Source organism: Leisingera daeponensis DSM 23529 (assembly GCF_000473145.1).
Classification (GTDB): Bacteria; Pseudomonadota; Alphaproteobacteria; order Rhodobacterales; family Rhodobacteraceae; genus Leisingera; species Leisingera daeponensis.
This window is the reverse complement of sequence record NZ_KI421501.1, coordinates 1-56,076: the sequence shown is the minus strand read 5'-3', so window position 1 is coordinate 56,076 and position 56,076 is coordinate 1. Positions and strand designations below refer to the sequence as shown.

The following is a 56,076-nucleotide window of genomic DNA, read 5'->3' as shown; positions in this document are numbered from 1 at the left end:
TTTGATACCGGGCTGCTGGAGGCGGCGCGGGCTGAGGGTGTCAGCGTTATCTGCGCATCGGTGTCCAGCGTGCGGCCGGAGGCCGGTGAAATCCGGCTGGCCGATGGCACATTCCTGTCCGCCCGGCTGCTGTTCGAGGCCCGCGGCCGACGGGCACCGCGCCAACCCACGGAAATACAGCGGACTGAACTGGCCGGGCCGGACACGATTTCGGTTGCCGGATTTGTGCCGCCGCAGGCGGGGGATATGACCGTGCCGCGGATCGAGGCCCGGCCCGGCGGCTGGGTCTGGTCGGTGCCGGTGGACCGGGACCGGTTGTGGCTGCAGGCGGTGGGCGCTGCGACCGCGTTGGGGCAGGCACGCGGAAAAGGCGCTGTGTCGGCGCTGTGGAAGACCGTTTTGGCAGAGACCCCGCTGCCGCGCCGCCCGGTTGTTCATGCGATTGCGCCGCGGCTGGCGGCGCCGGATCTGGATCCGCGCTGCCCGCGGCTGGGCGATGCGGCGGTGGCGCTGGACCCCTTGTCGGGGCACGGGATGTTCTGGGCCGTGTCCTCGGCGCTGATGGCGGTGCCGGTTGCGCGGGCGCTGCTGGCGGGGCAGGCGGATCTGGCCCGCGCGTTCTACCGCAACCGGGTGGCAGAGACGTTCTGGCGGCAGGCGCGGGTAGGGCGGGACTTCTACCGCGAGGCGGGGTTTCAGACACCGTTCTGGCAGCAGCGCGCGGCCTGGCCGGACGAGGCGCCGGCGCATGACACGGACATCCGCCCTCACACCGCGCTGCGGGTTGTGGTGCAGGACGGGCATCTGGTGCGGCGCGAGGTTCTGATCACCCGCGATGCCCCCGGCGGCGCAGCCTTTGCCGCCGGGCAGGAGATCGTGCCGCTGCTGCGCCGCCTGAACGGCCAGCCGCTGCCGGACGCGGACCGCTTTCACAGCGCACTTCTGCCCGAGGCCCCGCCGCAGGCGGCGCGGGCGATCCACCAATGGCTTTTGTCACAAGGCTTCACCGAGGGGGCGCAGATCCCCTGGGACACTGCAAACAGGGAGACTGAACCATGCAACTACGACCCCGCGGCCTGACGGCTGCACTTCTGATAACAGCGGCGGGCGCGGTGCCGGCGCTGGCCAGCGAGGAGCTGCTGAAGAACGCCTGCTCCACCTGCCACACGGCAGAGGAGGGCGGGCTGAGCCGGATCAGCGGCCAGCGCAAGACGCCTGAGGGCTGGATGATGACGATCGTTCGGATGCAGCAGGCGCATGGGCTGGAGATCAGCGCCGGGGACCGCCGCGCCCTCGTGCAGCATCTGGCGGACACCCAAGGGCTGGCACCGTCCGAGGCCGCGCCGTTCCGCTATGCGCTGGAGAAGGACCCGAACGCGCAGGAAAGCTTTGACGAGCCGTTCGCCTCCATGTGCGCGCGCTGCCACACCGGCGCGCGGGGGCTGCTGCAGAACCGCACGGCGGAGGAGTGGGCGCTGCACATGGATTTCCACGTCGGCCATTTCCCCACCATCGAATACCAGGCGCTTGGCCGCGACCGGGAGTGGTACAAGATCGCCAAGACAGAGATCGCCGGCTACCTCGCGGACCAGAACCCGCTGGAGACTGCGGCCTGGACGGACTGGCTGGCGGCGGAGAAGCAGCCGGTGGCAGGCGGCTGGGTTGTGATGACCGATCTGCCCGGCATCGGCGAGGCCTACGGCAAGCTGACGGTGACGGGCGATGCCTCGCCCTATCAGGTCAGCGGCGAATTCATGACGGCGGACGGCACCGCGCATCCGGTGTCGGGGCAGATGAACCTCTATACCGGGTATGAATGGCGCGCCAATCTGGACATTGGCGGCACCGCCTACCGCCAGGTGCTGGCCCTGTCGGAGGATGGCAACAGGCTGCAGGGCCGCCAGTTCGACCGCAGCAACGACGCCCTGGGCGCGCCGCTGAGCGGTGTGCGGGAGGGGGCTGGCAGCGTCATCCTCGGCACGGTTCCCTCTGCCGTTCCGGCGGGGGAGGCGCAGGTGCAGGTGGTTGGCACCGGGCTGGACGGGCTCGACAGCTCTGTTGGTGAGGCGGCGGCGAACTCCTACGGCGCGGCACTGTCGCTGGCGGCCGAGGGCAATGGTGTTGTGACCTTCAGCGCGGGCGGGGCAGAGGGGCAGATCGCCCATTACACCTCGCTCGACAGCCTGAAGGTGGAGCCGGAGTTCACCATCGCCCGCGTTGGCGGCGGCAGCGAGGAAGGCCCGGCAGCGGTGCCTGCCTATTTCAACGCGGTGGGCATGTGGAACGGCCCTGACGGCGAGGCCGGGACCGAGGACGACGTGCGCATCGGCCGGGTCGAGGCGCAATGGACCGTGGCCAACGCGCATGAGCACGCGGCCCACATGAAAGATACTGAATTTGCAGGCGAAATGCAGGCAAACGGGATCTTTGCGCCGGCGGTTGCCGGCCCCAACCCGGACCGCCCGTTTAGCGCTAACAATGCGGGCGAGCTGAAAGTGCAGGCGGAGGCGATGGGCCAGCAGGCGGAGGCGATGCTGATTGTCACCGTGCAGCGCTTCATCGACCCGCCGATCCGCTGAGACAGGGGAGAGAGACCATGAAAGACTTTCACTATCAGCCGGCCAATGCGCACCGGGTAGCGGTCGAGGGGCGCGAGGTTCTGTTCCACGTCCCGACCACCTCGATCTTCGAGATGGACGGGGTGGACCGCGATATCCTGGACTATGCGGCGCAGGCGCAAGCGTTCTCGATGGACGAGTTCGAGGCGCGGTTTGCGGCCAAGGATGCGGCGGCAAGGCTTGACGGGCTGGTGCGGCTGGATATCGTCAACGACGGCCGCCCGCTGCAGCCGGAACGGCCGCCGATCGAGATCGAGACCTTCCCGCTGACCACCATCGTTCTGAACGTCAACACCGGCTGCAACCTGGCCTGCTCCTACTGCTACAAGGAAGATCTGGCGGTGCCGTCCAAAGGCCAGAAAATGGCCTTTGACACCGCGCGGAAGTCGGCGGAGATGCTGCTGGCGGAGAACCCGGACCGGGACAGCTATAACATCGTGTTCTTCGGGGGCGAGCCGCTGTCGAACCTGCCCCTGATCCGGCAGGTGGTGGACTGGGCCGAGCCGCATTTTGCAGCGCTTGGCAAGGCGGTGAACTTCAGCCTGACGACCAATGCGACCTTGCTGACGGAACCGCTGATCGACTGGCTGGACGACCATCGCTTTGGCCTGACGGTGTCCATCGACGGGCCCAAGGCGCAGCACGATCTGAACCGCAAGACGGTGGGCGGCAAGGGCACCTATGACACGGTGGCAGCCAAGGCGCGGCTGCTTCTGTCACGCTACACATCCAAGCCGGTGGGCGCCCGTGTCACCCTGACGGCGGGGGTCACCAATATTATCGAGATCTGGGACCACCTGATCAACGATATCGGCTTTGCCGAGGTGGGGTTCTCGCCGGTCACCTCGGGGGACATGGATGCCTTCAACCTCAACGGGGCCGAGCTGCTGGAGGTGTTCGAGGGGATGAAATCCCTTGGCAGGCTCTATGTCGAGGCGGCGCTGGAGGGCCGCAACATCGGCTTTTCCAATATGCATCAGATGATGAACGATCTCTACGAGGGGCGCTCCAAGGCGCTGCCCTGCGGGGCCGGGGTGGGGATGCTGGCGGTCAATCACGACGGCGCGCTGAACCTGTGCCACCGGTTCACCGGATCGGAAATGGACCAGTTCGGCACCGTCGACGAGGGCATCAAGCGCAAGGAGCTGTCGGGGTTCATCAAGGCGCGCTCCGACCGCACCGAGAAGGGCTGCGCCACCTGCCGGATCCGCAACCTGTGCGCGGGGGGCTGCTACCACGAGAGCTATGCCCATTTCAGCGATCCGATGATGCCGACCTATCACTACTGCGACCTGATGCGCGACTGGATCGACTTTGGCGTCGCCGCCTATGCCCGGCTGATCGCCCAGGCACCGCAGTTCTTTCACCACCATGTTGCGCCGAGGAGGGCGTTTGGAAAATGAAACCGCTCAATCAGAAAGCCGAACGCGTTCAGCAGGCTGCGGCCCAGGGCCAGATGGAGGAGGTCCGCGCGATGCAGACCGTGACCGCAGGCTGTGCCACCACCTTCGATCCGGGCTGGGAGGTCGATCCCTTTGGCGGGCTGGCCGCCCTGTGCCAGCCGATGGAGGCCGACCTTTACGGCTGCTCCGACCCCTGCTGGTGGCCTGCGCAGGTGCCCGACATCATGGTCAACCACCCGAACTGGGACGAGGGCGCGCCCAATGCCGCCAAGGACTGGCGCGCGCTTGGCGCCACCTATCCCACCGACGCCGAAACCTGAGGAGACCCGCATCATGAAATCCGCGCTTTTTGCTGCTGCCGCGTTTTGCGCGTCAGCCCTGCCGCTGGCCGCTGGCGACCTCCTGGTGACGGTGGCCCGGCCCTCCAACCTCTATGTCTTTGACGCTCAGGACCGCTCGGTCAAAGCGGACTGCGATCTGGGGGCGAATGTGACGCCCGGCGTCATCGCGATGTCGCCGGACAACCGCATCGCCTATGTGCTGCTGAACCACTGGCAGGACGTTGTGGGTGTCGATATCGAAACCTGCGAGAAGGTGTTTCACGCGGCCCAGTCCGAGGGCGATGTGACCCGCCGCTCGCTGGCCTCGCTGGCGGTGTCCAAGGATGGCAGCCAGATCTACACGGTGCGCAATCCGGTGCGCAAGAAGACCGACCGCTATGAGGTGATGCAGCCGGAGTTTGCCGTCTATGACGCGGGCGCCGGGCTGGAGGCGAAGCCGTCCGCCACCTTCGAAGCGCCGCGCCGCTCCACCCTGATGGCGAGCGACCGCAACGGTCAGGTTTACGTTGCAGGGCATGACATCTACCGGGTCGACCCGTCGAACGGCGCGACCGAGGTGGCGATTGCCAATGCCAGCTGGGACCGCCCCGCCTACAGCCCGCCGGATGTGCTGGCGTTCTGGCCCACCGGCAGCCAGAACGACGAGATGCTGCTGATGTATACCGCAGCGGTGTTTACGGACGAAACCCAGCAGGAGATGGCGGATTTTGTCTGGGGGTATCAGTCGGTTGATCTGACCAGCGGGGAAACCGAGATCGCCGATTTTGCGTCCTTCGAGGTGCTGATGTTCTCGGCGGTGCGCAGTGCGGTGGATCCCAAGCACCTTTATGGCGTCTATACGCAGCTGTCCAAGCACAACCTTGAGACAAAGGAGCTGGTGAAGCGGGTGGACCTGCCGCACACCTACTACGTCATCAATGTCTCCAGCGACGGGACAGAGATCTATGTCGCGGGCACCAATGACGACATCGGCATCTATGACAGCGAGACGCTGGAGCGGGTCGGCGAGATCCGCATTCCCTCGGGCGGGGATATGTCTGTCTCCACCCTGCATGTCGTGCCGCAGGGATGAGCGGGCCTGCTGCCAAACTCTCCCCCCAGCCGGGCGGCGGTGCTGCCGCCCGGGCCTGGCCGCGCCTGCCTTCGCGGGCGGGCGCGGCGCTATTCACGCCCGCCACGGCTGCCTGGCTGCTGCCGCTGTTGCGCCCGCACCGGCGGCGGCTGGCGGTGCTGCTGCTGATCAGCTTTGCCGCCGCGGCCCTGGGCCTGCTGCCGCCCTATATCAGCAAGCTGGTGATCGACCGCGGGCTGATGGCGGGGGATGCCGCGGAGCTGGTGATCTGGTCGCTGGCGCTGTTCGGGATCGGCCTGCTGGCCGCCGGCACCGGCGCGCTGAGCAATATCCTGCACATGCGCGCCTCGGTCCGGATGCTGGCGCGGATGCGGCAGAGGCTGCTGTCGCGGCTGGCCGCCAAGCCTGCCGGCTGGTTTGCCAGCCAGCGCGCGGGCGAGCTGCTGGCGCGGATTGATGGCGACGCGGCGGAGGTGCAGAAGTTTGCGTTTAACGCGGTGCTGGGCGGCTCCTCGGCGCTGATCCGGCTGGTGGGCGGCTCGGCAATGCTGATGGTGCTGGACTGGCGGCTGGGGCTGCTGACGGCGCTGCTGGCCCCGGCGGAGCTGGCCTTTCTGATCTGGGCGCGGCCCCGGACAGAGCGCCACGCGGCAATGGTGCGCGAGAGGCAGGGGCGCTACAGCGCGGGGCTGTCGGAGACCCTGTTCGGCCTGCCTGCGCTGCAGGCGGCCCGCGGGGCGGGATGGGCACAGCGGCGCAGCCTGCGGGATCATGCCGGGCTGAGCCGGAAGCTGATTGCGCAGAACCTGTGGGGCGAGTTCACCCGTGCGGTGCCGGTGCTGCTGTCGGCGCTGACCCGCTCGGCGATTTTTCTGGCGGGCGGGCTGATGGTGATCCGGGGCGAGTGGCCGCTGGGATCGCTGATCGCCTTCATCGCCTATATGGGGTTCATGACCGGGCCGATGCAGTCGCTGCTGGGCCTGTGGCACGCGCAGGCGCGGGTCAAGGTTGCGGCGGCGCGGCTGGATGCGGTGATGCAGGCGGATGGTCCCGCCCGGGCGGCCGGGTTTGCGCCTGCCGGCTATGATCTGCGGCTGGCGGGCGTGACCGTTTCCCGCGGGGCGGCGGCGCCGGCCGGGCCGCTGACCCTGACCATTCCCGAAGGCGCCAGGGTGGCGCTGCGGGGGGCCAGCGGCGCGGGCAAGACCTCCCTGCTGGCGGTGCTGTGCGGGCGGGCGCGGCCCCTGGCCGGGCGTGTGACCCTGGGCGGTGCCGACCTGAGCCTGCTGGGCGGCGCCGGTTTGCCGGAGCGGGTCGCCTATGCCGGGCAGCGGCCCTTTACCCTGCGGGCCAGCCTGCGCGGCAATCTGTTCCAGAGCCGTGCCTTCTGGGCCAGGCCCGAGAACGAAGCGCGGGTATGGGAGATGCTGGAGCTGTTCGGCCTGGCGGAGCGGTTCCGCGGGGCAGGGGGGCTGGACACCATGCTGGGCGAAAGCGGGCTGACCCTGTCGGGCGGCGAGCGGCAGCGGCTGTGCCTGCTGCGGGCGCTGCTGCAGCCCTTTGACATCCTGATCCTGGATGAGGCGCTGTCGGAGGTGGATCCCGCCACTGCGGCCCGGATCCTGGCCCATATCGACGCGGCCTTCCCGAATACCACCCGCATCCTCACCGCGCATGGCGGCGCGGCGGCGGGCGGGGATTTCGATATGGAGATCGGCCTGCCGGAGGGGGCCGCATGACCCGCGCGCCGCTGATTGCGCTGATTGACGGGCCGCTGGCGGCGGAGACCCCCGGCCTTGCCGCCCGGATGGACTTGTGCGCGCTGCACCCGCGGGCAGCCCAAAGCCCGGCGGCGCTGCACGCCAGCCATATGGCCGCCGCCATCCGGGCCAATGCACCCGCGGCCGGTATCTTGGGGATCAGCATCTTTCCGGGGCGGCTCGCCGCCTCGGTTGCCACCGTAGCGGAGGCGCTGCGCCGGGCCGCGGAGTCGGAGGCGGCGATCGTTCACTGCTCCTTTGGTCAGGGGGCGGCCAGCCCGCTGCTGGCGCAGGCGGTGGCGGAGGTGCTGGCGGCGGGCAAGCTGCTGGTCGCCTCCGCCCCGGCGCGCGGCGCGCCGGTTTATCCGGCGGGATGCGCAGGGGTTTTCTCGGTGCAGGGCGATGCGCGCTGCACGCCCGGCCAGTGGTCGCTGCTGGATCTGCCGGGGGCGCGGTTCGGCGCCTGTCCGGGCAGTCCGGGCGCGCCGGTGCGCGGCGCCAGCCTGGCGGCGGCGCATTTCACCGGGCTGCTGGCCCGGGCCTGCGCGCAAGGCGGGATCGGGGAGATGCTGCAAACCCCGTCCTTCACGGGGCGCGAGCGCATCGGGGCAGGGGGGCCGCACGCTGCATGATCTGCTTTGACAACTGGAACAGCACCCTGCGGGCCAATTGCGGCCATTACTATGCGACGCCGGAGCGGGAGGCCGGGGTGTGGGCGGGATCGTTCGGCCTGCGGCGGCGCAGCGGTGTGGATGTGGCCGAGATCCGCTGCCCGCCGGCCCGCATCGAGCGCACCCGCAAGGGCATCCTGCGCGATGATCAGGAGCATTTCTTTCTGCTGCACCAGCTGGAGGGCGAGACCGGCATCCAGCACGCGGGCCGCGAGACGCTGCTGCAGCCGGGGGAGTTGCTGCTGCTCGATTCCACCCGCGCGGCAGAACTGCGCGTCAGCGGCCGGCCTGCGGCGTTCCGGTCGGCGCATCTGCCGCGGGCGCTGGTGCTGGAGAGGCGCCGGGAGATGCCCGCAGCGGGCTGCAAGATCGCGCCGCCGCATCCGCTGCACGCCAGCCTGTGCGGGCTGCTGGATGGCGGCGGGGAGGACAGCGCGGGCTATATCTTTGATCTGGTGCCGCTGGCCTTTGCCGCCGGCGCGCGCCCGGGTGCGGGCAGCCTTGGCAGCCGCAGGCACCGGTTCCGGCTGGTGCGCGAGACGCTGGAGCTGCTGAGCGGCGAGGCGGGACTGACGGTGGACAGGCTGGCCGCGCGCACCGGGCTGTCGCGGCGCCAGCTCCAGCGCGAGTTTCAGGAGAACGGCACCACCTTCACCGAGTGCCTGACCCGCACCCGGCTGGCCGCGGTGGCGGGCAAGCTGCGCCATGCGGCGCGGCAGGGGGCGCGGGTGCCGATTGCCCAGATCGCCTATGGCGCGGGGTTTGGCGATATCTCCCACTTCAACCGGGTCTTCCGCCAGCAATTCGGCTGCTCGCCGCGCGGGTTCCTCAGCACCTGCGCCCTGGGCGGATTTTTGGCGCAGGACGCAAACTCTTTGGCACCGGTGCCCAAGACCCTGCCGCCGGGGCGTGGTTGTCTTTTGCAATCAAACCCGGCTGACGGATAAACAGGGAGAACGGCAATGGACTATTGCATGCTGATCAACGGCGAACAGGTTTCGGCGGAGCGCATGATCGAGGTGATCAACCCGGCCACGGAGGAGGTTTTTGCCCGCGTGCCGCATGCCTCCGAGGCGCAGATGAACGAGGCGGTGGCTGCCGCAAAGGCGGCGCAGAAAGCCTGGGCGGAGACGCCGATGAGGGAACGGCGCGCCAAGGTGGAGGCGCTGGCCGCCGCCATCGGCGAGGAGGCGGATGAGCTGGCGCGGCTGATCACCATGGAACAGGGCAAGCCGCTGCCCGAGGCGCAGGGCGAGGTGGCCTGGTCGCAAGGGTATCTGGCGCATACCGCGACGCTGGAGCTGCCGGACCGGGTGATTCAGGACGACGCCGAGTTCAGGATCGAGACCCGGCATAAACCGCTGGGCGTGGTGGCGGGCATCATCGCCTGGAACTTTCCGCTGCTCCTGTGCTGCTGGAAGATCGGGCCTGCGCTGATGGCGGGCAATGCCATCGTGCTGAAGCCTGCGCCCACAACCCCGGTGGCGGCGCTGAAGCTGGGCGAAATCTGCGCCCGGATCTTCCCGGCGGGCCTTGTGAACATCATCACCGATGGCAATGACCTTGGCCCCAAGCTGACGGCGCATCCGGATGTGGCCAAGATCGGCTTTACCGGCTCCTCCGAGACCGGCAAGCGGATTATGGCGAGTGCCGCGGACACGATGAAGCGGGTGACGCTGGAAATGGGCGGCAACGACCCGGCCATCGTGCTGCCGGATGTGGATGTGAAGGCGGCGGCGGAAAAGGTCTATGGCGGCGCGTTCCTGAATGCGGGGCAGGTGTGCCTGGCGGTGAAGCGCGCCTATGTGCATAGCGACATCTACGAGGCGTTCTGCAGCGAACTGGCGGCCCTTGCCGAACAGGCGGTGGTCGATGACGGGATGAAGCAGGGGACCACCATCGGACCGATCCAGAACAAGGCGCAGTTCGACAAGATCAAGGGCTTCCTGGAGGACGCCCGCGCCTGCGGCAAGATCATTGCCGGCGGGACGCCCAAGGACGGCCCCGGCTATTTCGTGCCGCCCACCATCGTGCGCGATGTGACCGACGGCCAGAAGATCGTCGACGAGGAGCAGTTCGGCCCGGTGCTGCCGGTGATCCGCTTTGACGATATCGACGATGTGATCGCGCGGGCCAATGCCTCCGATTACGGGCTGGGCGGATCGGTGCATTCGGGCGATACTGCCAAGGCAACCGAAATCGCCGGGCGCATCGAATCCGGCACCATCTGGGTGAACCAGCAGCTGAACATCGGCCCGCATATCCCGATGGCCGGCTTCAAGGGCTCCGGCCTGGGTGTCGAGCAATCGGTCGAGGGGCTGGCGGAATACACCCAGATGCAGGTGATCAACGTCGCCCGCGGCTGATCGCGTTTGACCCTTGCCCGGGCTGCCGTCGCGGCGGCCCGGTCCGTTTATCCAGCAGAGGACGGCCATGACTGACCTGCACCCTGATCCTACCGCCCCGATTGACGGCCTGTCGCATGTGCGGGGGCCGAATGAGCCGCCGCTGCAGCATATCACCATCCCGGCGCTGCTGCGGCAGGCGGTGGAGCGGCATGGCAGCCGCGAGGCGCTGGTGTTCCCGGATGCGGGCATCCGGATGACTTATGCGGAGCTGGCGCGGCGGGCGGATGAGCTGGCGGCGGGGCTGCTGGAGCTGGGGGTCGGCAAGGGCGACCGGGTCGGCATCTGGTCGCCGAACCGCTGCGAATGGGTGCTGACCCAGTTCGCCACCGCCCGGATCGGCGCCATTCTGGTGACGATCAACCCGGCCTACCGGCTGGCGGAGCTGGAATATGCGCTGAACAAGACCGGCTGCAAGGTGCTGATCGCGGCGGAAAGCTTCAAGAGTTCCAACTACCTGGGCATGATCCGCGAACTGGCGCCGGAGCTGGCTGCCGCCGCCCCCGGAGGGCTGGCGGCCGCGCGGCTGCCTGCCTTGCGCCATGCGGTGGTGATGGCGGCGGATCCTGGTCCCGGTGTGCTCTCTTTCGACACTGTGCAGGGGATGGGCGCGGGTGCGGACGCCGCCGCGCTGGACGCGCTCAGCGCGGATCTGACGCCGGAGGAGGCGATCAACATCCAGTTCACCTCCGGCACCACCGGGCTGCCCAAGGGGGCGACGCTGACGCATTTCAACATCGTCAACAACGCCCGGTTCGTCACCAGCCGGATCAAGCTGACGGAGGCCGACCGGCTGCTGATCCCGGTGCCGCTGTACCATTGTTTCGGCATGGTGATGGGGGTGCTGGGAGCGGTGTCCAAGGGGGCTGCGATGATCTTCCCCGGCGAGGCGTTTGAGCCGGCCGCGGTGCTGGAGGCCGCCGCCGCCGAGCGGGCGACCGCGCTTTACGGTGTACCGACGATGTTTGTCGCCATGCTGCAGGAGCTGGACCAGAACCCGCGCGATGTGTCCTCCTTGCGCACCGGGATCATGGCGGGCGCGCCGTGCCCGATCGAGATCATGCGGCGGGTCAACAGGGACATGCATATGCAGGAGGTGACGATCTGCTATGGCATGACCGAAACCGCGCCGGTGTCCTTTCAGAGCTTTACCTCTGATCCGGCAGAGAAACGCTGCACCACCGTGGGCCGGGTGCATCCGCATCTGGAGGTGAAGGCGGTGGACGGCGCGGGCCGCACCGTGCCTGCGGGCGAACGCGGCGAGCTGCTGGTGCGCGGCTATTCGGTGATGCGGGGGTACTGGGACGATCCGGAGGCGACCGGCGGGGCGGTCCGGGACGGCTGGATGCGCACCGGCGATCTGGGCAGCTTTGACGATCAGGGGTTTTGCAGCATCACCGGGCGGGTGAAGGATATGATCATCCGCGGCGGCGAGAACATCTATCCGCGCGAGATCGAGGAGTTTCTGATCCGCCATCCGGATATCGCGGATGCGCAGGTGTTCGGGGTGCCGGATGAGAAATTCGGCGAGCAGGTCTGCGCCTGGGTGGTGGCGGCGGCGGGCGCCAGCCTGGACGAAGAGGCGGTGCGCAGCCATTGCCGCGGCCAGATCGCGCATTTCAAGATCCCGCAGCATGTGCGGATCGTGGCGGAGCTGCCGATGACCGTCACCGGCAAGCCGCAGAAGTTCCGGATGCGGGACGAGATGGTGCGGCAGCTGCAGGCCGGCTGAGGCGGGCTCAGGACGGCAGCGAGTCCAGCAGGGCGCGGGTTTCCGGCATCTGCTGCAGGCTGGCGGCGATGCGGGCGCGCCAGGCGGGGCCGCGCTCCATCGCGGTCTCATACGCCTCGGCCAGATCATCGGGGCGCTCGGCGTGCAGAACCTCGATCAGGAAGGCGGCCTGGGCCCGGTCCTTGCGCGATTTCAGCGCGTCGGCGCCGCCGCGTCGGCGGTCGGCGACGATCAGCTTGTGGATGGCAAATCGTTCGGGCCGGGGGATCTGGATCAGCACGCCGGACCGGTAGAGCAGGGGCGCCTGCAGCGGTTCGGCAATCAGGTAGTTGAGGAAATGCAGGCTTTGGGCGCTGACGCCGAGGGCGGGCAGGTCGCGCAGGCCCTCCTGATCGCTGAAGGAGGGGGTGAGGAATTCGACCAGGGTGCGGCGGTCTGTCTGCCGCCAGCGCCAGACCTGGCCTTTTTCGGTGGAGGGCAGGGGGTCGAACTTCAGCTCCGAGAAGACATCCGCCAGCGGGGCATCGACGCTGTCCTGCAGCACCAGGGACAGCCGCTCGAAGCTGGCGATGTCGATGTCGTCGGTCATCGCCGCCTGGTCGAAGGTGATGCGCACGCCCAGCTCGCCCTCGTAGCAGCGGAAGGCCTGGGTGCCGACCAGGGTGCCGCCGAGCCGGAACACCCCGGCGCGGGCCATGGCGGAGATCACCTGGCCGCTGCCGGCATCGGCCATCAGGTAGCCTTCGGCGCGCAGGGTGCGCATCAGGCGGGCGCGCTCGCGGCTGGCCTGTTTCTCGGCCTCGGCAATGGGTTTCTGGCGCTCCAGCCGGCTGCGCAGTTCCTCCGTGTCCTCGCCGATGTAGCGGTCCACGGTTTCGGTGCCGATCCGGTAGTGGTCGTACCAGTAGCGCTTGCGGCCGATGGTCTTGAGCTTGGGGGCGCCGCGCAGGCCGGAGACCGCGCTGTCCTTGAGCGAGCGCAGAAGATCGGTCCAGGCGGCGGTGCCGGCGGCGGAATGGTGCTGGATCACGGGGCTGCCCCACAGAAAATTATTTGTGGGGTATGTATAGCCGGTTTTGTTACCCTACAAAATATTTTTTGCGGGGTAAGGGGCGGGCAGGGACAGCCGGGGCCGGTGAGTCCGCGATCTGCGGCAATTGTCTTGGGGTTTGCGGCGCGGGGCGCTATACAATTGCACCATGACAATCTGGTATCCCGATCCCGCTTCGCTCACCACACCGCTGCACAGCAGCCTGGCCGCCGCCATCGCCAAGGCGATTTCGGACGGGCGGCTGCCCAAGGGCACGCAACTGCCGACCCACCGCAGGATGGCGGAGGAGCTGGGGCTGAGCGTGCATACCGTCAGCAAGGCCTATGAAAGCCTGCGGCGGCAGCGGCTGATTGACGGGCAGGTGGGGCGCGGCAGCTATGTGCTGGACCCGGACACGTCCAATGACCAGCCGTTCCAGCTGAGTTCGGAGAAGGGCGGCGGCTTTGATCTGTCGATCTCCAGGCCGCTGTTTTCGCAGCAGCACGCGGAGCGGTTTCAGCAGGCGCTGAAGGAGCTGCCGGAGGCGCTGGACCCGAGTTATTACCTGTCCTGCCGCCCCAATGTAGGCCATGACGCGCACCGGGCTGCCGGGGCGGAGTGGCTGAAGGTCTGCGGGCTGGAGGTGCCTGCGGAGCGGATCATCATGACCAACGGCGCCAGTCACGGAATGTCGGCGGCGCTGTCGGCGCTGACCCGGCCGGGGGATACGGTGGTGTCGGACAAGATCACCCATCACCTGCTGGTGTCGGGATGTTCCTACCTGGGGCTGAACCTGGCCGGGCTGGAGACGGACGGCGATGGCATCCTGCCGGAGGCGCTGGAGCGCTATTGCCGGGAGCAGTCGCCCAAGGTGCTGTTTTTGCTTCCCTCCCTGGCCAACTCCACCGCCGGGATGATGCCGGAAGAGCGCCGCCGGGCGCTGGTGGGGATTGCCCGGAAATATGATCTGCACATCATCGAAAACGATGCCTTCGGGCCGGTGGCGGAGGACCGCCCGGTGCCGGTCTCGGCGCTGGCGCCGGAGCGGTCGATTTACCTGACGACCTTTACCAAATGCACGGTGTCGGGGCTGCGCGCGGGCTACATGGCGGCGCCGGAGCATCTGCTGCCTGCGCTGACCGGGCGGATTGTGGTGTTCGGCTGGATGGCGACGCCGCTGATGTGCGAGCTGGCCACCCGCTGGGTGCAGGACGGCACCGCGCTGGAGCTGGCCCTGTGGCAGCGCCGGGCGCTGGCGGAGCGGTATGCCATTGCCGAAGATGTGCTGCGCGGCTGGGACTGGCAGGGCCACCCCTCGGCGCTGCACCTGTGGCTGCCGCTGACCGATGGCTGGACCACCGCCAGCTTTGTCTCCTACGCGCAGGAGCTGAAGGTGGCGGTCGCCCCGGATGCGCCGTTCCTGACCCCCAAGACCCCGCCGCAGAACGCGGTGCGGGTGTCGCTGGGCAGTGTGCAGGACCAGGACCGGTTCCGGCAGGCGCTGGAGCTGATCGGCGGGATGCTGGGGCGTCCGCCGGAGGGGGTCGCGCCCTTCACATACTGATTGTCCTGCAACAATAAAAAAATTGACATGCAGTACAATTCCTCTCAAGTCTGGCGCAGCGGTGCGCAGGCACCGGTGAGACCTGGGAGGAAATCATGGCTCAGACAGTCACATTCAGCTTCGCTGCCCTTGCGGCGGCCGGGATTGCCCTGGCGGGCGGCGCGGCGCAGGCGGACACCTGGCGGTATGCCTTTGAGGAGGCGATGACCGATGTGCAGGGCGTCTATGCGCAGAAGTTCAAGGAAGAGATCGAGGCGAATTCGGATCACGAGATCCAGCTGTTCCCCTATGGCACGCTGGGCGAATCCGCCGACATCATGGAACAGACCCAGGACGGCATCCTGCAGTTCGTCGACCAGTCGCCGGGCTTCACCGGCTCCTTGATTCCCGAGGCGCAGGTGTTCTTTGTGCCCTATCTGCTGCCGACCGATCAGGATCACCTGGCGCGCTTCTACAAGGAGAGCAAGGCGATCAACGATATGTTCAAGCCGCTTTATGCCGATCAGGGGCTGGAGCTTTTGAACATGTTCCCCGAGGGCGAAGTGGCGATGACCACCAAGACGCCGGTGACCACCTGCGCCGATCTGGACGAGGTGAAGTTCCGGGTGATGACCAACCCGCTGCTGGTCGAAAGCTACAAGGCCTTTGGCGCCACCCCGACGCCGCTGCCGTGGGGCGAGGTGTACGGGGGGCTGCAGACCAATGTGATCCAGGGGCAGGAGAACCCGACGTTCTTCCTGTACTCGACCAAGATCTATGAGGTCACCGATTACATCACCTATGCGGGCCACAACAATTTCACCACCGCGGTGATGGCCAACAAGGATTTCTATGACGGCCTGAGCCCGGAGGATCAGGAGCTGGTGCAGACCGCGGCGCAGGCGGCCTATGACCACACGGTGGTCTATCAGCAGGAGGCGGCAGAGACCGAGCTGGCCAAGATCATGGAGGCCAAGCCGGAGATGCAGGTGACGGTGCTGACCGACGAGCAGCGCAGCTGCTTCAAGGAGGCGGCGGCAGAGGTTGAGGCCAAGTTCATCGAGATGACCGGCGACAGCGGCGCCGCGATCCTGGAGCAGATGAAGGCGGACCTGGCGGCCACCGCCAACTGACGCCTGCATGGCACGTGCTGCTGAGCGGGGGCCGCCCGCTCAGCCCGGCGCAGTCCTTGGGAGGACGGAATGCACCAGACACATGACTCCGCGCTGCCCGGTTTCCTGGGTGTGATCGACAGCGCCATCAGCCGCACCGAGTCGTTCCTGCTGGCCGCCGGCGTGCTGCTGATGGCCGCCAATACCGTGGCCAATGTGGTGGGGCGGTTCGTGCTGGGCAATTCCATCTTCTTCTCCGAGGAGCTGAACCGGATCCTGATCATCCTGATCACCTTTGCCGGCATCAGCTATGCGGCGCGCAATGCCCGCCACATCCGGATGTCGGCGGTCTATGACCTGCTGCCGCCGCATCTGCGCAAGGTGATGGTGGTGGTGATTTCGGTGATCACCGCGGGCTTCATGTTCCTGCTGTGCTTTTACGCGGTGAAATACATCGGCTCGCAGGCGTCGCGGGGGCGGGTGCTGCCCGCCTTGCAGATCCCGGTCTGGGTGATCCTGGTCTGGGTGCCTGCGGGGTTCTTCATGACCGGTGCCCAGTACCTGCTGACCGCGGTGCGCAATCTGACATCCCCCGGCATCTACCTCTCGACCCATGTGCAGGAGGGGTACGAGGACGCGGAAGAAATCGAGATCTGAGGACGGACCCATGGCTGCAACCATCTTCCTGACCATGATTGTCCTGCTCTTGCTGGGCTTTCCGATGATGATCCCGCTGATTGCCGGCGCGTTCATCGGCTTTCTGATGCTGTTCGGCGATCTGGCCCGGACCGAGACCATGGTGCAGCAGATGCTGGCGGGAATCCGGCCCGCGTCGCTGATTGCGGTGCCGATGTTCATCTTTGCCGCCGACATCATGACCCGCGGCCAGTCAGCCGGCCGGCTGATCAATGTGGTGATGGCCTATGTCGGCCATATCCGCGGCGGGCTGGCGATTTCGACCGCGGCGGCCTGCACCATGTTCGGCGCGGTCTCCGGCTCGACCCAGGCGACGGTGGTGGCGATCGGTTCGCCGCTGCGCCCGCGGATGCTGCAGGCGGGGTACAAGGACAGCTTTGTGCTGGCGCTGATCGTCAATGCCAGCGACATCGCCTTTCTGATCCCGCCCTCCATCGGGATGATCATTTACGGCGTGGTTTCCAGCACCTCGATTGCCGAGCTGTTCATTGCGGGGATCGGGCCGGGGCTGCTGATCCTGCTGCTGTTTTCCGCCTACTCCTATATCTATGCGGTGCGCAACAACGTGCCGGCAGAGCCCAGGGCCACCTGGGCCGAGCGCCTGAGGACCATGCGGCAGGCGCTGTGGCCGATGGGGTTCCCGGTGATCATCATCGGGGGCATCTACGGCGGCGTGTTCAGCCCGACCGAGGCGGCGGCGGCCTGTGTGCTGTATGCGCTGATCCTGGAGGTGCTGGTGTTCCGCTCCATGGCGCTGGCGGATGTCTATGAGACCGCCAAGTCGACCGGCCTGGTCACCGCCATCGTGTTCATCCTGGTGGGGGCAGGGGCGGCGTTTTCCTGGGTGATCTCATTCGCGCAGGTGCCGCAGCAGATCCTGGGCGCCATCGGCATTGCCGAGATGGGCGCCATCGGGGTGCTGTTCGTGATCTCCATCGCGTTTTTCATCGGCTGCATGTTCGTCGATCCCATCGTGGTGATCCTGGTGCTGGTGCCGGTGTTTGCGCCGGTGGTGAAATCGGTGGGGCTGGACCCGGTGCTGGTCGGCACCATCATCACCCTGCAGGTTGCCATCGGGTCGGCCACGCCGCCGTTCGGCTGCGATATCTTCACCGCGATTGCCGTGTTCAAGCGCCCCTATGCCGAGGTGGTGCGCGGCACGCCGCCGTTCATCCTGATGCTGCTGGGGGTGTCGGTGGCGCTGATCTTCTTCCCGCAGATTGCGCTGTTCCTGCGCGATCTGGCCTTTGCCAAGTAGGGAGGCGCGGCGATGTTCACATCCATTCTGGTGCCCTTTGACGGCTCGCAAGGCGCTGAGGCGGCGCTGGCCAAGGCGGCGGAGCTGGCGCAGCTGTGCGGCGCCGCGCTGACGCTGCTGACGGTCTACCGCCACCACTCGCTGCTGGAGGCCTCGATGCATATGGTGCGCCCGGATCAGCCGGAGGATCTGGACGAACTCATGCGCAGCCACGCCCGGGAGGTGGCCGAGCGCGGCAAGGCGCTGGCCCGGGCGGTCGGTATCGAAGCCCCGCGCGCCTTTGTCAAAGCCGGGCCGGTGGCGCGCACCGTCACCAGCTTTGCCAGGGAGCACGGGCAGGACCTGATCGTGATCGGCAGCCGCGGTCTTGGCTCCTTGGAAGGCGTCCTGCTGGGCAGTGTCTCCCACAAGGTGACGAGCCTGGCGGAAACCCCGGTTCTTGTTGTTTAGGAAAGCGAAAATGGCTCTTGATATCCATGCCACGCCCTCGCGCGTTGCGGCCAGGCTGGACGACCGCCCCGTGAAGAAACGGATCGCGCTGGTGGCGCTGGCGACCGACCACACGTCGGAGCGCGACTTTGCCCGGATCTGCGACCCGGACCGGGTCGGCGTCTATGTGAACCGGATCGAATTCGAGAATCCGACCACCCGGGAAACGCTGCTGCAGACCGGCCCGCGGCTGAGCGCGGCGGCGGCGCAGATCCTGCCGGGGGAAGCGGTGGATGTGGTGGCCTATGGCTGCACCGCGGCCTCGATCGTTCTGGGCAACGAGGCGGTCGCCGGGTATCTGAACGCGGCCAAGCCGGGCGCGCCCTGCGTCACCCCCAGCTCTGCCGCGTTTGATGCGTTTGCCGCGCTGGGGGCCGGGCGGGTGTCGCTGCTGACCCCCTACAGCCCCGAAGTCACCGATGAGATGGCGCAGTATTTCGCCGCACACGGGCCGGAGGTGGTCAGTGCCGCCTGTTTCGGGCTGACCGACGACCGCCGGATGGCGCGGATTTCCGAGGACAGCATCATCGAGGCCGGGATTGCCGCCTGCGATGCGGGCGCGGATGCGCTGTTTCTCTCCTGCACCGCGCTGCGGGCCGCTGCTTGCGTGCAGCGGATCGAGGACCGGCTGGGCAAGCCGGTTGTCAGCTCGAACCAGGCGATGGTCTGGCGCTGCCTGCGGCTGGCGGGGATCACGGATGCGGTGCCGGGCTATGGCCGGCTGTTCGAACTCTAATCAGGCAAGACAGGTCCAATGACTGAGAAAATCGCCCTTCAGGACAGCTATCAGGCCAAGGCGCGGATCGCCGGGCGGGTCCGGCAGACCGCCCTTGTGGAGTCTCCCGCGCTGAGCACGCTTTGCGGCGGTGCGGTTTCGCTGAAGCTGGAAAGCACCCAGATCACCGGCAGTTTCAAGCTGCGCGGCGCCACCAATGCGGTGCTGTCGCTGAGCGAGGCGCAGCGCGCGGCGGGGGTGGTTGGCGTCTCCACCGGCAACCACGGGCGCGGGCTGGCCTATGCGGCGGCGCAGGCCGGGGTGCGCTGCATCATCTGCATGTCGGAGCTGGTGCCGCAGAACAAGGTCGAGGGCATCAGGTCCCACGGCGCCGAGGTGCGGATCACGGGCCGCTCGCAGGATGATGCGCAGGTGGAGGTCGACCGGCTGGTGGCGGAGGGCATGACCATGCTGCCGCCCTTTGACCACCGCGATATCATAGCGGGCCAAAGCACCGTGGCGCTGGAAATGCTGGAGCAGGCGCCGGATCTGGAGACCGTGCTGGTGCCGCTGTCGGGCGGCGGGCTGATCTCCGGCGTGGCGATGGTGATGAAGGCGGTGAACCCGGCGATCCGGGTGATCGGCGTCAGCATGGCGCGCGGCGCGGCGATGCACGCCAGCCTGCAGGCGGGCAAGCCGGTGCAGGTCGAGGAGCTGCCGACGCTGGCGGATTCCCTTGGCGGCGGCATCGGGCTGGACAATGCCTATACCTTTGAAATGACCAAGGCGCTCGTCGATGATGTGGTGCTGGTCTCCGAGGCGGAAATTGCGGCCGCCATCCGGCACGCCTATTTCGAGGAGCGGCTGGTGATCGAGGGTTCCGGCAGTGTCGGCATTGCGGCGCTGCTGGCGGGCAGGGTTGAGCATCCGGGGCGCTGCGCGGTGCTGGTGAGCGGCCAGAACATCGGAATGGACCTGCACAAACGCATCATTGATGGTGAAGATGCGGACGTGGCGGCAGAGACCGGGGGAGGTGCGGATGCCTGACATCAGGATCCTGACGGAGGCGGAGCTGCGCGGCCTGGTGCCGCTGGACGGCGATGCGGTGGACTGTGTGGAGCAAGGCTTTACCACGCTGGCGGGCGGCGGGGTGAAGATGCCGCCGATCATGACGCTGCTGGTTCCGGACCATAACGGCGAGGTCTGCGTGAAGACCGCCTATGTGCCGGGGATCGGCAGCTTTGCGATGAAGATGAGCCCGGGGTTTTTCGACAACCCCAAGATCGGGCTGCCCAGCACCACGGGGCTGATGGTGGTGTTTTCCAGCAAGACCGGCCTTTTGGAGGCGCTGCTGCTGGACAATGGATACCTCACCGACGTGCGCACCGCCGCCGCCGGCGCAGTCGCGGCGCGCCATTTGGCGCGGGCGGATGCGGAGCGCGTCTGCATCATTGGCGCGGGCGTGCAGGCGCGGATGCAGCTGAAGGCGATGACATTGGTGCGCGGTATTAAAAGCGCGGTGATCTGGGCACGGGACAGCGCCAAGGCAGAGGCCGCAGCAGCCAGCCTGCGCGAAGAGCTGGGGATTGATGTCCAGGCAGCGACCGACGCCGCGGCGGCAGTAGCCTCGGCGGATATTGCCGTCACCACAACGCCCGCAGCCGGCCCTGTGATCCATGCGGAATGGCTGCAGCCCGGCCAGCTGGTGATCGCCATGGGATCGGATCAGGAGCACAAATGCGAGCTGGAGCCCGCCTGTCTGGCCCGCGCGGACCTGTATGTGCCCGACAGCCAGGCGCAATGCGCCGTCAAGGGCGAGCTGCGCAGCGCCATCGCCGCCGGGCTGATCCCCGAAGACCGGTGCTTTGCCGAACTGGGTGAGATCACCGCGGGCAAGGCCGCAGGCCGCCGGTCCCCCGGTGATCTGATCATTGCCGATCTGACCGGCACCGGTGTGCAGGACACCGCCATCGCAACCCTTGCAGGCTCCCGCGCTGATGCGGCGGGGGCAGGCGCCACATTCACCAGCTGATCAACCAGGAACCACGCATATGGCAGACCCCAAGCTGTATTTCTCCCGCGCTGAATATCAGGCGCGTCTGGACAAGACCCGGGCCGAAATGTCCCGCCGCGGGCTTGATCTTCTGATCGTCACCGATCCGTCGAACATGAACTGGCTGACCGGCTATGACGGCTGGTCCTTCTACGTGCATCAATGCGTTGTTGTCGGGATGGACGGCGAGCCGGTCTGGTACGGGCGCGGCCAGGACGCCAACGGCGCCTTGCGCACCTGCTGGATGGAGCCGGCAAACATCATCGGCTACCCGGATCATTACGTGCAATCGACCGAGCGCCATCCGATGGATTACCTGTCGGCGCAGCTCAAGGACCGCGGGCTGGACGGCGGCGTGACCGGCGTGGAGATGGACAATTACTACTTCACCGCCGCGGCCTATGCTTCGCTGCAAAAGCACCTGCCGAATGCGCGCTTTGCCGATGCCAACGCGCTGGTCAACTGGCAGCGGGCGGTGAAGTCCGAGGCAGAGCTGGCCTATATGCGGCAGGCCGGGCAGATCGTCGGGCGGATGCACCAGCGGATTTTCGAGCGCGTTGAGCCGGGGATGCGCAAGTGCGATCTGGTGGCGGAGATCTATGACGCGGGCCTGCGCTATGATGCGGAGCTTGGCTTTGGCGGCGATTACCCGGCGATAGTGCCGCTGCTGCCGTCCGGCTCCGACGCCGCCGCGCCGCATCTGACCTGGGACGACCTGCCGATGAAATCCGGCGAGGGCACGTTTTTCGAGATCGCGGGCGTTGTCCACCGCTACCACTGCCCGCTGTCGCGCACCGTGTTCCTGGGCAAGCCGACGCAGACCTTCCTGGATGCGGAGAAGGCGGTGCTGGAGGGCATGGAGGCCGGGCTGGAGGTCGCAAAGGCCGGCAACACCTGCGAGGGCATCGCCAAGGCGTTTTTCAAGGTGCTGAAGAAATACGGCATCGAGAAGGACAACCGCACCGGCTATCCCATCGGGGTCAGCTATCCGCCGGACTGGGGCGAGCGCACCATGTCGCTGCGGGCGGGCGACACCACGGTGCTGCAGGAAAACATGACCTTCCACTTCATGACCGGCCTGTGGATGGAGGACTGGGGCTTTGAGATCACCGAAAGCATCCGCATCGGGGCGAACGGGCCGGAGTGCCTGTCCGATGTGCCGCGCAAGATGTTCGTGAAGGACTGATCCATGAAGCCAAATCCGATTTCCCCCACCATCCCGCTGGACCGGGACGGGGTGCATCACGGCTATCTGAAGCTGCCCTACAGCCGCGATGACTCGGCCTGGGGTTCGGTGATGATCCCGCTGACGGTGATTAAGAACGGCGCGGGGCCGACCGCGCTGCTGACTGGGGCCAACCACGGCGATGAATACGAAGGCCCGATTGCGCTGCATGAGCTGGCGGCGAACACCCGCGCCGAGGAGGTGACCGGCCGGCTGATTATCGTGCCGGCCTTCAACTATCCGGCGTTCCGCGCGGGCACCCGCACCTCGCCCATCGACAGGGGCAACCTGAACCGCTCGTTTCCCGGCCGCCCGGACGGCACCGTGACCGAGAAGATCGCCGACTACTTCCAGCGCACGCTGCTGCCGATGGCGGATCTGGCGGTGGATTTCCACTCCGGCGGCAAGACGCTGGATTTCGTGCCCTTTGCCGCCGCGCATATCCTGGAGGACAAGGCCACGCAGGAGGCGTGCTTTGCCGCGATGAAGGCGTTCAACGCGCCCTATTCGGTGGAGCTTTTGGAGATCGACAGCGCGGGCATGTACGACACCGCGGTGGAGCAGATGGGCAAGGTGCTGGTCACCACGGAACTGGGCGGCGGCGGATCGTCCACCGCGCGCGGCAATGCGATTGCCAAGAAGGGGCTGCGCAATGTGCTGATTCATGCGGGCATCCTGCGCGGGGAGATGCAGGTGGACGACACCATCCGCCTCTCGATGCCGGATGATGACTGTTTCCTGTTCAGCGAAAGCGACGGGCTGTTTGAGATCATGACCGATCTGGGCGCGCCGGTGGCGCAGGGCGATCTGATCGCCCGGGTCTGGCCGATGGACCGCACCGGGCAGGCGCCGGTGGAATACCGCGCCCGGCGCGCGGGGCTGGTGATCAGCCGCCACTTCCCCGGTCTCATCAAATCCGGCGACTGCGTTGCGGTTGTCGGCGTCTGCGGCGGCTGATAGGGCGGAAGACATGCAACTGGATCAGCGCGACCTCGACATTCTGCGCGTTCTCTCCACCGAGGGGCGCATCACCAAGGCCGCGCTGGCCGACCGGATCGGCCTGTCGCCGACCCCCTGCTGGGACCGGCTGAAGAAGCTGGAGCAGGCGGGGCTGATCGAGGGTTATGGCGCCCGCATCAACCTGCGGAAGCTGGCGCCGCATGTGACGGTGTTTGTCGCGGCGGAAATCGCCGACCACACCGCCGCCAGCTTCCGCGCGTTTGAGGCGGCGATGCAGCGCTATGACGAGGTCACCGCCTGCTGGGCGCTGGGGGGCGGGTTTGACTACCTGTTGCAGATCGTCACCCGCGACATCGACGCCTATCAGCGGCTGATCGACGAGATGCTGGACGCCCGCATCGGCCTGTCGCGCTATTTCACCTATGTGGTGACGAAGCCGGTGAAGGGCGCGGTCGCGCCGCCGCTGGATATTTTATTGGGTTAGTAATCAGAACTATAGTGTATTGAAAAGTCGCCACAAATCGTTCCGGTTTGTACTGCGAGGTCATCAATTACTTCGATAGAGAGTGATAGCAACTTCTTAGTCCTCTTAGGATTATCCCAACCGCTATTCTCATGCTTGCCTCCGTGAAAAAGATTGTTTCGAACTGTTTTCAGATCAAAGATGGTTTTGAGCAGGGCGTGTTGTTCGTTGTTACAAGACACCCATTCAAAACCATCAGCTCTTCTTCTGAACCTCTTGGGGTCTTCGGCTCGTAAGGATCTAGCGGTCTCTGGAGCTACGTAGTTAGTTTTCAGAGAGTTGAAAAACATTCCCTCCCAGTCAGGTGCAATATCGGAGTGTCTGCCGATTTCTTTGCACCACTCAACTTGCTTCATGGAGTACTCAAACCGTGAAAACTTATAAAAGAACCTGACTGCGAGTTGTGAAATCTGATTATCAATCCAATCGAGTTTCATGTTTGCTCCTATTCAGACTATCAAGACGAAGAACTTAGTCGTGGATTTGTTGAATTAACCAGCTGATTCTTCTGCGCCGCTCCTGAACTTCAGTCACATCCTCTGTTTCAGTCCGGCACATTCCTCTGCAAGACGTGAGGAGGACAATCATGACAGAGACCGCTCTCTCTGCCCGTGCGGACATTGCCGACAAGGCGCTGGTTCGCTCTTTTTCCTACATAGGCGGCAAGTGGTGCGCCGCGGCCAATGGCGAGACCTTCCCGGTGAGCGATCCGGCAGACGGCGCCGAACTGGGCCATGTGGCGAGCCTGTCGGCAGAGGAATCCTCTGCCGCGGTCGATGCGGCGCAGGCGGCGTTTGCGGGTTGGGCCGGGCTGCTGCCGCAACAGCGCGCGGCCATCCTGCGGCGCTGGTACGATCTGCAGCTGCAGCACAAGGAAGACCTCGCCCGCATCATGGTGCTGGAACAGGGCAAGCCGCTGTCGGAGGCGCGCGGCGAGATTGATTATGGCGCGGCCTTTGTGGAGTTCTATGCCGAGGAGGCCAAGCGCCCCAATATCGAGGGCGTGACCAGCCACCTGCCGGACGCCGAGGTGGAGCTGTGGCGCGAGCCGGTGGGGGTGGCGGCGCTGATCACGCCGTGGAACTTCCCCTCCGCCATGCTGACCCGCAAGGCGGCCGCAGCGCTGGCGGCGGGCTGCACCGTGGTAGCGCACCCGTCGGGCGAGACGCCGTTCAGCGCGCTGGCGCTGGCGGAGCTGGCGGAGCGCGCAGGCTTTCCGCCGGGGGTATTCAACGTGGTGACCGGCAAGGCTTCCACTGTGGTGGAGCCCTGGACCGCCGACCCGCGGGTGCGGGCGCTGTCGTTCACCGGCTCCACCGAAGTGGGCAGGCTTTTGTACCGCCAGTCCGCCGGCACCGTGAAGCGGCTGGTGATGGAGCTGGGCGGTCATGCGCCGGTGCTTGTCTTCAAGGGCTGCGATCTGGACAAGGCCGTCGGCGAAACCATCAAGGCGAAATTCGCCACCTCCGGCCAGGATTGCCTGGGCGCCAACCGGATCCTGGTGGAGCGGGCGGTGTATGCCGAGTTCTGCGCCAGGTTCACCAAGGCCGCGCAGGCGCTGACCCTCGGGCGGGGGATGGAGGATTGCGACCTCGGCCCGCTGATGAATGAAAAGGCGGTGCAAAAGCAGGAGGCGCATGTCGCCGATGCGCTGGCCAAGGGCGCAACGCTGGCTTGCGGCGGCAGGCGGCATCCGCTGGGGCCGCTGTTCTATGAGCCGACCGTGCTGACCGATGTGCCGGCGGAGGCGCTGATCATGACGGAGGAGACCTTCGGCCCCGTCGCCGCCATCGCGCCGTTTGACAGCGAGGAGGAGGCCGTGGCGCGCGCCAATGACAGCGAATACGGGCTGGTGGCCTATGTCCACAGCCACGACCCGCGGCGCATCTACCGCCTCAGCCGGGCGCTGCAATACGGTATGGTGGCGGTGAACCGCACCAAGGTGACCGGCGCGCCGATCCCGTTTGGCGGCACCAAACAGTCCGGTCTTGGCCGCGAAGGCGCGCGGCTGGGCATGGAGGAATTCACCGAGGTCAAATACGTCTGCCGCGACTGGGCGTGACGGACCAAAATCTTCGAAGATTTTTGCCAGGAGTTTTTGAAAATTCCCGGCCGCAGAACGCAAATGGAAGGAAAATCCGATGCTGAAGAACGACCAGCTTGACCAGTGGGACCGTGAGAACTTCTTTCATCCCTCCACCCATCTGGCGCAGCACGCCCGCGGCGAAAGCCCGAACCGGGTCATCAAGACCGCCTCCGGCGTGTTCATCGAGGACCGCGACGGCAACAGGCTGCTGGACGCCTTTGCCGGGCTTTACTGCGTGAACGTAGGCTATGGCCGCCAGGAGATTGCCGAGGCCATCGCAGATCAGGCACGGGAACTGGCCTATTACCATTCCTATGTCGGGCATGGCACCGAGGCCTCGATCACGCTGGCCAAGATGATCCTGGACCGGGCACCTGCGAATATGTCCAAGGTCTATTTCGGCCTTGGCGGCTCGGACGCGAATGAGACCAACGTCAAGCTGATCTGGTATTACAACAACATCCTGGGCCGGCCGGAGAAGAAGAAGATCATCTCGCGCTGGCGCGGCTATCACGGGTCGGGGCTGGTCACCGGCTCGCTGACCGGGCTGGAGCTGTTTCACAAGAAGTTCGACCTGCCGGTGGAACAGGTCATTCACACCGAGGCGCCTTACTATTTCCGCCGCGCGGATCTGGACCAAAGCGAGGAACAGTTCGTGGCCCATTGCGCGTCGGAGCTGGAGGCGCTGATCGAACGCGAGGGCGCGGATACCATCGCGGCCTTCATCGGCGAGCCGGTGCTGGGCACCGGCGGCATCGTGCCGCCGCCCGCGGGGTACTGGGAGGCCATTCAGGCCGTGCTGAGGAAGCATGACATTCTGCTGGTGGCCGATGAGGTTGTGACCGGCTTCGGGCGTCTCGGCTCGATGTTCGGCTCGGATCATTACGGGATCGAGGCGGATATCATCACCATAGCCAAGGGCCTCACCTCGGCCTATGCGCCGCTGAGTGGCTCCATCGTCTCGGACAAGGTGTGGAAGGTGCTGGAGCAGGGGACCGACGAGAACGGCCCGATCGGCCATGGCTGGACCTATTCGGCGCACCCGATCGGGGCGGCGGCGGGGGTTGCGAACCTCAAGCTGATTGATGAGCTGAACCTTGTCAGCAATGCGGGCGAAGTGGGGGCCTATCTGAATGCCACCATGGCGGAAGCGCTGGCGGGCCATGCCCATGTGGGCGATGTGCGCGGCGAGGGGATGCTGTGCGCGGTGGAGTTCGTGAAGGACAAGGACAGCCGCACGTTCTTTGATGCCGCGGACAAGATCGGGCCGCAGATCTCGGCCAAGCTCTTGGAGCAGGACAAGGTCATCGCGCGAGCCATGCCGCAGGGCGATATCCTGGGCTTTGCGCCGCCGTTCTGCCTGACGCGGGCAGAGGCCGATCAGGTGGTTGCGGCCACTGTGCGGGCGGTTCAGGCCGTGCTGGGCTGACCCTGCCGCAACAGTGCTGCGTCCCGGCCTGCGCCGGGGCGCAGATCAGTTGCCGAGCAGCCGGGCGCTGGTGTCCTCTGCCGTGTCGCCCTCTGCCATGCGGGCAAAGGCCTGGCGCCAGCCCTCCGCCAGTTCGGGCAATTGCGCCAGCGCCGCGGCCTCCGGCGCGGTGGCCTTGCGGCTGAGGCGGAGGCGGGTGACGCGTTCGACGCTCCAGTCCGGGTGCAGGCGGCCGATCAGGGTGATGGCGCTGCCGGTCTCCGCCTGGCCCGGCTCCAGCACCCGGTAGTACCAGCCGGTGCGGCCGGTCTTCTGAAACAGATAGGCCATCCTGGGGTTACCGGTGTGCTGGCTGACCTTCCAGCAGGGCTGGCGGCCCTGGCTGATCTGCACCACCGCCGTGCCCAGCCGCAGGATGTCGCCAATGCAGAGATTGGTTTCTGTCATTCCCAGCGCCGCGATGTTTTCGCCAAAGGCGGCGGGGACGGTGTCCTCCGGCATCTGGCCCTCGGCCATCCACTGCGGATAGTGGTCCGAGGGGTACTGGTGGATCGCCTTGTCGGGGCCGCCGTGATTTTGCGGGTCGGCCTGGGCGTCGCCGGTAAAGCCCAGTTCGGTGATCTGCTGCGGGCCGTCCGTGCGGGTCTTGGCGATGGCAGAGGGCGGGCGGCCGGGCCAGCGCGCGGCGACCGAGCCGAGGAACAGCCCGGCGATGCGGGACGCGGGGGGCGTTGGGGTCATGCGGGCACCTGTTCGTGGCAGATCTTGCGGGTGTCTTCGGGCGACAGCGGCTCCGCCAGCAGGCGGCAGAAGCCGCCCGGACCGTCCGGCGCGAAATGCCTGCAGGCGCGGCAAAGGCCGAAGGGCTGGCCGCCGTTCTGCGCGATCATGCGGCCCAGGATCTGTTCCAGCGCCGCCTGCAGCGCGGTCCGGTCCGCCGGGGGCAGGGCCGCTGCGGCGTCTGCCAGCGCGCGGGGCAGGGCGGTCGCCTCTGCGCCCCTGGCGGTCAGGGCAAAGCGGATCACCCGCTTGTCGGTGTCGCAGCGCTCCTCCTCAACATAGCCCTTCTGCGCCAGTGCCTTGAGCGTTTGCGAGATGGTGCCGCGGGTGCTGCCAAGATAGGCGGCCACGTGCGAGGGGCTGCGGGAAAACCGGTTGGCGCGGGAGAGATAGTCCAGCGCGGCCCGCTGCGCCGGGTTCAGCTCTGCCGCCCAGCTTTCGCCGGCGTCGAGGCGGGCGAGGCGGCTGATCAGCTCGGGGATGCGGGCGGTCTGGTCCATCCGCAATAGATAGCGAGTCGAAATGAATTGCGCAAGCCAGCCGCCGCAAGCGCGGCCCGGCGGCGCCTGCCGGACAGGTTGAGGCAGATCATTTCCGCGCCGCAGCCGCCTGTGGCAGTATCGCCGCGAAAGGAGGGCGGCTGTGGCGGATCCCGTCTTTACCATGAAGGGTGTGACCAAGGTCTATGACACCGGCGGCGCCAAGGTGCATGCGCTGGCGGGTGTCGATCTGGAGCTGCCCGGCGGCGAGCTGGCGGTGCTGCTTGGCCCCTCCGGCAGCGGCAAGTCTACGCTGCTGAACATCCTGGGCGGGCTGGATCATGTGACGGACGGGCGGGTCTGGTTCCGCGATCTGGAGCTGACCGCGATGCGGGACCGGGAGCTGACCCGCTACCGGCGCGACCATGTCGGCTTTATCTTCCAGTTCTACAATCTGGTGCCCAGCCTGACGGCGCGCGAGAACGTGCAGCTGGTGACCGATGTGGCGCGCGACCCGATGCCCGCCGCCGAGGCGCTGGAGCTGGTGGGGCTGGGGCACCGGATGGACCACTTCCCGGCGGAGATGTCGGGCGGCGAGCAGCAGCGGGTGGCGATTGCCCGCGCCATTGCCAAGCGCCCCGGGGTGCTGCTGTGCGACGAGCCGACCGGCGCGCTGGACAGCAAGACCGGCATTCAGGTGCTGGAGGCGCTGCACCAGATCAACCGCGACTTCGGCACCGCGACGGTGGTGATCACCCATAACGCCGACATTCAGAAGATCGCCCACCGGGTGATCTACTTTCAGGACGGGCGGATCAGCCGCATCCAGGAAAACACCACGCGGCTGGCGCCCGCGGACATCAGCTGGTGAGCCATGCAGGCACTGGACCGGAAGCTGCTGCGGGATTTCAAACGGCTCTGGGTGCAGGCGCTGGCGATTGCCATGGTGCTGGCCTGCGGGGTGGCCATTTTGCTGACGGCGGTGGGCATGTACCAGGCGCTGCAGGGCACGCAGGAGGCCTATTACGGGCGCAACCGCTTTGCCGATGTCTTTGCCACGGCGCGCCGCGCGCCGGTCAGCCTGCTGCCGGAGATTGCCGCGGTGGAGGGGGTTCTGGCGCTGGAGGCGCGGGTCAGCGGCTATGCCAACCTCGACATGCCGGGGCGGGCCAAGGGCGCGGTGGGGCGCATCCTGTCGCTGCCCGAAAGCGGCCCGCCGCAGCTGAACCTGCCGGTGCTGCGCAGCGGCCACTGGCCGCAGCTGCCGGGGGAGGTTGCGGTGAACGCGCCCTTTGCGCTGGCCAACGGGCTGGGGCCGGGGGATCACTTTCTGGCCAACCTGAACGGCCAGCAGCGGCGGCTGACGGTGACCGGCACCGCGCTGTCACCGGAGTTCATCTATACGCTGGGCCCCGGCGCGCTGATGCCCGACAACCTGTCCTTTGGCATCATCTGGATGCGGCGGGAGGAGGCGGAGGCCGCCTATGACATGGCGGGCGCCTTCAATGACCTGACGCTGAAGACCGCCCGCGGGGTGCAGGAGGAGGAGGTGATCGCGCGGCTGGATCAGCTTCTGGAACCCTATGGCGGGCAGGGCGCGGTGGGGCGGGCGCAGCACGGCTCGCACGCGATTGTCGATGCGGAGATCAGCCAGATGAAGGGCACCGCGATGGTGCTGCCGCCGATCTTCTTCGGCATCTCGGCGTTTCTGGTCAGCATGGTGATGAGCCGGATCGTGGCGCTGGAGCGCAGCGAGATCGGCCTGCTGAAGGCGGTGGGCTATTCCGATGCGGAGGTCTGCCTGCATTACCTGATGCTGGCGGCGCTGGTGGCGCTGGCGGGAATTGCGATCGGCTGGGCTGCGGGCACCTGGCTGGCGCAGCTTATGGCGCACCAGTATGCGCGGTTCTTCGACTTTCCCTTCCTGATCTACCGGGTGTCGGCCTGGGCCTATGCGCTGTCGGCGCTGGCGGCGCTGCTGACCACCACCGCAGGCGCGGCGCGCGCTGCGCTGCGGGCGGCGCGGCTGGCGCCGGCGGTGGCGATGCAGCCGCCCGCGCCGCCGCGGTTCAAGCATTCGGTGGCGGACCGGGTGATGCGGGAGCTGCGGCTGTCGCAGCCTGCCATCATGATCCTGCGCAGCCTGCTGCGCTGGCCCTTGCGCAGCGCGATGACGGGGCTGGGGCTGGCGCTGGCGGTGGCCTCGGTGGTGGCGTCGTCCTTCTTTGCGGATGCGCTGGACGAGATCATCGACACCGCGTTTTACCAGAGCAACCGGCAGGATGCGGTGGTGATGTTCACCGAGGATCAGCCGGAAAGCGTGCTGGAGGAGATCCGCGCCCTGCCCGGTGTCCTGCAGGCGGAGGGGCAGCAGTACGCGGCGGCCATCCTGCGGCACGGGGCGCGGATGAAGCGGGTGACGATCGAGGCGCGGGTGCCGGACCCGGATCTGAGCCGGGTGGTGGCCAGCGACGGCAGCGTCGCCAATGCGGGCCCCGGCGGCATCCTGCTGAGCGAGCGGCTGGCGGCGCAGCTGGGCGCGGTGCCTGGAACGCTGGTGGAGGTGCAGTTCACCAGCGGCCGGCGCGAAACCCGGCAGCTGCCGGTCACCGGCACGGTCAAGCAGTATTTCGGTCTGGGCGCCTATATGGATCACGCCAGCCTGAACGCGCTGTTCCGGCAGGCGCCGCAGTATTCCGCCGCCAGCATTGCCATCGACCCCAACCGCCAGGACGCGCTGTTCACCCGGCTGAAGGCGCTGCCGGCGGTGGCCGGGGTGCCGGTGATGACGGACATGCGCCGGTCGTTCCGGGAGGTCATCGCGCAGCAGGTGACCGTGATGAACACGCTTTACATCACCATTGCGGTGCTGATCACCATCGGCGTCGCCTACAACGGCGCCCGCATCCAGCTGTCGGAGCGCGCCCGCGAGCTGGCCAGCCTGCGCATCCTGGGATTTTCGCGGCGCGAGGTTTCCTTCATCCTGGCGGGGGAGATGATGCTGCTGGCGCTGTTGGCGCAGCCGCCGGGCTTGCTGATCGGTGCGGCGATCGCGCGGCTGGCGGTGGAGAACTTTTCCAGCGACGTTTACACCATCCCGCTGGTGCTGGAGCCTGCGGCCTTTGCCAGTGCCAGCCTGATCGTGCTGGCGGCGGCGCTGTGCTCGGTGCTGATCGTGCGGCGGCGGCTGGACCGGATGGACCTTGTGGCAGTGATGAAAACCAGGGAGTAAGAGATGTTTGCGAACCTTCGCAGCCTGCTATTGTACGTGACCGGCGGCGGTGTGCTGGCGGCGCTGCTCTATGTGGCGCTGCGGGAGGAGCCGGCTGCGGTGGACCTGCATGAGGTGACGCGCGGCCGGATGGAGATCACCATTGACGCCGACGGCGAAACCCGGGTCCGCGACCTGTTCGAGGTGGCGGCGCCGATTGCGGGCACCGCGCGGCGGTCGCCGGTGCGGGCGGGGGACCGGGTGACGGCGGGCGAAACCCTGGTCGCCATTGTCGAGCCTGCCCGGCCACATCTGCTGGATGCGCGCACCCGGGCGCAGGCGCAGGCAACGCTGCAGGAGGCGCAGGCGGCGCTGCATGTGGCGCGCGCCGATCTGCAGAAGGCCATCGAGGACCGCATCCTGGCGCAAAGCCAGTTTGACCGGGTGAAGGCGCTGGCGGAGCGCAATGTCGCCTCGCTGACGCGGCTGGAGGACGCCACCCAGCGGCTGGCGGTGGCCGCCGCCGGGGAGGAGGCGGCCAGCGCCCGGGTGGACATGTCGCAAAGCACCCTGGCGCGGGCGCAGGCGGCGCTGATCCTGCCGGAAGCGGGGGCGGAGGTGCCGGACAGCTGCTGCATCCGCATCACCGCGCCGGCGGACGGCGTGGTGCTGTCGGTGGTCACCATCAGCGAACGCCCGGTGCTGCCGGGGGATCTTCTGGTCACCATCGGCGATCCGCAGGATCTGGAGCTGGTGGCCGATCTCTTGTCCTCGGACGCGGTGCGGCTGGCGCCGGGCGCCCGCGCCAGCATCGAGCGCTGGGGCGGCGCAACGCCGCTGGAGGCGGTGCTGAACCGGATCGAGCCGGTGGCGCGCACCAAGGTCTCGGCCCTGGGGATCGAGGAGCAGCGGGTGGATGTGTTCTTTGACCTGGTGACGCCAAAGGAGCAGCGCACCAGCCTGGGCGAGGGGTTTTCGGTCTTTGCCCGCATCATCGAGTGGGAGGCGGAGGACGTGCTGCGGATCCCTGTCAGCGCGCTGTTCCGGGACGGCGGCGGCTGGGCGGCCTTTGTGGCGGCGGACGGGCGCGCCGCGGTGCGCCCGCTGACGCTGGGGCGGCGCAACGGCCAGATGGCGCAAGTGCTGGAGGGGCTGGAGCCGGGCGAGCGGGTGGTCCTGCACCCCGGCGAGGCGGTCGCGGACGGGGTTCTGATCACCGAGCGCTGAGGGCGGCAACGGCTTGACCTCGCTCAAGGCGGCGGGGGGCCGCTTGGCGGATCATGGGGCATGAAAGCGGAACACGGGCACAGCAGGGAAGAGATCGCACGCCGCCTGCAAGGCAGCAGGAAGGAGGGGCGGCTGCGCGATGCGGTTTATGGCGGCATCGACGGCGCGGTGACGACCTTTGCCATTGCGGCGGGGGTCGAGGGGGCGGGGTTTTCCTCCTCCGTGATCATCGCGCTGGGGATTGCCAATGTGCTGGCGGACGGCTTTTCGATGGCTGCCGCCAATTACCTGGGAACCAAGGCGGATCTGGATGACCGGCGGCGGCTCTACCGGGTGGAGCAGAGCCATATCCGCGACTATCCCGACGGCGAGCGCGAGGAGCTGCGCCAGATCCTGCAGGAGCTGGGCCTGAGCGGCGGGGTGCTGGAGGGCGCGGTGAACGCGGTGGCGGCCAGGCCCGAGAAGTGGATTTCGCTGATGCTGGCCAGCGAATACGGGCTGGGGCCTGCGGAACCGAACCCGGTGGCGGCGGCGCTGACCACGTTTCTGGCCTTCATGCTGGCCGGGATCGTGCCGCTGCTGCCGTTCATTCTGGGGCTGCCGGACCCGTTCCTGCTGGCCTCGGCGGCGACCGGGCTGGTGTTCTTTGCCATCGGCGCCAGCAAAAGCATCTGGTCGCTGTCGCCGTGGTGGATTTCGGGGCTGGAAACGCTGCTGATCGGCTCCTGCGCGGCGGCGCTGGCCTATGGGGCGGGCAGCCTGTTCCGGGGTTGAGCCGGATCAAAGGGGGATCGGCGCGGCAGCGCTATAAAGTGCGGCAGGAGGGGGGAGTTTCATGTTCTCAAACGCAGTCAGGATCGCGCGTTTGCAGGGGTTCGACATCAAGGTCGACCCAAGCTGGCTGCTGATCGCGGCGCTGATCACCTGGAGCCTGGCCACCCAGTTCTTTCCGATGTCCTATCCCGGGGCGGGGCAGGCGGTTTACCTGATGCTGGCGGTTCTGGCGATGCTGGGGTTCTTTGCCTCGCTGATCCTGCACGAGATGTCGCATTCGGTGGTGGCGCGGCGGTTCGGGGTGGAGATCAAGGGGATCACCCTGTTCATCTTCGGCGGCGTGGCAGAGCTGGGCTCGGAACCCAAGACCGCCGTCAGCGAATTCTGGATTGCCATCGCCGGGCCGCTGATGAGCTTTGCGCTGGCCTTCGGCTTCTGGCTGCTGGCGCAGATCGGCTGGGCACTGGCGCCGGGCGGGGCGCTGAATCCGGTGCTGGGCTATCTGGCGCTGATCAATCTGGTGCTGGCGGTGTTCAACCTGGTGCCGGCCTTTCCGCTGGACGGCGGCCGCATCCTGCGGGCCTGGCTGTGGAGCCGCAGCCGCGACTTGCTGGCGGCGACCCGGACCGCCACCCGGATCAGCAGCTATTTTGCCTATGCGCTCATTCTCTACGGGCTGCTGGGGCTGTTCTCCGGCAATCCGGTGGCGGCGCTGTGGCAGGTGCTGATCGGGCTTTTTGTGCTGTCGGCGGCCAAGGGCACCTATGCCCATCAGCTTCAAACCGCCGCCTTCAAGGGCAAGACGGTGGCCGATCTGATGACCCGCGATCCGGTGACCGTGGGTCCGGACATCAGCCTGCAGGCGCTGGCGCATCAGGTGCTGCTGCCCGAGCGCAAAAGCTTTGTGCCGGTGGTGCAGCAGGGGGTGCTGCTGGGCTGCACCGACACCCAGGACCTGGCGCGTGTGCCGCAGGAGCGGTGGGCGCAGACCCCGGTGGAGGAAGTCTATCAGCCGCCCGACGGCAGCAACTCGGTCGCGCCTCAGATGCAGGCCGATGCGCTGATGCGGAAAATTGCGGAGACCGGGCGGCGCAAGTTTCTGGTCACGGACAAGGGCCGCCTGCTGGGGGTGATCACCCTGACGGATCTGACCGGATATATAGCCCTGCTGCAGGAGGTGCGGCGGATGGGCGGCAAGGGGGAGAGCATATGACGCGGATACTGATCATTCAGGGCCACCCGGACAACAGCCAGGCGCATTTCTGCCACGCGCTGGCGCAGAGCTATGCCAAGGGCGCCAGGGACGCGGGACATGAGGTGGAGGTCATCGAGGTGGCCGCCAGCGGCGTCACCTGCCTGCGCAGCCGCGCCGAATGGCAAGAGGAAGTGCTGCCGGACTATGTTGCCCGCGGCCAGCAGGCGGTCACGGCAGCGGATCATCTGGTGTTTGTCTACCCGCTGTGGCTGGGCACCATGCCCGCGCTGCTGAAGGCCTGGCTGGAACAGGTGTTCCGCGAGCAGTTCGCCTTTACCGTCGGCGCTAAGGGCTGGCACCCCAAGCTGAAGGGGAAGAGCGCGCGGATCATCGTCACCATGGGGATGCCGTCCGCCTTCTACCGCTGGTTCTACTTTGCCCATTCGCTGCGCAGTTTCGAACGCAACATCCTGAAGTTCTGCGGCATCAGGCCGGTCCGCTGGACGGTTTGCGGCCTGGTCGACGACAAGCGGGCGGAACGGCGGGTGGCCTATCTGGCGGAGGCCGCAAGCGACGGGGCCGCGGCCCGCTGAGCGGGCCTCACCGCTTGCGCTGCGCCTGGCCGGCCGCCGGGGCGGTGCGGCCCAGGTAGGCGAACCAATAGGCGAAGGCGACCCCGCCGGCGCCGCCCGCGATATTGCCCAGCGTGACCCAGAACAGATTGGCCGCAGCGGCGTGCAGGGAAACACCGGCGCCAGCGGCCCAGCCCTGCGGGAAGAAGAACATGTTGGCCACCGAATGCTCCAGCCCCAGGAGCACAAAGGCGGTGATCGGCCAGAGCACCGCCAGGATCTTGCCCGCCGCCGTGCGGGCGGCGAAGGAAAGCCAGACCGCCAGACACACCAGCCCGTTGCACAGGGCGCCGCGCATGAAGGCCTCCGCCGGGGAGAGGGCGGATTTCGCCTCGGCGATGCGGGCGGCGGTGGCGCCTGCCGGGCCGTCCAGCAGGCCGGTGAAGGCAAAGGCGGCGGCGAGGCCTGCGGCACCTGCAAGGTTGCCGGCATAGACGATGGCCCAGCTGCGCCACAGCCGCCTGAGCCGGATCTTGCGGTCCACCGCGGCGATCACCATCAGCACGTTGCCGGTGAACAGCTCGGCGCCGCCCACCACCACCAGAATGAGGCCCAGCGAGAACACCGCCCCGCCCAGCACCCGCACCGGTCCTGACGAGGCGTCCGCGCCGGTCATCGCGGTGGTATAGGCGGCGGCGCCGAAGCCGATGAAGGCGCCCGCCAGCATCGCCAGCACAAACATCTGCGGCAGCGGCAACCGCGCCTTGGCGACGCCTGCGGTTTCCACCAGCGCGGCGATTTCAGCGGGTTTATAGGCATTGAACGCGGCGGGTTCCGTCATCGGCTGCTCCCTTGCGGCTGGGCGGCGGCTGCGGGTCAGTGGGCAAACAGGACCGGCAGGGCGGTCTGCTCCAGCAGGCTGCGGGTGGTGCCGCCAAACACCGCCTGGCGCAGGCGGGAATGGCCATAGGCGCCCATCACCACCAGCTCCGCGCCGGTCTCGCGGGCGCGGTCCTGAATCGCAGAGCCGGTATCGCGGCCGCCGCTGGGAAACTGCGACAGGGTGACGGTGCAGCCGTGGCGGCTGAGCCAGGCGGCGATGTCCGCGCCGGGATCCTCGCCGTCGCGCGTGTCGCTCATGTCCGGATCGAAGCATCCGATCACCACTTCTTCCGCGGCCTTGAAACAGGGCAGGGCGGCGTGGGCCGCGCGGGCGGCGGACAGGCTGCTGTTCCAGGCCAGGAAGATGCGCTTGCGCGGGACCAGCGGGCTGCCGTTCACCATCAGCGGCACCGGCGCGCCGAACAGGATGCCGTGCACCGCATCGCGGAACACCTCCGGATCCTCGCGCAGGCCGTCCGCGGCCTCGGCAATGTCGCAGGAGAGCGCCCGGCGGGCGGCCAGAAGCCGGATGTCCGCGTCGCTGGCGGTGGCATACTGCACGTCGCCTGAGGTATTGCTGCGGGACAGCAGCGCCTGCACCTCTGCTGCGCGGGCGGCCTGGGCAGTCCGGCAGCTTTGCAGGGTTTCCAGCCATTCATCCGGCACCGCCATCACGCCGTAGGCAGAGGCGCCATAGGCGAAATGGGGCAGGCCGGGCAGCGTCCTGAGCAGCAGGCAGGCCAGATGCGCCTGCTGTTCGCGGGCGGCCTCGGCGGCGGCGGTGATGGCGGTGTCGCTGGTGCTGCTGCTGATTGCATAGAGCAACGTTCTGCGGTGCATGGCGGGCCTCCTCCCCGGTCAGCGCGGCAGACGCCGGATGTGCCGCTTCAGCCATTAAACCAGTCCCTGCGGCGGATGCCATGATCCTGATCAATGCGTCCGGGCGCGGTCAGTTGCGGCAGATTTCAAGGCAGGCGCGCAGGCCGCGGCGGCCGTCCTCGAAATACAGCCGCCCGCCGTGCTGTTCGGCGACGGTGGCCACAATCGTCAGCCCCAGCCCGAAACCATCAATGGCCCTTGTGTTATCGCCGCGGCGGAACGGGGCGATCACTTCGGTGATCTCCGCCGCGGTCATGCCGGAGCCTTCGTCCTCCACCGTGATGACGGCGTGGTCGGCGGTGGCGCTGAGGCCGATGGCGGCGCGGCGGCCGTATTTCAGCGCATTGTCGATCAAGTTCGTGACCGCCCGCTGCAAGGACACCGGGCGCGCCACCACCAGCATCGGCTGGTCCGGCGGCATCGCGCTGCGGCCGGGGGCCGAGGTAAAGACCGAGCGGCCGCCTGCCGCCACCTGCGGCGCGGGGCGCAGCAGTTCGACCGGTTTGCCGAAGTCCTGGTAATCGGCCGCAACCGCCTCCACCAGCGAGGTGAGGGAGAGGCGGCGCGGGGTTTCGGCGCTCATTTCGGCGCGGGTATAGGTCAGCACGCTTTCGATCATGCCGGTCATGGCGTCCAGATCGGTCTCGAACTTCTGCCTCAGGTCCGCATCCTGGATCAGCGCCGCGCGCAGCCGCAGGCGGGTGGCGGGGGTGCCAAGGTCGTGGCTGACGCCGGACAGCACCGCGGCGCGGCTGGCAAGCTGTTCGCGCTCGGTCTCCAGATAGCTGTTCACCGCCGTGACGATCTCCTGCAGCTCTCCCGGGCCTTGCAGCGCATAAGCGTCCGGCCCGCCGAGGCGGCGGCGGTCGCGCAGGGCGCGGGCGAAGCGGTCGAAATGGGCCGAAGCGTCCATGACGAGGGTCGCCAGCACCGCCAGGGCCAGCAGCGACAGCAGCACCGCGGGCAGGCGCAGGTCGCGGGGCGCGGCGGAGCAGCCCCAGACCGCGGTGCCATCCACCCGCTGCCAGGGGCCATAGCCTGCGCGGGCAAAGATCACCGGCTCGCTGCAATAGGCCGCCAGCAGCCGGGTGACGGCGCCCAGTTTCTCTGCCGCGGACTGGCCGCCTGCCGGCGGCAGTTCCGCCACCGGATAGCGCAGGTCCGGAGAGGCGATGACCAGCGCCAGCACTTCGCCTGACAAGGGATCGGGGCCGCTGTCGAGGATCGACACATTGGTGAAGAAGGCCGGTTTCGGGATGCCCTCCAGCCGCAGGTAATCGCCGCTGGTCAGAAACGCCGCCTGGGCCGGGCCCGCCGGGGTGACCGCCACGCCCTCAGGCGGTGCAGCGCCGCGGCGCAGGGCGCTGTCCAGGGTGATGCCTGCAATAGTGCTGCGGGTAAGATGCGCCTGCCAGTTGGCGCCGGACTGGAACCACAGCCACGCCGCTGCCAGCCCTGCGGCAAAGGCGAGCGGCAGCAGGATCAGGCCCAGGGTTCTGAGGCGCAGCGCCACGGCTGTCAGTCCGCGCCGGTTTCGACATCCACCGCAAGCACATAGCCGGTGCCGCGCTCTGTGCGCAGCAGCTTCGGCTCCTTGGGGGTCTGTTCGATCTTGGAGCGCAGCCGGCCCACCAGCACGTCGATGGCGCGGCCGGAGCCTTCTTCGCTGCCGCCCTCGCCGGTCACGTCCAGCGCGGCGGCGATCTCCTCGCGCGTGAGCGGGATGTGCGGGTTGGCCAGAAACACCTTGAGCAAGCCGGTCTCGCGCCGCGAGAGCGCCACCTGCACACCCGCGGGGGAGATCACCTCGTCCCGCTTGGCGTCATAGGTCCAGCCGGCAAAGCGGAAGGTCGCCACGCTGCGCCGGTAGATCAGCGAGGAGGAGCGGCGCGCCCGTTGCAGCACCGCGCGGACACGGGCCAGCAAGAGGTCGGGATTGAACGGTTTGGCGATGTAATCGTCGGCGCCGGATTCATATCCCGCCATCCGCTGGTGGTCGGCGGACAGGGCAGAGACCAGAATGATCGGCACGTCCTGCTCGGCGCGCAGGCGGGTGCAGATCTCCACCCCGTTTTCATCGCCCAGCATCACATCGAGCAGGATCAGGTCGATCCGCCCCGCGCCGATCTGCGCGCGGATCTCCGCCTCGCTGCCGCAGGGCAGGGCGATAAAGCCGTTCTGGCGCAGGTACTGGGTCAGCATCATGCGCGTCTCGGCGTCGTCATCCACCACCAGAAGCCGCGGAATCGCCATCTGTCCGTATCCTCCCCGAAGACCGCCGGTTGTGGCTGTCCCGCCTGTTTGTCTGTAACATCATGCAACAAAATCAATTGCTGCGTAACAACAGGTAACAGGCTGGCGGAAAAACTGCTGCGGCATCCGCGCCGGGCTGTGCTGCGTCATTGATAAGCGGCCCCGAGGTTTTGCAAGCTGATGGGGAAGGCTGCGGGGAGCGGCCGTCATATAAGGGAGGAATAAGCGATGAAATTCACCGCTTTTGCGGCCGCATCGGCCGTGGCGATGGCCTGTGCGGCCCCGGCCTTGGCCGGGCCTGAGGCCGAAGTTCTGCACTGGTGGACATCCGGCGGCGAGGCCAAATCGGCTGCTGTGCTGCAACAGGAATTTGCCGACAACGGCGGCACCTGGACCGACATGCCGGTGGCGGGCGGCGGCGGCGATGCGGCGATGACCGCGCTGCGCGCCCGTGTCCTGTCCGGCAACGCGCCGACTGCGGTGCAGCTCAAGGGCCCTGCGATCCAGGAATGGTACGAGGAAGGCGTGCTGGCCGATATCTCCGCCGTTGCGGAGGCCGAGGGCTGGGCGGATGTGCTGCCCGGCTCCATCGCCGAGCATATGAAATGCGAGGGCAAATGGTGCGCCGCGCCGGTGAACGTGCACCGGGTCGACTGGATCTGGGCCAATGCGGCGGTTCTGGAGGCCAGCGGTATCGAGATGCCAGCGACCTGGGAGGAGTTCAACGCCGCCGCGGACAAGCTGCTGGCGGCGGGCGTCACCCCGCTGGCGCATGGCGGCCAGGCCTGGCAGGACGCCACCGTGTTCGAGGCTGTCGCCTTGGGCATTCTGGGGCCGGAGGATTTCCGCAAGGCCTTTGTCGACTTGGACATGGAGACGCTGAAGTCCGGCAAGATGACCGCGGTCTTTGACCAGATGCGCAAGATGCGGGGCTATGTGGATGCGAACTTCCCGGGCCGCGACTGGAACCTGGCCACCGCCATGGTGATGAACGGCGAGGCCGCGTTCCAGATCATGGGCGACTGGGCCAAGGGCGAATTCCTGGCCGCGGGCAAGGAGCCGGGCAAGGATTTCCTCTGCGCTTCGGTGCCGGGCGACGGGTTCCTTTATAACGTCGACAGCTTCGCCATGTTCGAGGTCGACGGCGAGGACAAGCAGGCCGGGCAGGACCTGCTGGCCAAGCTGATCGTCGGGCCGAAGTTCCAGGAGGTGTTCAACCTCAACAAGGGTTCGATCCCGGCGCGGGTCGATGTGAAACTGGACGCCTTTGACTCCTGTGCGCATCTGTCGGCCAAGGATATGGGCGAAAGCGCCGAAGGCGGCTCGCTGCTGCCGAGCTATGCCCACGGCATGGCGCTGCGCGGCGCGCAAGCCGGCGCCATCACCGACGTGGTGACGGCGCATTTCAACTCGGACATGTCCTCGGATGAGGCCGTGCAGATGCTGGCCGACGCCGTCGCCAACTCCATGTGAACCTCCCCCGGGCCTCGCGTCCTTCGGGATGCGGGGCCGTTTATGCAAGGGCCGTTACAATGTCCCAATGGCTTGAACGTCATATACCGAAGATGGTGCTGGCACCGTCCTTCGCCGCGGTGCTGGTGTTTGTCTACGGCTTCATCATCTGGACCGCCTGGGTGTCGCTGACCCGCTCCCGACTGCTGCCGAAATACGAAATCGAAGGCTTCATCCAGTATGAGCGCCTGTTCGCCGCGCCGCGCTGGGATACCGCGATGTCGAACCTGTTCGTGTTCGGCACCCTGTTCATCGTGATTTCCATGGTGCTGGGGCTGATGCTGGCGATCCTGCTGGACCAGAAGATCCGCACCGAGGGCGTGCTGCGCACCATCTACCTCTACCCGATGGCGCTGTCGCTGATTGTGACCGGCACCGCCTGGAAGTGGATCATGAACCCCGGCCTGGGCCTGGAGGCGATGGTGCGCGGCTGGGGGTTCGAAAACTTCACCTTCGACTGGGTGATCAACCCGGACAAGGCGATCTATGCAGTGGTTATCGCAGGTGTCTGGCAGGCGTCGGGTTTCGTTATGGCGCTGTTCCTTGCGGGCCTGCGCGGTGTCGATGGGGAGATCATCAAGGCCGCGCAGGTCGATGGCATCCCCGCCTGGCGGATCTATACCGCGATCATCATCCCCTCGATGGCGCCGATCTTCCTGTCCGCTTTCATCGTGCTGGCGCATCTGGCGATCAAGAGCTTCGACCTGGTGATCGCCCTCACCGGCGGCGGCCCCGGCTATGCCACCGACCTGCCCGCCACCTACATGTACACGATGGCCTTTTCCCGCGGCGACATCGGCCAGGCGGCAAGCTCCGCCATGGTGATGATGGCTGTGGTTTTCGCGATCATCGTTCCCTACCTCTACTCCGAGCTGAGGGCCAAACATGACTGATGCGACGCTTGCCCCCGCCCGCGCGCCTGCGCAGAATTGGAGCCGCATCGCCCTGCGCTGGCTGCTGTTCACGCTCCTGGGCCTGTTTGCCCTGTTCTACCTGATGCCGCTCTTCGTGATGATCACCACCTCGCTCAAAAGCCTGGAGGAAATCCGCACCGGCAGCCTGATCGCCTTCCCGCGCGAGGTGACGTTCGACGCCTGGCGCACCGCCTGGTCGGAGGCCTGTACCGGCATCCAGTGCGAGGGCCTGCGCCCGTTCTTCTGGAACTCCGTGGTGATCGCGGTGCCTGCGGTGGCGATTTCCACCATGCTGGGGGCCGCCAACGGCTATGTCATCGCGCAATGGCGGTTCCGCGGCGCCAACCTGATCTTCTCGCTGATGCTGTTCGGCTGCTTCATCCCGTTCCAGGTGGTGCTGCTGCCGATGGCCCGGATGCTGGGGCTGATGGGGCTGGCGGGCAGCATTCCGGGGCTGATCTTTGTCCATGTGATCTATGGCATCGGCTTCACCACGCTGTTCTTCCGCAACTTCTATGTCACCATTCCGCAGGATCTGGTGAAGGCGGCCAAGGTGGACGGCGCGGGGTTCTTCCGGATCTTCTGGTCGATCTTCCTGCCGCTGTCGCTTCCGATCATCGTCGTGACCGTGATCTGGCAGTTCACCCAGATCTGGAACGACTTCCTGTTCGGTGTCTCCTTCAGCCAGGCGGGCACCCAGCCGGTGACCGTGGCGCTCAACAACATCGTCAACTCGACCACCGGCGTGAAGGAATACAACGTCGACATGGCCGCAGCGATCATCGCCGCGCTGCCGACGCTGCTGGTCTATGCCGTTGCCGGCAAATACTTCATCCGCGGCCTGACCGCCGGATCTGTGAAAGGGTAATCTCATGGCTCCTATCCTGGACATCACCAACCTGCGCAAGAACTACGGCGCGACCGAGATCCTCAAGGACATCAACGTCAGCATCGAGCCGGGCGACTTCCTGGTGCTGGTCGGCCCCTCCGGCTGCGGCAAGTCCACGCTTCTGAACTGCATCGCCGGGCTGGAGCCGATCTCCGGCGGGCGGATCGAAATCGGCGGGCGCGACATGACCCATGTCAGCCCCAAGGACCGCGACATCGCGATGGTGTTCCAGTCCTATGCGCTCTACCCGACGATGACGGTGGCCAAGAACATCACCTTCGGCATGAAGGTGCGCGGCGCCGATGCGGCAACGCAGGCGCGCAAGCTGAAGGAGGTCGCGGCGCAGCTGCAGATCGAGGCGCTCTTGGACCGCCGCCCCGGCCAGCTTTCGGGCGGCCAGCGGCAGCGGGTGGCGATGGGCCGGGCGCTGGTGCGCGACCCCAAGCTGTTCCTGTTCGATGAGCCGCTGTCGAACCTCGACGCCAAGCTGCGGGTCGAGATGCGGACCGAGATCAAGAAGCTGCACCACAATCTCGGCGCCACCATGGTCTATGTCACCCATGACCAGATTGAGGCGATGACGCTGGCGACCAAGATCGTGGTGATGAAGGGCGGCGTGGTGCAGCAGATCGGCACGCCGGCCGAGATCTACAACAAGCCCGCAAATCTGTTTGTGGCCGATTTCATGGGCAGCCCGGCGATGAACCTGATCCCGGCGCGGGCGCAGCCGAACGGGCAGGGGACACGGATCGAGATGGACTGCGGCGGCAGCGCGCCGATCGTGCTGAAGGACAGCCGCGCCACCGGCCTGCCGCAGGACGTGATCCTGGGCGTGCGTCCCGAAGACATTGCCGAGGCGGGTTTTCGCGCCGGTGAAGGCGTGCAGGAGGCGGCCTGCCTCATCGACATGGTGGAACCCGCGGGCGCAGATACCTATGTCGTCTCGCAGCTGGGCGGCAAGCAGGTGACAGCGCGGCTGCACGCGGAAACCCGGGCGCAGCCGGGGCAGATGCTGGATCTGGCCTTTGATCTCTCCAAGGTCTCCTATTTCTCGCCGGCAACCGGCGAGCGGCTGAATTGACCCGGCTGCGGCTGGCCGCGGATGCCGGCGGCACCAATACGCGGCTGGGGCTGGCGCGGGATGGCGTCTTGCTGGCAGACACGGTGCAGAGCTTCCGCAACGAGGCGTATGCCGGCTTTGCGGACGTGATGGATCTTTACCTGCAAGAGGCCGCGCCCGGCGGCGTGGCGGAGGTGGCGATTGCGATCGCCGGACCGGTCACCGGAACTGCCGCGCGGCTCACCAACCGGGACTGGCATTTCGACGCCGCGGCGCTGTCGCGCCATCTCCATGGTGCGCGCGTGAATCTGCTGAATGACTTGGCGGCGCTGGGGCAGGCCTGTCCGCATCTGGGAGCGGAATGCCTGGATACGGTGATTGCCCCGGCAGGCGATGCGGGCGGCGGCGGCCAGCGGCTGGTCGCGGGCATCGGCACCGGCTTCAACCTGTCGCCGGTGCTGCACGCGGGCGGGCAAGTGCAATGCCTGAACGTGGAATACGGCCATGTCAGCCTGCCGCTGGACGTGGCGGAGCATCTGCGCAGCCGTGTGCCGGAGGCGGAGGCTTTCCGCACGGTAGAGCATCTGTTCTCCGGCCGCGGGTATGCAGCCGTGCGCGCGCAGTTTGCGGACGATGACGCCGGCACAGAGGCGTTTCAGACGTTTTATGCAGAGCTGCTGGCGCTGCTCGCGCGTAACTTGATGCTGGCGTTTCTGCCCGCGCAGGGGATCTATTTCGCCGGTGCGGTCGCGCGCAGCCTGCTGGCCTCCCCGGCGCGGCAGGTCTTTGCGGAGGCCTTTCGCCAGCCCTTCGCGCTGGATACCGGGATAGGGGCGCCGGTGTTTGTCATCCTCGACGACGCCGCGGCGCTGAAGGGCTGCGCCGCCGTCACCATCAGCAGCTGATCCGCGAGGCCCGCGCGGGCCGCCTCTGCGGATGATAATCCGCGTTATGGTAAATACGCGGCCCGCAGGGCGGGACGGCTGACGCATTCACGTGTTTTTCCGGGTGCCGGGAACGCCGCGCCCGGTTGCGGCGTTGGGTCTGCAACACCCATCCGCAGCGGGAGGTACATGCATGGCGCGGTCTGATCTGACCGAAGGGCCGGTCTGGCGCGCGCTGGCGCGGGTTTCGGCACCGATGTCGCTGGGCATTCTGGCGGTTCTGTCGATCGGATTGGCCGATGCGTATTTGCTGGGCCAGCTGGGCGGTGCGCCGCTGGCGGCGGTGGGGTTCATCTATCCGGTCACAACGGCGCTGGCCTCGCTGGCGATCGGGCTGTCGGCAGGCGCAAACGCGGCCGTGTCGCAGGCCCTGGGCCGCGAGGATGAGGACAGCGCGGTGGCGCGGATGTCGCTGCATGCCGCCGGGCTGGGCCTGCTGTTGTCGGTGCTGGTGGCGCTGGCCTTTTACGCCCTGCACGGGCAGATTTTTTCCCTGATGGGCGCGCGCGGCAAGGTGATGGAGGAGATTTCCGCCTATGTCCCGCTTTGGGCGCTGTCGTTCCCGTTTCTGGTTCTGATGATGCTGGTCAACGCGCTGTTCCGCGCGCATGGCAATGCGGTTCATGCCTCGCTGTTCATGATCCTGGCGGCGGCAGTGAACATCGCGCTCAATCCGCTATTCATCTTCGGCTGGGGTCCGGTGCCGGCGATGGAGACCGGCGGCGCGGCGCTGGCGACGCTGGCCGGGCGGGTGGCGGCGGCGGCCGGCGCCATCGCCTTTGCCGTTCATGCGGGCTATCTGCGGCTGTGCGGCCGGATCGGGCAGGACCTGTGGCGCAGCCTGCGGGACATCACCCAGGTCGGCGCGCCGGCCGCCTTTTCCAATGCGATCAACCCGGCGGGCATGGCGCTGGTCACTGCTGCGGTGGCTACACTCGGCGATGCCGCGGTCGCCGGGTTCGGCGCTGCAACGCGGGTGCAGTCGCTGGCGATTGTGGTGCTGCTGGCGCTGTCTGCCGGGATCGGCCCGGTGGTCGGCCAGAACTGGGGCGCAGGCAAGGAAACCCGGGCGCAATCCGCGGTGGTGCAGGCCTGGGCGTTCTGCCTGGTGTACGGCCTGGCCCTGGGCGCAGTGCTGAGCCTGGGCGGCGGCTGGATCGCCTCTGCCATTGCCGAGGACGCGGAGGCGGCGGACTACACGCGCCGCTATTTGCAGGTCGTCGGCTGGAGCCTGTTCGGCTATGGAATCCTGGTGACCGCAAACGCGGCGATGAACGCCCGCTCCAAGGCGCTGCATTCGATGGGGCTGAGCCTGGGGCGGATCACGCTGATCTATGTGCCGCTGGCCTGGCTTGGGGTCTGGACCTTCGGCTATGGCGGCATCCTAGCGGCGGCGGTTGCGGCCAACCTCGGCGCTGTCGCCGGGGCGGTCTGGGCCGCCCGGCGCACCGGGCTCTGGCCGCAAGACACCCGCATCGCCCGGCACATCGCAGCGTGAAGCCTGCCGGAACGATGTGTGCGATCCGGCAAACTATCCGGAAAACCGGATTTGTCTGGGAACGTTTTGCTGTTTCGGGCGTTCAATCTGAGACAAGGTGCGCGCCCCGGCGGGCCAATTACGGCCCGCGCGGCAATACAGGGCCCCTCCCCGGCCCACCGTGCGGGCTTTCCCAACAGGCAGGAGACCGATGATGACCCCCACTGACCAGCACCTTCTTGCAGAAGAGCAAAGGGAACGCGAGGCAGTGGAGGAGGCCACCGGCCTGTCCGCCAAGCTGATTTTCGAAACCATCAGGGTCGAAGGCGAAGAGGAGCTGCGGCGCCCGCTGCGGGCGTTGTGGTGGTCCGGCCTGGCGGCCGGCCTGCTGATTTCCTTCTCGGTCTGGGGGGAGGCGATCCTGCGCTCCAGCCTGCCGGACGGGGACTGGCGGTTCATCGTCGAGAACCTGGGCTACAGCCTTGGGTTTGTGCTGGTCATTCTGGGCCGGATGCAGCTGTTCACGGAAAACACCATCACCACCGTGGTGCCGGTGACGCTGTCGCCGACGTGGAAATCCCTCGGGCGCACCGGGCGGCTGTGGGCGGTGGTGCTGGCAGCAAACGTCACCGGCGCTTTCATCGCTGCCGCCTTCCTGGCGTTCACGCCGGTCATGTCCGCCCCGATGGCAGACGCGATGCTGGAGCTGAGCCACCACGCGACCGGAATGCCGTGGGCCGAGGGTCTGGTGCGGGGCATCCCTGCGGGCGTGCTGATTGCCGCGCTGGTGTGGATGCTGCCTCAGGCCAACGGCTCGGCGCTGCCGCTGATCATCCTCATCACCTGGCTGATCGCCCTTGGGGATTTCACCCATATCATCGCAGGCTCTGTCGAAATGGCCTTTCTGATGGTGCAGGGCGAGCTGTCCGCGGGGCCTGCCGTGTTCCGCTTCTTCCTGCCGGTGCTGGCGGGCAATGTGATCGGCGGCACCGCGGTGTTTACCCTGCTGACCTGGGCACAGATCCGGCCTGAAGTTGAAGAGGCAAGAGAAAAGAAAGATCGCAGGCTGAAGACTTGACCGCCTGAAACCCGCGCGGCCCGCCTCCGGGCCGCCGTCACACGGGGGCGGTTATCCTCTTCAGCTGCTGCGCTGCGCCGTCGAAACTGGGGGCGGCAAACACGGTGATACCGGTTTCCCTCAGCTCTGCCAGGTCGCGCTCATCCTCCGCGCTCAGCCCGTCTGCGGGCACCCGCAGCAGCACCGCGGCGATGCGGCCCGGATGGCGGCGCACCGCTGCCCCGTAGATGGAGGCGTCCCTCTGCCCGGTGTCGCCGATCAGGATTGCAGGCAGCTCCGGGTGCGCATTCAGCAGCAGGTCGATGCTTTGCCCCTTGTGGCTGCCGTGTCCCGCGGAGATGAACTGGGTCTCGCTCAATCCCAGGTCGCGCAGGAACATCGGGCCGCGGACCAGATCCGCCTGGCGGAACACCTGGTCCAGAAACGCGTGCATGTTCCAGGGCGAGGAACTGACATAGAACACCGGATTGCGGCCCTGCTGCGACAGCTTGCCCAGCAGCTCTGCCGAGTCCGGGAACACATGCCGCGTCAGCGCATTGCCGCTGAAGGTGGTCCAAAGGTTGCGCACCAGCGAATAGGCGGAGGTCTGCATCACCGTGTCATCAATGTCGGAGATCACCAGAAACCGGGCATCCGGCCGCGGGATCAGCACCGGGCAGACGGTCCGCGCGCCGCTGTCCGCGACAGCAACCGGGATTTCGTGCCAGCCCGGCGCCCGGCCCGGCGGCAGCGGCAGCTGGAAATAGCCTTCTTCGTCGCTCACTGCGGTGGCGTCACCGTGGCAGACCGTGATCCCTTCCGCCTCGTCCGTCAGGAACAGCGAAACCATCTGCCGCATATTGCGCAAAACGCCCTGCCCTGCGCGGGGGGGGCTGTGGCGCAGGTGCGACAGCACCCGGCCGCGCACGATCAGGGCCTCCGGCGTGGCGTAGCCGATGTAAGCGTCGATCACCAGATCCGCGCCGCTGCGCGCCTTGCGGGGCAGCAGCCTGTCCAGCAGATTTTCGGCATGAAGGGCGGCGCGGTGCAGGGTTTGCTTGAGCATATCGGACCTCGTTGCTGCTTCAGGTATACAACGCACGAGGTGCCGGTAAAGTGCCCGGCCCCTGTCAGACGCAAGGGCCGGGTTCAGTGTCAGTGCTGAAATGCCGCTCAGCAGGCGGCGGTGACGATGATTTCCACCTTCAGATCCGGCCGCGCAAGCCTGGCTTCGCCGCAGGCCCGCGCCGGGGCGTGGCCTTGCGGCACCCAGGCGTCCCAGACCGCGTTCATTTCGGCAAAATCCTTCATGTCGGCCAGCCAGACAATCGCCTGCAGGATCTGCTGCGGCGAGGAGCCGGCCTTCTCCAGCAGCGCCTCGACGCGGGACAGGCAGTCGCGGGTCTGTTCGGCCACATCGGCGCCGTCCCCGACCTGGCCGCACAGATAGGCCACGCCGTTATGCTTCACGATCTTGCTCATGCGGGGGCCGGTTTCGATCCGTTCGATCATCTTAATCTCCTATTCAGCGGCAGTGGCGGAGGGATCCTCCATCGCTGCCAGTTCGCCCAGTGTCACGGGTTTTATCGGCGGCCGGATGCGGTAGTAGCCCGTCTCATCCGGGGTCTGCCCGTTGGCCTCGGCCAGCAGCGCCGTCACGGTCAGCCCGCAATAGCGGCCCTGGCACGGCCCCATCCCTGCGCGCCCGAAGGCCTTGGCCTGGTTCGGTCCGAGACAGCCGAGCTTGGCATAGCTGCGGATGTCGCCCGCGGTGACCTCCTCGCAGCGGCAGACGATGGTGCTGTCGGCGGGCCGCACTGCGCCCGCATAGGGCGGATAGGCCGCATCCAGGAAAGGGCGCACCGCGGTTTCCCGGCTGCGGCGGCTGAACAGCGGCGCGGCCAGGCGGTCGCGCTCCGCCGCGGTGATCCGGCCCAGCTCCTCCGCCGCCTTCAGTGCCGCAATCCGGCCTGCATATTCTGCCGCCATGGCGCCGCCGATGCCTGCACCGTCCCCGGCGATCAGAACACCCTCCTTGGCGGTTTCGCCCCAGGGGCCGGTTTCGGGCACAAAGCACTGCTGCGCTTCGGACCAGACATGCGGCACATTGATCGAACGCGCGGCCTGGGTGTTCGGCACCACCCCGTGATGCAGCAGGACGGTCTCGCAGGCGATGCGGTGCGCCTGCCCCTTGCTGCGGAAGGTCACGGCCTCGGCGCCGGTGCTGCCCGCCACCGCGATCTCCGTTGCGCCGGTGTAGCGCGGCACGCCGGCGCGCTTGATCTCCGCCAGCATCTTCAGGCCCTTGGCCAGATAACGCCAGCCGCGCAGCGCGCCGGGCAGATGGCGGCTGGCAGCCAGCGGGCTGGCCGCGGTCTGGGTCTCGACCAGCGCCAGCGGCGGTGTTCCGGCCCGCACCATCTGCGCCGCGATCAGATAGAGCAGCGGCCCGCTTCCGGCGAGCACCGCGCGGCGCGGCAGCACGCCGGATTGCTTCAGCAGGATCTGCGCCGCGCCCGCGGTCATCACGCCGGGCAGGGTCCAGCCGGGGAGCGGCATCGGACGCTCCAGCGCGCCGGTGGCCAGGATCACCCGCGCGGCCTCCAGCTGCTCGCCGCGGCCATCGCGGATGAAGGAGATGCGGAAGCCGTCCTCGATGGCCCAGACAACGGCACCTGTCAGGCGCGTGATCCCGGCCCCGCCAAGGCCCGCCGTCAGGGTTGCCCCGTGCAGATACTCCTGCCCCAGAATGGCGCCGCGCGGTCCGCTCGCGCGGTCCACATCGCGGTAGATCTGCCCGCCGGGGCGGTTCTGCTCGTCCAGCAGGGTGACGCTCAGGCCGTGCCGCGCGGCCTCGGCAGCGGCGGCCATGCCCGCCGGGCCCGCGCCGATGATGGCCAGATCACAGCGTTTCATCGCCAGCCTCCGCTTCATACGGGCGGGCAATCTTCAGGCCCTCTTCCACTTCCAGCATACAGGCCTGCTGCACGCGGCCCCCAATCTCCACCAGGCATTCGAAACAGGCGCCCATCATGCAGTACGGCGCCCGCGGCGCGCCCGAGACTGGCGTGTGGCGGAACACCTGCACGCCGGCGGCCAGCAGCGCGGCGGCCAGGTTGGCGCCTGCGGGCAGGTCAAGCGGCTGGCCGTCGAACCAGACCCGCACACGGGGGGCATCGTCTGCCAGCTCAAGAAACGGGGAATCGGTCTTCACTGAACACCTCCAGATCAGGGGCGGCTGCGGTGCCTTCCAGCCAGTCCGGCAGGAACAGCGCATGGGCCGCGGCCAGGGTGATGCCGCTGTGGCAGGTGACGAGATAGGCGCCCGGCAGATCCGGGCTTTCCTGGTAGATCGGCAGCCCGTCGGGCGACAGGATGCGCAGCGCGCCCCAGCTGCGCACCAGCTGCGCGCGGGCCAGCGCCGGGTAGGCGGCGATGGCCTCGGCTGCCAAACCCGACAGGCCCGGCTGCGTCACGCTGTCGTCCAGCCCGACCTCTTCGTTGGTGGCGCCGATCTGAATGCCGCCCTCATCCACCTGGCGGGCAATCAGCGAGGGGCGGTTGATCAGTTTCGGCAGCTTTTCGGTGATCAGCACCTGGCCGCGCTGCGGGCGCACCGGCGCCTTGAAGCCCAGCTTGGGGCCCAGCTCCATCGCGCCGAGACCGGCGGAGAGCACAACCTTGGCCGCCGTGACCGTGGTGCCGTCGCTGCACTGGACCTTGAACGCATCCGGTTTGGACACCGCGGTGACGGTCTTGCCGTTCAGGACCGTGCCGCCCAGCCGGCGCACGTCCTCGGCCAGCGAGACCAGCAGGCGCAGCGGGTTTGCGTGGCCGTCCTGGTGATGCAGGATCGCGCCTGCCACCTTGGGGCCGATATGCGGCTCCTCGCGGCTGAGCGCGTTGCGGCCCAGCACCTCGTAAGGGTAGTTGCCGCCCAGCTTGTCCTTCAGCGCATCATATTGCGCAACGGTGGCATAAAGCGTTTCTTCGGAGAAGTGCAGGTCATAGCCGCCGTTCTGCTGCAGCCCGACGGAGCGTCCGGTGCCGTCCTCCAGCTCGGCGGCAAATCCGGCCCAGGCCGCGGCGGACTGCTGGCTCCAGCTGGCATAACGCGGCTGTTTCATGCCCTTGGACTGGACCCAGACCAGGCCGAAATTGCCGCGGCTGGCGCGGAACGATCCGTCATCGCCGTCCAGCACCGTGACGCGCTTGCCGCGCCTGAGCAGCCCCCAGGCCACGGACAGGCCGACAACGCCGCCGCCGATCACTGCATAATCTGCTTCCATCCTGCCGTATCTCCGGGGTTGGCTGCGGTTGCGGGGCGGCGCGCGGCCGCCCCCGTCTGTCATGCGGGTTTACTTGCCGATCTGGTCAAGAATGCCCTGGCCCCATTCGGCGCCGACGTCTTCCAGCACCACCGGCCAGACGTCGTTGCGCACCTTGGCAGCCATCGCCGCCAGTTCGTCGTCGCTCAGCTCGACAACCTTGGCACCCAGCTCATCGGCCAGACGCTGCTCCCATTTGCCCTGATCCTCTTCAGCGACGGTCCAGCGCTGCGCTTCGAAGTCTGCCGCAGCGGCCTTCAGCGCTTCCTGATCTTCCGCGTCCAGCTCGGCCAGCGAGCCGTTGGAGATGATCATGTACCAGACCTCGAAATGGGTGTTGGCGGGCACATAAGCCTTGGTCACATCGCGGAAGGACGCGTAATACCCTTCGGCGCCGGAGCCGATGACGCCGTCAACCACGCCGGTCTGGATCGCGGTGAACGCCTCGGAGAACGGGATCGGCGACGGGATGTAGCCAAGCGCCTCGCCGGTCAGCTGGAAGCTCTTGATGCCGGGCACCCGCACCTTGATGCCGTTGGACTGCGACGGGTCGCCCGGGCTGACCGGATCGGTGTTCAGCGCGATGCCGCCGAAATAGACCGGGTAGGCCGCCAGCATGGTGATGTCCTGCTTGGCATAAAGCTCTGCCATCACATTGCGCACCGCGCCCTCGGGGCCGTAGATCTTGCGCGCCTCATCCCAGTTGTTCGCCAGGTAGGGGAACGAGCTGATCTGCATCCGGCGGTCCGCCGCGGCCGCTGCAGGCTGGGTCGCCATGTCGATGGCGCCAACGCTGACGCGTTCCTGCACGGTGGTGTAATCGCCGAGCGCCGAGGCCGCGAAGATGTTGATCGAGACATCGCCGCCGGTGGCCTCATCCACCTGGGCTGCAAAGGCGCGCAGCTCCTTGTCGATGGTGGTGTCCTGCGGGCGCACGTGGCTCATCTTGAGGTCGGCGGCCGAGGCGAGGCCTGCCAGCGACATCAGGGCAGCAGCAGCGGTGCCGGTCAGAAAGTGTTTCATGGGTAGTCTCCTCCTTAAGGTGTCAGGTGTGGTCAGTAGCCGAAGAAACGCGGCAGAAAGAGCGACAGGTCGGGCCACAGCGAGGTCAGGAAGACCACCGGCACATAGCCTGTCAGGATCAGGATCATCGCGGGCGGGATCACCTTGGTGACCTTCACGTTGCCGATCCGCGCACCGAGGTAGAGGATCGAGGCGTATGGCGGGGTGACGCCGCCCATCGCGGTGTTGACGCCCATGATCGCGGCGAACTGCACCGGGGTGACTCCGATCGCCTGCATCAGCGGCAGCAACAGCGGCGCGATCAGGATGATGGCGGTGACGTCATTGACGACCATGCCGACCATGAACAGCAGGATGTTGATGAAGATCAGCAGCAGCACCTTGTTTTCGGTGATCTCGAAGATCGCGCTGACCATCTTCTGCGGGATCGCTTCATAGACGAACATCTGGCTCAGGATCATCGAGAACAGGATCATCACCATGATCGCGCCCACCGCGGTTGCGGCTTCCCTGCCGGCCTCCAGGAAGCTGTTCCACTTTAGCCCCTTGTAGATGAAGAAGCCGACCGGCAGCGCGTAGATCACCGACAGCGCGGCGGCTTCGGTCGGGGTCATGATGCCGCCGTAGATGCCGCCCAGGATAATCACCGGCATCAGGAGCGCCGGAGTGGCGTTGAAGCCCTTCTTCGCCACATCGCCTGCCAGCTGCGAGAAGCTGGGCGTGTCATCCAGCACCAGGTCGAACTTGCGGCTCATCCACAGGTTCATGGCCGAGAAGTTGAACATGATCAGCAGGCCCGGCCCCAGGGTCGCCAGGAAGCAGGCGAGGATCGAGGTGTCGGTTACCCAGCCATAGACGATCATGGTGACCGACGGCGGGATCAGCAGGCCCAGGATCGAGGAGTTGGCAATCAGCGCAGTGGCGTATTCCCGCGGGTAGCCGCGCTTTTCCATCTCGGGGATCAGCAGCGGGCCAATGGCGGCGATGCCGGTCAGGCCGGAGCCGGAGATCGCGCCGATGATGGCGCAGCTGACCGCCGCCACAACGCCCAGACCGCCGCGGATATGGCCGATGAAGGCGTTGACGAAGTTCAGAAGCGAGGCGGCGATGCCGCTGGCTGACATGATGGTGCCTGCCAGCACGAACAGCGGAATGGCCAGCAGCACCGGGTTGCCCAGCTGCTGGGAACCCCACAGCATCATGCCCTTCATGGTCACATCGCCCAGGAAATACATGATCATCAGGGCCGCGCCAAAGCAGTAGGGCAGCGGCACGCCCAGGGTCAGCGTCAGCACCAGGACGGCAATGGCAAGGAGTGCGATTTCAATCATTTTGCGGCTCCCGCGCGCAGGGCGTTGATATGGCGGAGCAGATGCATGGCGGTGTAGAGCATCATCAGCCCCAGCCCGGCCACGAGCGCCACTTCGGAATAGAATGTCGGCAGGTAGAGCGTCGGGCTCTCCTTCCAGACCCGCCAGGCGTACTGGGTGTATTCCCAGGCCCAGCTCAGCAGCCACAGGCCAACGGTCAGGCTGATGATTTCACCCACGATCGCCAGCACGGTGTGGCCGCGCTCTGTCTTGATGGCGATCTCCAGCACGTTGGCGCGGATGTGGGTATCCTCGCGCGAGGCGTTCACGGCGCCCAGGATATACAGCCATATGGTCGGGTAGAGCATGGTCTCCTCCAGCCCCATCACCGGGATCTGCAGCAGATAACGGGTGACCACCTGAACGAACTGGCCCAGGGCCACCAGGCAGATCAGCCCCGTCAGCAAGTATTTTGTGAATGTGTCCATCGGTCCTCCTTCCGGTGTCCCCTCACCGGGTTTGGCGGATTTGGCTGGACAAAGGGCATAAGATCAATTTGAAAATATCTCTGACTCCATCAATTTCCTTGATACCCAGGCCATGAACTTCTCGATCCGCCAGATCTTCACCTTCCGCGAGGTCATGCGCAGCGGCTCCATTTCCCAGGCCGCGCGCACTGTCGGGCGCACCCAGCCCGCTGTCAGCACCATGATTTCCACGCTGGAGGCGGAACTGGGCTTCAGCCTGTTCGTGCGCGAGCAGGGCAAGCTGATCCCGACGCCGGAGGCCCGGTTCTTTCTGGAGGAATGCGAGGCGGTGCTGGAACGGATCGAGCGGATCGAGCGCACGGTAAGCAAGATCCGCAGCCACGAGGCGGGCAAGCTGCGGGTCGCCTGCCACCCGGCGGCGGCGGGGCTGTTCATGCCGAGGATTTTAACGGATTTTCTGCAAGGCAAGGATGAGCTGGAGGTCTCGCTGATCATGCGGTCGTCGGATGTGATCGAGGATTTGATCGCTTCGCAGCAGTTCGACATCGGCTTTGCCGAAACCCCGGCGCCGCGACCGTCCATCAAGCAGAAGGACTTCGACCTGGAAAGCGTCTGCATCGTCCCGGAAAGCGACCCGCTGGCGGCGGCCGAACAGATTACACCGCTGGATCTGGACGGGGCGCCGATGGCGGTGCTGTTTGAAAAGCACCCCATGACGGTCCGGACAGAGGCCGCGTTCCAGCGCAGCGGCTGCCGGTTCCGCAAGCGGCTGGAGCTGCGCACCTGGGCCCCCGGCCTGCAGTTTGTGGCGGCGGGCATGTGCTACATGATTTGCGACATGATCACCGCCTATGGCTGTTTGCAGCAGCGCCAGACAACCGCAGGGCTGGCGATTCGCCGGTTCACGCCGCGAATCAGTTCCAGCGTCTCGATTCTCACCCCCGGATACGCCACACCGTCGCTGACATCCGAGGCTTTCACGTCGCGGCTGAGCACCGCAATCGGGCAAATGCAGTCCGAAATCGAAGCCTGTCTTCGCATTTAAGCGCGGCCCCGGCCCGGAAAACGCAAGGAAATGCTGCGGCACGGCATAATTTTGTTTCTCTTGAATCCAAGGCCTTAACCAGAATTTACCCAGCGGAAACCCGCAAATGCGTCACTTGGCGCGGGAACCTTTGCGGACACCGGCGCGTTGACCGGCTGACGCAACCCAAAAGGACAGTACGATGAAACCTTCCTATATTTTCGCCGCCATCGCCGGCATCCTTGTGCTGGTTTTCGCTGTTTACATGATCGACATTGATCAGACCCAGGAAACCCGCCTGCCTGACGTTGATGTAAACGTCGAAGGCGGCCAGCTGCCCGAGTTCGAAGCCGAAGTCGGCGACATCGAAACCGGGACCAAAGATGTGACCGTCACCGTTCCGACCGTCGACATTCAGAGCCCGGAAGAAGACGCCAAGGAAGGCGGCTAACCCCGGTCTCCTTGACAGAAAAAAAGCGCAGCGCACACCGCTGCGCTTTTTTTTTGCGCCGGCGCCGCCCGCAAGGCGCTGAACAGCCGCGGGGCACTGCGGCCCCGACCGTCACGCTGAGGCGCGAAAGAACAGAAAAATCAGCCGCTTGGAATAAGTTTGGAACAATCCCCGGCGGCACGCGTTAACCCACCAGATCATCATTAGGGGAAACATCATGGAATAT

The 56,076-nt window shown here is 66.9% G+C and carries 54 protein-coding genes (1 of these 54 only partly in view); 38 read left to right on the top strand and 16 right to left on the bottom strand.

The annotated features are described in order from the left end of the window. The 10 genes from qhpG to DAEP_RS0119960 all read left to right on the top strand — a co-directional run. Window positions 1–1,080: the 3' portion of a flavin-dependent monooxygenase QhpG gene (qhpG, locus tag DAEP_RS0120005; RefSeq protein WP_027245937.1), read on the top strand. 279 nt of this gene lie to the left of the window's left edge; only the last 1,080 of its 1,359 coding nucleotides appear in the window; its start codon lies off the left edge, out of view; the stop codon is at window positions 1,078–1,080. Further along, entirely contained in the window at window positions 1,056–2,579 is a 1,524-nt protein-coding gene (gene peaA / locus DAEP_RS0120000; protein WP_027245936.1) for a quinohemoprotein amine dehydrogenase subunit alpha, read from the top strand. Before qhpG ends, peaA begins: the two co-directional genes overlap by 25 nt. A 17-nt stretch (window positions 2,580–2,596) precedes the next feature. Then, window positions 2,597–4,021, top strand: coding sequence for a quinohemoprotein amine dehydrogenase maturation protein (gene peaB, locus DAEP_RS0119995; protein WP_027245935.1), 1,425 nt, complete (start codon window positions 2,597–2,599; stop codon window positions 4,019–4,021). Beyond that, window positions 4,018–4,341: a quinohemoprotein amine dehydrogenase subunit gamma gene (qhpC, locus tag DAEP_RS0119990; protein ID WP_008558561.1), complete on the top strand. Its 324-nt coding sequence runs from the start codon at window positions 4,018–4,020 to the stop codon at window positions 4,339–4,341. Before peaB ends, qhpC begins: the two co-directional genes overlap by 4 nt. A gap of 13 nt (window positions 4,342–4,354) precedes the next feature. Further along, window positions 4,355–5,434: a quinohemoprotein amine dehydrogenase subunit beta gene (peaD, locus tag DAEP_RS0119985; RefSeq protein WP_027245934.1), complete on the top strand. Its 1,080-nt coding sequence runs from the start codon at window positions 4,355–4,357 to the stop codon at window positions 5,432–5,434. Continuing rightward, window positions 5,431–7,173, top strand: a complete 1,743-nt coding sequence (locus DAEP_RS0119980) for an ABC transporter ATP-binding protein (protein ID WP_027245933.1) — start codon at window positions 5,431–5,433, stop codon at window positions 7,171–7,173. Before peaD ends, DAEP_RS0119980 begins: the two co-directional genes overlap by 4 nt. Further along, window positions 7,170–7,826, top strand: coding sequence for a S8/S53 family peptidase (locus DAEP_RS0119975; protein ID WP_027245932.1), 657 nt, complete (start codon window positions 7,170–7,172; stop codon window positions 7,824–7,826). Before DAEP_RS0119980 ends, DAEP_RS0119975 begins: the two co-directional genes overlap by 4 nt. Further along, the gene (locus tag DAEP_RS0119970; RefSeq protein WP_084204497.1) at window positions 7,823–8,812 is read left to right on the top strand and encodes a helix-turn-helix domain-containing protein; all 990 of its coding nucleotides are present in this window, start codon (window positions 7,823–7,825) and stop codon (window positions 8,810–8,812) included. Before DAEP_RS0119975 ends, DAEP_RS0119970 begins: the two co-directional genes overlap by 4 nt. 15 nt (window positions 8,813–8,827) lie before the next feature. After that, the gene (locus DAEP_RS0119965; protein ID WP_027245930.1) at window positions 8,828–10,231 is read left to right on the top strand and encodes an aldehyde dehydrogenase family protein; all 1,404 of its coding nucleotides are present in this window, start codon (window positions 8,828–8,830) and stop codon (window positions 10,229–10,231) included. A 67-nt stretch (window positions 10,232–10,298) separates the two neighbouring features. Next, the gene (locus DAEP_RS0119960; RefSeq protein WP_027245929.1) at window positions 10,299–12,002 is read left to right on the top strand and encodes an AMP-binding protein; all 1,704 of its coding nucleotides are present in this window, start codon (window positions 10,299–10,301) and stop codon (window positions 12,000–12,002) included. 7 nt (window positions 12,003–12,009) lie between these two features. Here the strand turns inward: DAEP_RS0119960 and DAEP_RS0119955 are convergent, their stop codons facing one another. Next, window positions 12,010–13,032 carry a nucleotidyltransferase family protein gene (locus DAEP_RS0119955; RefSeq protein WP_008558555.1) on the bottom strand — a complete coding sequence of 341 codons (1,023 nt, stop codon included), beginning with the start codon at window positions 13,030–13,032 and terminating at the stop codon, window positions 12,010–12,012. 169 nt (window positions 13,033–13,201) lie between these two features. On the opposite strand from DAEP_RS0119955, the gene ehuR reads away from it, so the two are divergent. From ehuR to DAEP_RS0119900, 11 genes are all read left to right on the top strand, one after another. Continuing rightward, window positions 13,202–14,596 (top strand): MocR-like ectoine utilization transcription factor EhuR, encoded by a 1,395-nt coding sequence (ehuR, locus tag DAEP_RS0119950; protein WP_027245928.1) that lies wholly within the window; start codon window positions 13,202–13,204, stop codon window positions 14,594–14,596. A 95-nt stretch (window positions 14,597–14,691) separates the two neighbouring features. Then, window positions 14,692–15,708, top strand: a complete 1,017-nt coding sequence (locus DAEP_RS0119945) for a TRAP transporter substrate-binding protein (RefSeq protein WP_027245927.1) — start codon at window positions 14,692–14,694, stop codon at window positions 15,706–15,708. Between the two features lie 69 nt (window positions 15,709–15,777). Beyond that, a complete protein-coding gene (locus tag DAEP_RS0119940) occupies window positions 15,778–16,344 on the top strand; it encodes a TRAP transporter small permease (protein ID WP_008558544.1) in 567 nt (188 codons plus the stop codon). Window positions 16,345–16,354: 10 nt separating this feature from the next. Then, a complete protein-coding gene (locus DAEP_RS0119935; protein WP_027245926.1) occupies window positions 16,355–17,641 on the top strand; it encodes a TRAP transporter large permease in 1,287 nt (428 codons plus the stop codon). A gap of 12 nt (window positions 17,642–17,653) precedes the next feature. Continuing rightward, window positions 17,654–18,091, top strand: coding sequence for a universal stress protein (locus DAEP_RS0119930; RefSeq protein ID WP_027245925.1), 438 nt, complete (start codon window positions 17,654–17,656; stop codon window positions 18,089–18,091). A gap of 10 nt (window positions 18,092–18,101) precedes the next feature. Continuing rightward, on the top strand, window positions 18,102–18,866 hold the full coding sequence (gene eutA, locus DAEP_RS0119925; RefSeq protein ID WP_036761488.1) for an ectoine utilization protein EutA: 765 nt from the start codon (window positions 18,102–18,104) through the stop codon (window positions 18,864–18,866). An 18-nt stretch (window positions 18,867–18,884) separates the two neighbouring features. After that, window positions 18,885–19,892, top strand: coding sequence for a hydroxyectoine utilization dehydratase EutB (gene eutB, locus DAEP_RS0119920; RefSeq protein ID WP_027245923.1), 1,008 nt, complete (start codon window positions 18,885–18,887; stop codon window positions 19,890–19,892). Continuing rightward, window positions 19,885–20,877: an ectoine utilization protein EutC gene (eutC, locus tag DAEP_RS0119915; RefSeq protein ID WP_027245922.1), complete on the top strand. Its 993-nt coding sequence runs from the start codon at window positions 19,885–19,887 to the stop codon at window positions 20,875–20,877. Before eutB ends, eutC begins: the two co-directional genes overlap by 8 nt. Before the next feature lie 19 nt (window positions 20,878–20,896). Next, a complete protein-coding gene (gene doeA, locus DAEP_RS0119910) occupies window positions 20,897–22,084 on the top strand; it encodes an ectoine hydrolase DoeA (RefSeq protein ID WP_027245921.1) in 1,188 nt (395 codons plus the stop codon). A 3-nt stretch (window positions 22,085–22,087) separates the two neighbouring features. Continuing rightward, entirely contained in the window at window positions 22,088–23,080 is a 993-nt protein-coding gene (gene doeB, locus DAEP_RS0119905; protein WP_027245920.1) for a N(2)-acetyl-L-2,4-diaminobutanoate deacetylase DoeB, read from the top strand. Between the two features lie 13 nt (window positions 23,081–23,093). Continuing rightward, a complete protein-coding gene (locus DAEP_RS0119900) occupies window positions 23,094–23,567 on the top strand; it encodes an Lrp/AsnC family transcriptional regulator (RefSeq protein WP_027245919.1) in 474 nt (157 codons plus the stop codon). Here the strand turns inward: DAEP_RS0119900 and DAEP_RS24095 are convergent. Continuing rightward, complete coding sequence (locus tag DAEP_RS24095) at window positions 23,564–24,043, bottom strand: hypothetical protein (RefSeq protein ID WP_154665119.1); 480 nt, start codon at window positions 24,041–24,043, stop codon at window positions 23,564–23,566. The genes DAEP_RS0119900 and DAEP_RS24095 overlap by 4 nt on opposite strands. A 149-nt stretch (window positions 24,044–24,192) precedes the next feature. Here DAEP_RS24095 and DAEP_RS0119895 point away from each other — a divergent pair, with 149 nt between their 5' ends. Together DAEP_RS0119895 and DAEP_RS0119890 are read left to right on the top strand one after the other, a co-directional pair. Then, window positions 24,193–25,668 carry an NAD-dependent succinate-semialdehyde dehydrogenase gene (locus DAEP_RS0119895; protein ID WP_027245918.1) on the top strand — a complete coding sequence of 492 codons (1,476 nt, stop codon included), beginning with the start codon at window positions 24,193–24,195 and terminating at the stop codon, window positions 25,666–25,668. A gap of 79 nt (window positions 25,669–25,747) precedes the next feature. Continuing rightward, window positions 25,748–27,121: an aspartate aminotransferase family protein gene (locus DAEP_RS0119890; protein ID WP_027245917.1), complete on the top strand. Its 1,374-nt coding sequence runs from the start codon at window positions 25,748–25,750 to the stop codon at window positions 27,119–27,121. Window positions 27,122–27,166: 45 nt separating this feature from the next. Here DAEP_RS0119890 and DAEP_RS0119885 read toward each other — a convergent pair whose 3' ends face one another. Continuing rightward, window positions 27,167–27,862, bottom strand: coding sequence for an MOSC domain-containing protein (locus tag DAEP_RS0119885; RefSeq protein ID WP_027245916.1), 696 nt, complete (start codon window positions 27,860–27,862; stop codon window positions 27,167–27,169). Then, on the bottom strand, window positions 27,859–28,401 hold the full coding sequence (locus DAEP_RS0119880; RefSeq protein ID WP_027245915.1) for a MarR family winged helix-turn-helix transcriptional regulator: 543 nt from the start codon (window positions 28,399–28,401) through the stop codon (window positions 27,859–27,861). Before DAEP_RS0119880 ends, DAEP_RS0119885 begins: the two co-directional genes overlap by 4 nt. Window positions 28,402–28,543: 142 nt before the next feature. Between DAEP_RS0119880 and DAEP_RS0119875 the strand changes: the two genes are divergently transcribed. From DAEP_RS0119875 to DAEP_RS0119850, 6 genes are all read left to right on the top strand, one after another. After that, window positions 28,544–29,251, top strand: coding sequence for an ABC transporter ATP-binding protein (locus tag DAEP_RS0119875; RefSeq protein WP_008558589.1), 708 nt, complete (start codon window positions 28,544–28,546; stop codon window positions 29,249–29,251). Between the two features lie 3 nt (window positions 29,252–29,254). Beyond that, window positions 29,255–31,612: an ABC transporter permease gene (locus DAEP_RS0119870; RefSeq protein ID WP_027245914.1), complete on the top strand. Its 2,358-nt coding sequence runs from the start codon at window positions 29,255–29,257 to the stop codon at window positions 31,610–31,612. A 3-nt stretch (window positions 31,613–31,615) separates the two neighbouring features. Continuing rightward, complete coding sequence (locus tag DAEP_RS0119865; RefSeq protein ID WP_027245913.1) at window positions 31,616–32,818, top strand: efflux RND transporter periplasmic adaptor subunit; 1,203 nt, start codon at window positions 31,616–31,618, stop codon at window positions 32,816–32,818. 60 nt (window positions 32,819–32,878) lie between these two features. Continuing rightward, on the top strand, window positions 32,879–33,592 hold the full coding sequence (locus DAEP_RS0119860) for a VIT1/CCC1 transporter family protein (RefSeq protein WP_008558535.1): 714 nt from the start codon (window positions 32,879–32,881) through the stop codon (window positions 33,590–33,592). A 61-nt stretch (window positions 33,593–33,653) separates the two neighbouring features. Next, entirely contained in the window at window positions 33,654–34,805 is a 1,152-nt protein-coding gene (locus DAEP_RS0119855) for a site-2 protease family protein (RefSeq protein WP_027245912.1), read from the top strand. Then, window positions 34,802–35,380 (top strand): NAD(P)H-dependent oxidoreductase, encoded by a 579-nt coding sequence (locus tag DAEP_RS0119850; RefSeq protein WP_027245911.1) that lies wholly within the window; start codon window positions 34,802–34,804, stop codon window positions 35,378–35,380. The genes DAEP_RS0119855 and DAEP_RS0119850 overlap by 4 nt, the downstream gene beginning before the upstream one ends. 7 nt (window positions 35,381–35,387) lie before the next feature. Here DAEP_RS0119850 and DAEP_RS0119845 read toward each other — a convergent pair whose 3' ends face one another. From DAEP_RS0119845 to DAEP_RS0119830, 4 genes are all read right to left on the bottom strand, one after another. After that, the gene (locus DAEP_RS0119845; protein ID WP_027245910.1) at window positions 35,388–36,200 is read right to left on the bottom strand and encodes a formate/nitrite transporter family protein; all 813 of its coding nucleotides are present in this window, start codon (window positions 36,198–36,200) and stop codon (window positions 35,388–35,390) included. 35 nt (window positions 36,201–36,235) lie between these two features. Then, the gene (locus DAEP_RS0119840; RefSeq protein ID WP_008558598.1) at window positions 36,236–37,081 is read right to left on the bottom strand and encodes a universal stress protein; all 846 of its coding nucleotides are present in this window, start codon (window positions 37,079–37,081) and stop codon (window positions 36,236–36,238) included. 109 nt (window positions 37,082–37,190) lie between these two features. After that, the gene (locus DAEP_RS0119835) at window positions 37,191–38,633 is read right to left on the bottom strand and encodes a sensor histidine kinase (RefSeq protein WP_008558576.1); all 1,443 of its coding nucleotides are present in this window, start codon (window positions 38,631–38,633) and stop codon (window positions 37,191–37,193) included. A 5-nt stretch (window positions 38,634–38,638) separates the two neighbouring features. Next, a complete protein-coding gene (locus DAEP_RS0119830) occupies window positions 38,639–39,373 on the bottom strand; it encodes a response regulator transcription factor (protein WP_027245909.1) in 735 nt (244 codons plus the stop codon). Between the two features lie 228 nt (window positions 39,374–39,601). On the opposite strand from DAEP_RS0119830, the gene DAEP_RS0119825 reads away from it, so the two are divergent. The 7 genes from DAEP_RS0119825 (at window position 39,602) to DAEP_RS0119795 (ending at window position 47,247) form a co-directional block, all read left to right on the top strand. Then, complete coding sequence (locus DAEP_RS0119825) at window positions 39,602–40,846, top strand: ABC transporter substrate-binding protein (RefSeq protein WP_027245908.1); 1,245 nt, start codon at window positions 39,602–39,604, stop codon at window positions 40,844–40,846. A gap of 59 nt (window positions 40,847–40,905) precedes the next feature. Further along, on the top strand, window positions 40,906–41,778 hold the full coding sequence (locus DAEP_RS0119820) for a carbohydrate ABC transporter permease (protein ID WP_027245907.1): 873 nt from the start codon (window positions 40,906–40,908) through the stop codon (window positions 41,776–41,778). After that, a complete protein-coding gene (locus tag DAEP_RS0119815; RefSeq protein ID WP_027245906.1) occupies window positions 41,771–42,667 on the top strand; it encodes a carbohydrate ABC transporter permease in 897 nt (298 codons plus the stop codon). Before DAEP_RS0119820 ends, DAEP_RS0119815 begins: the two co-directional genes overlap by 8 nt. Window positions 42,668–42,671: 4 nt before the next feature. Further along, a complete protein-coding gene (locus DAEP_RS0119810) occupies window positions 42,672–43,769 on the top strand; it encodes an ABC transporter ATP-binding protein (RefSeq protein WP_008558586.1) in 1,098 nt (365 codons plus the stop codon). Then, the gene (locus DAEP_RS0119805; RefSeq protein ID WP_027245905.1) at window positions 43,766–44,653 is read left to right on the top strand and encodes a glucokinase; all 888 of its coding nucleotides are present in this window, start codon (window positions 43,766–43,768) and stop codon (window positions 44,651–44,653) included. The genes DAEP_RS0119810 and DAEP_RS0119805 overlap by 4 nt, the downstream gene beginning before the upstream one ends. 172 nt (window positions 44,654–44,825) lie before the next feature. Further along, complete coding sequence (locus DAEP_RS0119800; RefSeq protein WP_027245904.1) at window positions 44,826–46,190, top strand: MATE family efflux transporter; 1,365 nt, start codon at window positions 44,826–44,828, stop codon at window positions 46,188–46,190. Between the two features lie 190 nt (window positions 46,191–46,380). Beyond that, a complete protein-coding gene (locus DAEP_RS0119795) occupies window positions 46,381–47,247 on the top strand; it encodes a formate/nitrite transporter family protein (protein ID WP_425411784.1) in 867 nt (288 codons plus the stop codon). Window positions 47,248–47,284: 37 nt separating this feature from the next. On the opposite strand, the gene DAEP_RS0119790 is transcribed toward DAEP_RS0119795, so the two are convergent. The 8 genes from DAEP_RS0119790 to DAEP_RS0119755 form a co-directional block, all read right to left on the bottom strand. Further along, on the bottom strand, window positions 47,285–48,292 hold the full coding sequence (locus DAEP_RS0119790) for an App1 family protein phosphatidate phosphatase (protein ID WP_027245902.1): 1,008 nt from the start codon (window positions 48,290–48,292) through the stop codon (window positions 47,285–47,287). Between the two features lie 107 nt (window positions 48,293–48,399). Next, complete coding sequence (locus tag DAEP_RS0119785) at window positions 48,400–48,738, bottom strand: RidA family protein (RefSeq protein WP_008558530.1); 339 nt, start codon at window positions 48,736–48,738, stop codon at window positions 48,400–48,402. 9 nt (window positions 48,739–48,747) lie between these two features. After that, window positions 48,748–50,142, bottom strand: a complete 1,395-nt coding sequence (locus tag DAEP_RS0119780) for an FAD/NAD(P)-dependent oxidoreductase (protein WP_027245900.1) — start codon at window positions 50,140–50,142, stop codon at window positions 48,748–48,750. Then, the gene (locus DAEP_RS0119775) at window positions 50,129–50,440 is read right to left on the bottom strand and encodes a (2Fe-2S)-binding protein (RefSeq protein WP_027245899.1); all 312 of its coding nucleotides are present in this window, start codon (window positions 50,438–50,440) and stop codon (window positions 50,129–50,131) included. The genes DAEP_RS0119780 and DAEP_RS0119775 overlap by 14 nt, the downstream gene beginning before the upstream one ends. Next, entirely contained in the window at window positions 50,415–51,515 is a 1,101-nt protein-coding gene (locus DAEP_RS0119770; protein ID WP_008558559.1) for an NAD(P)/FAD-dependent oxidoreductase, read from the bottom strand. The genes DAEP_RS0119775 and DAEP_RS0119770 overlap by 26 nt, the downstream gene beginning before the upstream one ends. Before the next feature lie 69 nt (window positions 51,516–51,584). Next, window positions 51,585–52,577 (bottom strand): TRAP transporter substrate-binding protein DctP, encoded by a 993-nt coding sequence (gene dctP, locus DAEP_RS0119765; RefSeq protein WP_027245898.1) that lies wholly within the window; start codon window positions 52,575–52,577, stop codon window positions 51,585–51,587. A gap of 32 nt (window positions 52,578–52,609) precedes the next feature. Next, a complete protein-coding gene (locus tag DAEP_RS0119760) occupies window positions 52,610–53,908 on the bottom strand; it encodes a TRAP transporter large permease (protein WP_027245897.1) in 1,299 nt (432 codons plus the stop codon). Beyond that, window positions 53,905–54,375 (bottom strand): TRAP transporter small permease, encoded by a 471-nt coding sequence (locus DAEP_RS0119755; RefSeq protein ID WP_027245896.1) that lies wholly within the window; start codon window positions 54,373–54,375, stop codon window positions 53,905–53,907. Before DAEP_RS0119755 ends, DAEP_RS0119760 begins: the two co-directional genes overlap by 4 nt. A gap of 112 nt (window positions 54,376–54,487) precedes the next feature. Between DAEP_RS0119755 and DAEP_RS0119750 the strand changes: the two genes are divergently transcribed. Together DAEP_RS0119750 and DAEP_RS0119745 are read left to right on the top strand one after the other, a co-directional pair. Continuing rightward, on the top strand, window positions 54,488–55,420 hold the full coding sequence (locus DAEP_RS0119750; protein ID WP_027245895.1) for a LysR family transcriptional regulator: 933 nt from the start codon (window positions 54,488–54,490) through the stop codon (window positions 55,418–55,420). Window positions 55,421–55,601: 181 nt separating this feature from the next. After that, window positions 55,602–55,850: a hypothetical protein gene (locus DAEP_RS0119745; protein WP_008558554.1), complete on the top strand. Its 249-nt coding sequence runs from the start codon at window positions 55,602–55,604 to the stop codon at window positions 55,848–55,850. The last annotated feature ends 226 nt before the right edge of the window (window positions 55,851–56,076 follow it).

Bases quoted from the DNA above. Each gene is read 5' to 3' on its own strand.
- peaA (WP_027245936.1), top strand. From the start codon at position 1,056: ATGCAACTACGACCCCGCGGCCTGACGGCTGCACTTCTGATAACAGCG.
- DAEP_RS0119935 (WP_027245926.1), top strand. From the start codon at position 16,355: ATGGCTGCAACCATCTTCCTGACCATGATTGTCCTGCTCTTGCTGGGC.
- DAEP_RS0119745 (WP_008558554.1), top strand. From the start codon at position 55,602: ATGAAACCTTCCTATATTTTCGCCGCCATCGCCGGCATCCTTGTGCTG.
- DAEP_RS0119975 (WP_027245932.1), top strand. From the start codon at position 7,170: ATGACCCGCGCGCCGCTGATTGCGCTGATTGACGGGCCGCTGGCGGCG.
- DAEP_RS0119790 (WP_027245902.1), bottom strand. From the start codon at position 48,292: ATGCTCAAGCAAACCCTGCACCGCGCCGCCCTTCATGCCGAAAATCTG.
- DAEP_RS0119900 (WP_027245919.1), top strand. From the start codon at position 23,094: ATGCAACTGGATCAGCGCGACCTCGACATTCTGCGCGTTCTCTCCACC.
- eutA (WP_036761488.1), top strand. From the start codon at position 18,102: ATGGCTCTTGATATCCATGCCACGCCCTCGCGCGTTGCGGCCAGGCTG.
- DAEP_RS0119970 (WP_084204497.1), top strand. From the start codon at position 7,823: ATGATCTGCTTTGACAACTGGAACAGCACCCTGCGGGCCAATTGCGGC.
- DAEP_RS0119880 (WP_027245915.1), bottom strand. From the start codon at position 28,401: ATGGACCAGACCGCCCGCATCCCCGAGCTGATCAGCCGCCTCGCCCGC.
- DAEP_RS0119850 (WP_027245911.1), top strand. From the start codon at position 34,802: ATGACGCGGATACTGATCATTCAGGGCCACCCGGACAACAGCCAGGCG.
- DAEP_RS0119960 (WP_027245929.1), top strand. From the start codon at position 10,299: ATGACTGACCTGCACCCTGATCCTACCGCCCCGATTGACGGCCTGTCG.
- dctP (WP_027245898.1), bottom strand. From the start codon at position 52,577: ATGAAACACTTTCTGACCGGCACCGCTGCTGCTGCCCTGATGTCGCTG.
- DAEP_RS0119855 (WP_027245912.1), top strand. From the start codon at position 33,654: ATGTTCTCAAACGCAGTCAGGATCGCGCGTTTGCAGGGGTTCGACATC.
- doeB (WP_027245920.1), top strand. From the start codon at position 22,088: ATGAAGCCAAATCCGATTTCCCCCACCATCCCGCTGGACCGGGACGGG.
- DAEP_RS0119830 (WP_027245909.1), bottom strand. From the start codon at position 39,373: ATGGCGATTCCGCGGCTTCTGGTGGTGGATGACGACGCCGAGACGCGC.
- doeA (WP_027245921.1), top strand. From the start codon at position 20,897: ATGGCAGACCCCAAGCTGTATTTCTCCCGCGCTGAATATCAGGCGCGT.
- ehuR (WP_027245928.1), top strand. From the start codon at position 13,202: ATGACAATCTGGTATCCCGATCCCGCTTCGCTCACCACACCGCTGCAC.
- DAEP_RS0119860 (WP_008558535.1), top strand. From the start codon at position 32,879: ATGAAAGCGGAACACGGGCACAGCAGGGAAGAGATCGCACGCCGCCTG.
- DAEP_RS0119820 (WP_027245907.1), top strand. From the start codon at position 40,906: ATGTCCCAATGGCTTGAACGTCATATACCGAAGATGGTGCTGGCACCG.
- DAEP_RS0119825 (WP_027245908.1), top strand. From the start codon at position 39,602: ATGAAATTCACCGCTTTTGCGGCCGCATCGGCCGTGGCGATGGCCTGT.
- DAEP_RS0119760 (WP_027245897.1), bottom strand. From the start codon at position 53,908: ATGATTGAAATCGCACTCCTTGCCATTGCCGTCCTGGTGCTGACGCTG.
- DAEP_RS0119885 (WP_027245916.1), bottom strand. From the start codon at position 27,862: ATGACCCCAACGCCCCCCGCGTCCCGCATCGCCGGGCTGTTCCTCGGC.
- DAEP_RS0119810 (WP_008558586.1), top strand. From the start codon at position 42,672: ATGGCTCCTATCCTGGACATCACCAACCTGCGCAAGAACTACGGCGCG.
- DAEP_RS0119890 (WP_027245917.1), top strand. From the start codon at position 25,748: ATGCTGAAGAACGACCAGCTTGACCAGTGGGACCGTGAGAACTTCTTT.
- DAEP_RS0119845 (WP_027245910.1), bottom strand. From the start codon at position 36,200: ATGACGGAACCCGCCGCGTTCAATGCCTATAAACCCGCTGAAATCGCC.
- DAEP_RS0119945 (WP_027245927.1), top strand. From the start codon at position 14,692: ATGGCTCAGACAGTCACATTCAGCTTCGCTGCCCTTGCGGCGGCCGGG.
- eutB (WP_027245923.1), top strand. From the start codon at position 18,885: ATGACTGAGAAAATCGCCCTTCAGGACAGCTATCAGGCCAAGGCGCGG.
- DAEP_RS0119795 (WP_425411784.1), top strand. From the start codon at position 46,381: ATGATGACCCCCACTGACCAGCACCTTCTTGCAGAAGAGCAAAGGGAA.
- DAEP_RS0119770 (WP_008558559.1), bottom strand. From the start codon at position 51,515: ATGGAAGCAGATTATGCAGTGATCGGCGGCGGCGTTGTCGGCCTGTCC.
- eutC (WP_027245922.1), top strand. From the start codon at position 19,885: ATGCCTGACATCAGGATCCTGACGGAGGCGGAGCTGCGCGGCCTGGTG.
- DAEP_RS0119930 (WP_027245925.1), top strand. From the start codon at position 17,654: ATGTTCACATCCATTCTGGTGCCCTTTGACGGCTCGCAAGGCGCTGAG.
- peaD (WP_027245934.1), top strand. From the start codon at position 4,355: ATGAAATCCGCGCTTTTTGCTGCTGCCGCGTTTTGCGCGTCAGCCCTG.
- DAEP_RS0119965 (WP_027245930.1), top strand. From the start codon at position 8,828: ATGGACTATTGCATGCTGATCAACGGCGAACAGGTTTCGGCGGAGCGC.
- DAEP_RS0119940 (WP_008558544.1), top strand. From the start codon at position 15,778: ATGCACCAGACACATGACTCCGCGCTGCCCGGTTTCCTGGGTGTGATC.
- DAEP_RS0119800 (WP_027245904.1), top strand. From the start codon at position 44,826: ATGGCGCGGTCTGATCTGACCGAAGGGCCGGTCTGGCGCGCGCTGGCG.
- DAEP_RS0119980 (WP_027245933.1), top strand. From the start codon at position 5,431: ATGAGCGGGCCTGCTGCCAAACTCTCCCCCCAGCCGGGCGGCGGTGCT.
- DAEP_RS0119865 (WP_027245913.1), top strand. From the start codon at position 31,616: ATGTTTGCGAACCTTCGCAGCCTGCTATTGTACGTGACCGGCGGCGGT.
- DAEP_RS0119870 (WP_027245914.1), top strand. From the start codon at position 29,255: ATGCAGGCACTGGACCGGAAGCTGCTGCGGGATTTCAAACGGCTCTGG.
- DAEP_RS0119785 (WP_008558530.1), bottom strand. From the start codon at position 48,738: ATGATCGAACGGATCGAAACCGGCCCCCGCATGAGCAAGATCGTGAAG.
- DAEP_RS0119755 (WP_027245896.1), bottom strand. From the start codon at position 54,375: ATGGACACATTCACAAAATACTTGCTGACGGGGCTGATCTGCCTGGTG.
- DAEP_RS24095 (WP_154665119.1), bottom strand. From the start codon at position 24,043: ATGAAACTCGATTGGATTGATAATCAGATTTCACAACTCGCAGTCAGG.
- DAEP_RS0119895 (WP_027245918.1), top strand. From the start codon at position 24,193: ATGACAGAGACCGCTCTCTCTGCCCGTGCGGACATTGCCGACAAGGCG.
- peaB (WP_027245935.1), top strand. From the start codon at position 2,597: ATGAAAGACTTTCACTATCAGCCGGCCAATGCGCACCGGGTAGCGGTC.
- DAEP_RS0119840 (WP_008558598.1), bottom strand. From the start codon at position 37,081: ATGCACCGCAGAACGTTGCTCTATGCAATCAGCAGCAGCACCAGCGAC.
- DAEP_RS0119780 (WP_027245900.1), bottom strand. From the start codon at position 50,142: ATGAAACGCTGTGATCTGGCCATCATCGGCGCGGGCCCGGCGGGCATG.
- DAEP_RS0119815 (WP_027245906.1), top strand. From the start codon at position 41,771: ATGACTGATGCGACGCTTGCCCCCGCCCGCGCGCCTGCGCAGAATTGG.
- DAEP_RS0119750 (WP_027245895.1), top strand. From the start codon at position 54,488: ATGAACTTCTCGATCCGCCAGATCTTCACCTTCCGCGAGGTCATGCGC.
- qhpC (WP_008558561.1), top strand. From the start codon at position 4,018: ATGAAACCGCTCAATCAGAAAGCCGAACGCGTTCAGCAGGCTGCGGCC.